53 protein-coding genes (2 of these 53 only partly in view) are annotated in these 57,671 nt (G+C 44.2%); 13 read left to right on the top strand and 40 right to left on the bottom strand.

The annotated features are described in order from the left end of the window. Nucleotides 1–703, bottom strand: partial view of an APC family permease gene (locus V7D18_RS06550; protein WP_426152617.1) — the 5' portion only. It extends 647 nt beyond the left edge of the window; 703 of the gene's 1,350 nt are visible here — the first part of the coding sequence; its start codon is at nt 701–703; its stop codon lies off the left edge, out of view. A 27-nt stretch (nt 704–730) separates the two neighbouring features. Next, complete coding sequence (locus V7D18_RS06545; protein WP_426152615.1) at nt 731–1,927, bottom strand: mandelate racemase/muconate lactonizing enzyme family protein; 1,197 nt, start codon at nt 1,925–1,927, stop codon at nt 731–733. 243 nt (nt 1,928–2,170) lie between these two features. Here V7D18_RS06545 and V7D18_RS06540 point away from each other — a divergent pair, with 243 nt between their 5' ends. Both V7D18_RS06540 and V7D18_RS06535 read left to right on the top strand, forming a co-directional pair. Beyond that, nucleotides 2,171–2,917 carry a FadR/GntR family transcriptional regulator gene (locus V7D18_RS06540; protein WP_426152613.1) on the top strand — a complete coding sequence of 249 codons (747 nt, stop codon included), beginning with the start codon at nt 2,171–2,173 and terminating at the stop codon, nt 2,915–2,917. Between the two features lie 104 nt (nt 2,918–3,021). Further along, entirely contained in the window at nt 3,022–4,449 is a 1,428-nt protein-coding gene (locus tag V7D18_RS06535) for an amino acid permease (RefSeq protein WP_426152611.1), read from the top strand. A 76-nt stretch (nt 4,450–4,525) separates the two neighbouring features. Here the strand turns inward: V7D18_RS06535 and V7D18_RS06530 are convergent, their stop codons facing one another. Beyond that, a complete protein-coding gene (locus V7D18_RS06530; RefSeq protein WP_426152609.1) occupies nt 4,526–5,377 on the bottom strand; it encodes a bifunctional 5,10-methylenetetrahydrofolate dehydrogenase/5,10-methenyltetrahydrofolate cyclohydrolase in 852 nt (283 codons plus the stop codon). A 22-nt stretch (nt 5,378–5,399) separates the two neighbouring features. Beyond that, nucleotides 5,400–6,026 (bottom strand): cyclodeaminase/cyclohydrolase family protein, encoded by a 627-nt coding sequence (locus V7D18_RS06525; RefSeq protein ID WP_426152607.1) that lies wholly within the window; start codon nt 6,024–6,026, stop codon nt 5,400–5,402. A 183-nt stretch (nt 6,027–6,209) separates the two neighbouring features. On the opposite strand from V7D18_RS06525, the gene V7D18_RS06520 reads away from it, so the two are divergent. Continuing rightward, on the top strand, nt 6,210–7,844 hold the full coding sequence (locus V7D18_RS06520) for a PucR family transcriptional regulator (RefSeq protein WP_426152605.1): 1,635 nt from the start codon (nt 6,210–6,212) through the stop codon (nt 7,842–7,844). 3 nt (nt 7,845–7,847) lie between these two features. Here the strand turns inward: V7D18_RS06520 and V7D18_RS06515 are convergent, their stop codons facing one another. From V7D18_RS06515 to argC, 16 genes are all read right to left on the bottom strand, one after another. Continuing rightward, nucleotides 7,848–8,807: a DUF1177 domain-containing protein gene (locus V7D18_RS06515; RefSeq protein ID WP_426152604.1), complete on the bottom strand. Its 960-nt coding sequence runs from the start codon at nt 8,805–8,807 to the stop codon at nt 7,848–7,850. Nucleotides 8,808–8,826: 19 nt separating this feature from the next. After that, nucleotides 8,827–10,080 carry a M20 family metallopeptidase gene (locus V7D18_RS06510; RefSeq protein ID WP_426152602.1) on the bottom strand — a complete coding sequence of 418 codons (1,254 nt, stop codon included), beginning with the start codon at nt 10,078–10,080 and terminating at the stop codon, nt 8,827–8,829. Nucleotide 10,081: 1 nt separating this feature from the next. Next, a complete protein-coding gene (locus tag V7D18_RS06505) occupies nt 10,082–11,086 on the bottom strand; it encodes an ABC transporter ATP-binding protein (protein ID WP_426152600.1) in 1,005 nt (334 codons plus the stop codon). Beyond that, nucleotides 11,083–12,093 (bottom strand): ABC transporter ATP-binding protein, encoded by a 1,011-nt coding sequence (locus tag V7D18_RS06500; protein WP_426152598.1) that lies wholly within the window; start codon nt 12,091–12,093, stop codon nt 11,083–11,085. The genes V7D18_RS06505 and V7D18_RS06500 overlap by 4 nt, the downstream gene beginning before the upstream one ends. After that, the gene (locus V7D18_RS06495; RefSeq protein ID WP_426152596.1) at nt 12,086–13,267 is read right to left on the bottom strand and encodes a M20 family metallopeptidase; all 1,182 of its coding nucleotides are present in this window, start codon (nt 13,265–13,267) and stop codon (nt 12,086–12,088) included. The genes V7D18_RS06500 and V7D18_RS06495 overlap by 8 nt, the downstream gene beginning before the upstream one ends. A gap of 14 nt (nt 13,268–13,281) precedes the next feature. Then, complete coding sequence (locus V7D18_RS06490; RefSeq protein ID WP_426152594.1) at nt 13,282–14,178, bottom strand: ABC transporter permease; 897 nt, start codon at nt 14,176–14,178, stop codon at nt 13,282–13,284. Then, entirely contained in the window at nt 14,179–15,132 is a 954-nt protein-coding gene (locus tag V7D18_RS06485; protein WP_426152592.1) for an ABC transporter permease, read from the bottom strand. A 64-nt stretch (nt 15,133–15,196) separates the two neighbouring features. Further along, the gene (locus tag V7D18_RS06480) at nt 15,197–16,828 is read right to left on the bottom strand and encodes an ABC transporter substrate-binding protein (RefSeq protein ID WP_426152590.1); all 1,632 of its coding nucleotides are present in this window, start codon (nt 16,826–16,828) and stop codon (nt 15,197–15,199) included. 102 nt (nt 16,829–16,930) lie between these two features. Beyond that, nucleotides 16,931–18,100: a M20 metallopeptidase family protein gene (locus tag V7D18_RS06475; RefSeq protein ID WP_426152588.1), complete on the bottom strand. Its 1,170-nt coding sequence runs from the start codon at nt 18,098–18,100 to the stop codon at nt 16,931–16,933. A gap of 139 nt (nt 18,101–18,239) precedes the next feature. Beyond that, a complete protein-coding gene (locus V7D18_RS06470; protein ID WP_426152586.1) occupies nt 18,240–18,911 on the bottom strand; it encodes an AroM family protein in 672 nt (223 codons plus the stop codon). 81 nt (nt 18,912–18,992) lie between these two features. Further along, complete coding sequence (locus V7D18_RS06465) at nt 18,993–19,925, bottom strand: HD domain-containing protein (RefSeq protein ID WP_426152584.1); 933 nt, start codon at nt 19,923–19,925, stop codon at nt 18,993–18,995. A 140-nt stretch (nt 19,926–20,065) separates the two neighbouring features. Then, complete coding sequence (locus V7D18_RS06460; protein ID WP_426152649.1) at nt 20,066–21,262, bottom strand: aspartate aminotransferase family protein; 1,197 nt, start codon at nt 21,260–21,262, stop codon at nt 20,066–20,068. Continuing rightward, nucleotides 21,255–22,151, bottom strand: coding sequence for an acetylglutamate kinase (gene argB / locus V7D18_RS06455; RefSeq protein ID WP_426152582.1), 897 nt, complete (start codon nt 22,149–22,151; stop codon nt 21,255–21,257). The genes V7D18_RS06460 and argB overlap by 8 nt, the downstream gene beginning before the upstream one ends. A 39-nt stretch (nt 22,152–22,190) precedes the next feature. Next, entirely contained in the window at nt 22,191–23,417 is a 1,227-nt protein-coding gene (gene argJ, locus V7D18_RS06450; protein WP_426152580.1) for a bifunctional glutamate N-acetyltransferase/amino-acid acetyltransferase ArgJ, read from the bottom strand. Nucleotides 23,418–23,458: 41 nt separating this feature from the next. Beyond that, on the bottom strand, nt 23,459–23,905 hold the full coding sequence (locus tag V7D18_RS06445) for a GNAT family N-acetyltransferase (protein WP_426152579.1): 447 nt from the start codon (nt 23,903–23,905) through the stop codon (nt 23,459–23,461). Nucleotides 23,906–23,942: 37 nt separating this feature from the next. Beyond that, complete coding sequence (argC, locus tag V7D18_RS06440) at nt 23,943–24,983, bottom strand: N-acetyl-gamma-glutamyl-phosphate reductase (RefSeq protein ID WP_426152577.1); 1,041 nt, start codon at nt 24,981–24,983, stop codon at nt 23,943–23,945. A gap of 224 nt (nt 24,984–25,207) precedes the next feature. Between argC and V7D18_RS06435 the strand changes: the two genes are divergently transcribed. From V7D18_RS06435 to V7D18_RS06425, 3 genes are all read left to right on the top strand, one after another. Then, on the top strand, nt 25,208–26,425 hold the full coding sequence (locus V7D18_RS06435) for an argininosuccinate synthase (RefSeq protein WP_426152575.1): 1,218 nt from the start codon (nt 25,208–25,210) through the stop codon (nt 26,423–26,425). A gap of 187 nt (nt 26,426–26,612) precedes the next feature. Continuing rightward, a complete protein-coding gene (locus V7D18_RS06430) occupies nt 26,613–27,668 on the top strand; it encodes a PDC sensor domain-containing protein (RefSeq protein ID WP_426152573.1) in 1,056 nt (351 codons plus the stop codon). 342 nt (nt 27,669–28,010) lie between these two features. Continuing rightward, nucleotides 28,011–30,107, top strand: a complete 2,097-nt coding sequence (locus V7D18_RS06425; protein ID WP_426152571.1) for a methyl-accepting chemotaxis protein — start codon at nt 28,011–28,013, stop codon at nt 30,105–30,107. Between the two features lie 108 nt (nt 30,108–30,215). Here V7D18_RS06425 and V7D18_RS06420 read toward each other — a convergent pair whose 3' ends face one another. The 8 genes from V7D18_RS06420 to nifS form a co-directional block, all read right to left on the bottom strand. After that, nucleotides 30,216–30,341: a hypothetical protein gene (locus V7D18_RS06420; protein ID WP_426152569.1), complete on the bottom strand. Its 126-nt coding sequence runs from the start codon at nt 30,339–30,341 to the stop codon at nt 30,216–30,218. After that, a complete protein-coding gene (locus V7D18_RS06415; protein ID WP_426152567.1) occupies nt 30,331–30,945 on the bottom strand; it encodes a hypothetical protein in 615 nt (204 codons plus the stop codon). The genes V7D18_RS06420 and V7D18_RS06415 overlap by 11 nt, the downstream gene beginning before the upstream one ends. Nucleotides 30,946–31,105: 160 nt before the next feature. Next, on the bottom strand, nt 31,106–31,591 hold the full coding sequence (locus V7D18_RS06410; RefSeq protein WP_426152565.1) for a GNAT family N-acetyltransferase: 486 nt from the start codon (nt 31,589–31,591) through the stop codon (nt 31,106–31,108). A 50-nt stretch (nt 31,592–31,641) separates the two neighbouring features. Then, nucleotides 31,642–32,532 (bottom strand): patatin-like phospholipase family protein, encoded by an 891-nt coding sequence (locus tag V7D18_RS06405; RefSeq protein WP_426152564.1) that lies wholly within the window; start codon nt 32,530–32,532, stop codon nt 31,642–31,644. Between the two features lie 174 nt (nt 32,533–32,706). Beyond that, nucleotides 32,707–33,825 (bottom strand): N-acetylmuramoyl-L-alanine amidase, encoded by a 1,119-nt coding sequence (locus tag V7D18_RS06400; protein WP_426152562.1) that lies wholly within the window; start codon nt 33,823–33,825, stop codon nt 32,707–32,709. After that, entirely contained in the window at nt 33,822–34,901 is a 1,080-nt protein-coding gene (mnmA, locus tag V7D18_RS06395; protein WP_426152560.1) for a tRNA 2-thiouridine(34) synthase MnmA, read from the bottom strand. The genes V7D18_RS06400 and mnmA overlap by 4 nt, the downstream gene beginning before the upstream one ends. 15 nt (nt 34,902–34,916) lie before the next feature. Beyond that, complete coding sequence (gene nifU / locus V7D18_RS06390; protein ID WP_426152558.1) at nt 34,917–35,354, bottom strand: Fe-S cluster assembly scaffold protein NifU; 438 nt, start codon at nt 35,352–35,354, stop codon at nt 34,917–34,919. A 41-nt stretch (nt 35,355–35,395) separates the two neighbouring features. Further along, entirely contained in the window at nt 35,396–36,580 is a 1,185-nt protein-coding gene (gene nifS / locus V7D18_RS06385; protein WP_426152556.1) for a cysteine desulfurase NifS, read from the bottom strand. Between the two features lie 169 nt (nt 36,581–36,749). Between nifS and V7D18_RS06380 the strand changes: the two genes are divergently transcribed. After that, the gene (locus V7D18_RS06380) at nt 36,750–38,291 is read left to right on the top strand and encodes an oligosaccharide flippase family protein (protein ID WP_426152554.1); all 1,542 of its coding nucleotides are present in this window, start codon (nt 36,750–36,752) and stop codon (nt 38,289–38,291) included. 345 nt (nt 38,292–38,636) lie between these two features. Then, complete coding sequence (locus tag V7D18_RS06375; protein WP_426152552.1) at nt 38,637–39,329, top strand: Crp/Fnr family transcriptional regulator; 693 nt, start codon at nt 38,637–38,639, stop codon at nt 39,327–39,329. Here the strand turns inward: V7D18_RS06375 and V7D18_RS06370 are convergent. The 12 genes from V7D18_RS06370 to V7D18_RS06315 form a co-directional block, all read right to left on the bottom strand. Further along, a complete protein-coding gene (locus V7D18_RS06370; protein WP_426152550.1) occupies nt 39,319–41,046 on the bottom strand; it encodes a phospho-sugar mutase in 1,728 nt (575 codons plus the stop codon). The genes V7D18_RS06375 and V7D18_RS06370 overlap by 11 nt on opposite strands. Nucleotides 41,047–41,161: 115 nt before the next feature. Then, nucleotides 41,162–42,865, bottom strand: a complete 1,704-nt coding sequence (locus V7D18_RS06365) for an SGNH/GDSL hydrolase family protein (protein ID WP_426152548.1) — start codon at nt 42,863–42,865, stop codon at nt 41,162–41,164. Between the two features lie 114 nt (nt 42,866–42,979). Continuing rightward, complete coding sequence (locus tag V7D18_RS06360; protein WP_426152546.1) at nt 42,980–43,267, bottom strand: hypothetical protein; 288 nt, start codon at nt 43,265–43,267, stop codon at nt 42,980–42,982. Beyond that, on the bottom strand, nt 43,255–44,301 hold the full coding sequence (locus tag V7D18_RS06355; protein WP_426152544.1) for an electron transporter RnfD: 1,047 nt from the start codon (nt 44,299–44,301) through the stop codon (nt 43,255–43,257). Before V7D18_RS06355 ends, V7D18_RS06360 begins: the two co-directional genes overlap by 13 nt. Beyond that, nucleotides 44,291–45,490, bottom strand: a complete 1,200-nt coding sequence (locus V7D18_RS06350; RefSeq protein WP_426152542.1) for a glycoside hydrolase family 130 protein — start codon at nt 45,488–45,490, stop codon at nt 44,291–44,293. Before V7D18_RS06350 ends, V7D18_RS06355 begins: the two co-directional genes overlap by 11 nt. Further along, nucleotides 45,480–46,652, bottom strand: coding sequence for an AGE family epimerase/isomerase (locus V7D18_RS06345; RefSeq protein ID WP_426152540.1), 1,173 nt, complete (start codon nt 46,650–46,652; stop codon nt 45,480–45,482). The genes V7D18_RS06350 and V7D18_RS06345 overlap by 11 nt, the downstream gene beginning before the upstream one ends. 13 nt (nt 46,653–46,665) lie before the next feature. Next, nucleotides 46,666–47,694 carry a glycoside hydrolase family 130 protein gene (locus tag V7D18_RS06340; RefSeq protein WP_426152538.1) on the bottom strand — a complete coding sequence of 343 codons (1,029 nt, stop codon included), beginning with the start codon at nt 47,692–47,694 and terminating at the stop codon, nt 46,666–46,668. Between the two features lie 44 nt (nt 47,695–47,738). Then, nucleotides 47,739–48,575, bottom strand: coding sequence for a carbohydrate ABC transporter permease (locus V7D18_RS06335; protein ID WP_426152536.1), 837 nt, complete (start codon nt 48,573–48,575; stop codon nt 47,739–47,741). Beyond that, entirely contained in the window at nt 48,572–49,555 is a 984-nt protein-coding gene (locus V7D18_RS06330) for a carbohydrate ABC transporter permease (protein ID WP_426152534.1), read from the bottom strand. Before V7D18_RS06330 ends, V7D18_RS06335 begins: the two co-directional genes overlap by 4 nt. A 23-nt stretch (nt 49,556–49,578) precedes the next feature. Beyond that, nucleotides 49,579–50,946: an ABC transporter substrate-binding protein gene (locus tag V7D18_RS06325; protein ID WP_426152533.1), complete on the bottom strand. Its 1,368-nt coding sequence runs from the start codon at nt 50,944–50,946 to the stop codon at nt 49,579–49,581. A gap of 268 nt (nt 50,947–51,214) precedes the next feature. Next, nucleotides 51,215–52,222 carry a LacI family DNA-binding transcriptional regulator gene (locus tag V7D18_RS06320; protein WP_426152531.1) on the bottom strand — a complete coding sequence of 336 codons (1,008 nt, stop codon included), beginning with the start codon at nt 52,220–52,222 and terminating at the stop codon, nt 51,215–51,217. 4 nt (nt 52,223–52,226) lie between these two features. Then, on the bottom strand, nt 52,227–53,237 hold the full coding sequence (locus tag V7D18_RS06315) for a LacI family DNA-binding transcriptional regulator (RefSeq protein WP_426152529.1): 1,011 nt from the start codon (nt 53,235–53,237) through the stop codon (nt 52,227–52,229). A gap of 457 nt (nt 53,238–53,694) precedes the next feature. Between V7D18_RS06315 and V7D18_RS06310 the strand changes: the two genes are divergently transcribed. From V7D18_RS06310 to V7D18_RS06290, 5 genes are all read left to right on the top strand, one after another. After that, entirely contained in the window at nt 53,695–54,462 is a 768-nt protein-coding gene (locus V7D18_RS06310; RefSeq protein ID WP_426152527.1) for a formate/nitrite transporter family protein, read from the top strand. A 1-nt stretch (nt 54,463) separates the two neighbouring features. Further along, entirely contained in the window at nt 54,464–55,483 is a 1,020-nt protein-coding gene (gene asrA / locus V7D18_RS06305) for an anaerobic sulfite reductase subunit AsrA (protein WP_426152525.1), read from the top strand. Then, a complete protein-coding gene (asrB, locus tag V7D18_RS06300) occupies nt 55,473–56,267 on the top strand; it encodes an anaerobic sulfite reductase subunit AsrB (RefSeq protein ID WP_426152523.1) in 795 nt (264 codons plus the stop codon). Before asrA ends, asrB begins: the two co-directional genes overlap by 11 nt. Nucleotides 56,268–56,282: 15 nt before the next feature. Beyond that, nucleotides 56,283–57,245, top strand: coding sequence for a sulfite reductase subunit C (gene asrC / locus V7D18_RS06295; RefSeq protein WP_426152521.1), 963 nt, complete (start codon nt 56,283–56,285; stop codon nt 57,243–57,245). Between the two features lie 83 nt (nt 57,246–57,328). Then, nucleotides 57,329–57,671, top strand: the 5' portion of a protein-coding gene (locus tag V7D18_RS06290) for a hypothetical protein (RefSeq protein WP_426152519.1). The gene runs 14 nt beyond the window's last position; the window shows 343 of its 357 coding nt (coding positions 1–343); it begins with the start codon at nt 57,329–57,331; its stop codon lies off the right edge, out of view.

Here is a 57,671-nt window from a genome sequence, read left to right as displayed (position 1 = left end):
GCACAGGCACAACAGCCAGCATGGATAAAGGCATATTCCGTGTTGCATTCTTTGTCTGAGCACCGTAATTCACATTATATTTATATCCCTGACAGGAGTAAACCAACAGCATAACGGCTGCCCAGAAGCCTTTGCTGCCTCCTTTAAAAAACTCACTGCCTGCAAAATCAAAGGCTGGTGTGAAATCTCCCTTTCGTGCACCTGCAAAGATAAACAGGAGAAGAGATCCGACTAAAATTGCACTCATAATTTTCTGGGCTCTCGCCATGTTTGCAACACCCATCATATTAATGAAATAGAAAAACACAAGGAAGAAGATCCCCACAATCATTCCGTTTGCATCAGGAAACATGGAATTTACATACCAGCCAAGAGCTGTGGCAAACAGTGACATTCCCAGAGTCTGTAATGAAAATCCTACAATATACATCCCGCCAGCCTTCTGCCCCCCAAGCATAGTGATGATGGAATAATCTCCTCCGGAATACTTTGTAACAGATGAAAAAATAATAATCGGCAGATTCGTAATTGCCCCGAGGCAAACCGCCACAAAATAAGCCAGCCATGCCGAATAACCGGTAAGGCCTATGGCTGGTCCGATGAGGGTAATAACCCCGGCACCGATTACCTGGCCAATTCCAATCGCCCACAATTCCGTAAACCCAAGAACACCCTCTTCTTTCTTAACTTCGTCTTTGCCCATAATAAAATACCTCCTCCAAAAAAAACACTACATGGACCAGAATAACTTATCTCCCTCTATTGATACCTTTTCCCCATTGATAACAAAATCAGAAAGCTCATTGCCAAGACCTGGAAGGTCCGGAACCTTAAATTTACCGTTTACTGGCTGATAATCGTATTTACACAGCTTTTTATTAAAATCGCAGAGATTTACAATATGATGTTCATGAATAACGAAATTTGGAATTACGCATTCTATCTGAAGTGCCGCTGCTGTGCTTATGGGACTGCCGCAGGCGTGAATCTGAACCGCTATATCGTAGGTATAAGCCATATCTGCAATTTTCTTTACTTCTGTGATTCCTCCGCATGTTCCAAGATCCGGCTGAATCACCTGTAAGGAAGCATTCTCAAAATATTTTGCATACTGCCATCTGGTATAGATTCTTTCCCCGCTGGCAATAGGGAAATTCAAACTGCCTGATATATACTTAGCTGTAACAGGATCCGGAGTATTAGGCTCTTCATAATAGAATATATTGTACTTTTCAATTGCTCTGCCAAGCTGGACTGATGACTGCGCATCCAAAAATGAATGATTTTCAATAATTAAATCCACCTTTGGACCGATTGCATTACGGACTGCTTCCACCCTTCCTGCTATGATGTTAAGCCTCTCCGGAGGCAAAAGTGTGGTACGTTCCGTATCGCTGTAGCTTGAGCCATCCTCCTTGTAGGTAAAAAAATCGATCTTAATACAGTCATATCCCTCAGAAACCGCTTTTTTTGCATACTTTACGTAATCCTCTGTTGTATAAGCAGCTTCCATGGAAGGCTGCCAGCCAAACTGCAGCTGGCTGGCATAGGTTCTGAGATCATCCTGCCTTTTTCCTCCCAGCAGCTTATAAACCGGCACACCAAAGAATTTGCCGCGTATATCCCATAAGGCTAAATCAATGGCACTCATTCCTGCAGTGAAGACGCACCCGCCATTCTGTCCCCAGAACGTCTGCTTATAAAGCTTATTCCAGATCACTTCATTATCAAGTGGATCCATGCCGATGATCAGTCTGGATAAATCCTGTACCATACCAAAAGCGCCTGTAGATCCGATCCCGTAGGCCATGGCAGCCTCTCCATCCCCGTAAATTCCTTCATCCGTATAAATCCGGCATAGTACCGGCTTCCACATTGGGTTCTCCGGATTGTTAATCTGAAATACATCAACCTTTGTAATTTTCATCTTATAACCTCCTTGTTTATCTGTTCACTTGTTCGCTAAGTTAATCGTACATCAACTTTTAATCACTGTCAATAATTTGTTTATTTTTTATGTTATATACAAATTTATATATTTTTTATTGTGCATTTTTAATAATCATCCATCTTTTTCATCCTTCTCTAAATTAGTAAATATGAAAAAGGAATTGCAATATAGATTTTTTTATGTCAAAATAGGTACAACTAATAAAAGTGAGTGAAAAAAATGAATGATAAAAAATCAATGAAAATTACACACATTTCCGCTGTTGAGCAGGTATGTGAAAGCCTGAAGCAATCCATTCTCGCTGAAGAATGGCAAATCGGTGAGAAACTTCCGTCAGAAAGCAGCTTGGCAGAGCTTTATGGCGTGAACCGCCTTACTGTGCGTATGGCACTTCAGAAACTTAATACTTTAGGTGTTGTGGAAACTAAGGTGGGAGAAGGGACCTATGTAAAAAAATTCTCCCTTGGAGATATTTTTTATGATATTTCAGATTTCTTTTCTTCTAAAAAACCAATTGACGAAATTTATTCACTGCGTATGCTGATTGAAGTGGAATGCTGCAGACTGGCTATGATCCATGCTACCGATCATGAGCTGGAGAATTTAAAAAAACAGCTGGACCGGTATCTGACGGCCAGGAAAGAATGCCAGGAAAAAGGAACTGATGAATCCATACAGGCATTGGTAGAGGAAGACCTTATTTTCCACTACCATATTTTCCGGATCAGCCACAACACTGTTTATGCTGATTTGTTTTTACTGATTAAAAACATAATCCGCCAGTATTTGCTTGAAATTATACCCAGGAAAAATAATCTCTGGCTTGAAAAGAAATACAACGAAGACCCGGACAAACATGTTATTATCTACAATGCTCTGCTGGAAAAAGATCTGGCTGCATGTAAACAGGCTTATAACGAGGCTCTCTCCCTCAATTTGATGAAGGAGGATGAGATAGATTCCTGAAAAAATGAATGAAATGCCCCTGATTTTTCTTTATGTTCTTGTATTTCGAATAAGTTTCACAATAACAGAAATAATAAGACAAAAAGCAAAAAGCGAGGCGTCCTATGAAACAGAAAACAAATGGCCTGACTGCAGGCCACTTAACAATGATGGCGTTGGGAACCGTGATCGGCGGTTCCTTTTTCCTCGGGTCATCCGTTGCCATACAGGCCGCTGGTCCCGGGATTATACTTTCCTATCTTATATGCGGAGTCATGGTCTATTTCATCCTGTTTGCCCTCTCTGAAATGACGGTTTCAAATCCTGCTTCCAGCTCCTTCCGGTCATTTGCCGCAGAATATCTAAATCGTGGTACCGGGTTTGTTGTGGGCTGGGTTTATTGGACCGGCATGGTAATCGCCATGTCAAGTGAGGCAACAGCCGTCTCTATGCTGTTTCGTACCTGGTTTCCTACTGTTTCCATACCGGTTCTTGGAACAATTTTAATTCTGGGAGTGACTCTTATCAATCTTCTGGGAGCCAGTAAGCTCAGCAGTCTGGAAAGTATCCTTGCTGCAGTGAAGATCGTTGCGATCCTGGGATTTATTCTGTTCGGTGCTCTGGTCATATTCGGCGTGGTTCCTGGTTATCAGCCCATGGGACTTCGGGTTATAAGATCTGAACCATTCCTCCCCGGCGGCATTAAAAGCCTGGCAGGCAGCATGCTGATTGTCCTTTTCACCTATGCAGGCTTTGAGATAATCGGACTTGCAGCCAGTGAAACACAAAACAAGGAAAAAAATATCCCACGGGCCATTCATATGACCGTAGGATGGCTGGTGACACTTTATATTCTCTGCATTTCAGTTCTTCTGCTTCTGGTACCCACCTCATCCTTAAGCAAAGATGTGAGCCCCATGGTCACGGCATTAAACCGTTATAAGATGACCTGGGCCGGCACAGCCATGACAGTCATATTAATCAGTGCCATATTATCAACTATGGTAGCTGCCATGTTTGGAATCGGCAGAATGCTCCGTTCATTGGTTGAGGACGGCCTTGGACCCGGTTTTCTAAGGGACAGAACCGACGTTCCTTACCGCGGTATCCTTTTCTCCGGCTGCTCCATGCTGCTGTTTCTTTATTTTGGACTAATTTTTCCTGAAGTTTATTTATTCCTGATCAGTTCCGGAGGATTTGCTCTTCTTTTCACTTATATTATACTCATGGCAACTCATATCCGTTTCCGGAAAAAGAACGGGAAACCGGAAGGAAACTGCAGGCTGTGCGGTTTCCCATACAGTTCCTTATTCACCCTGGCAGGTCTCCTCATTGCCGTGTTCAGTATGCCGTTTATTGAAGGACAGACGATTGGATTTTTTACAGGTATGGCTCTGGTAGCCTTTTTCTCAGCCTGTTATCCGCTGGTTCGTGCCTCAGCAAAACGAAAGACTGACAATCCTAAACGAATTCAGGAAGAAACTGCACAGCGCCGCCGCTTATTAACGGAATTTTCGGAAGAAATTCATCATTCGGATATTCCAAAAAAATAAAACGATTAAATATTAAAAAGCGTCAGGAACCGGCTTAATTCGCCCTGTTTCTGACGCTTTTACTATTCTGTCTGATTTACTTTCTGCTGCCTCTGTGCTTTCTGGCTGCCGTTACCAGGTGCTTTGCGAGAACTGCTGTTGTTACGGCTCCCACACCTCCCGGTACCGGAGTTGCCATGGAAGCAACACCGTTCAATGATTCAAAATCCACATCTCCGCAGAGATTTCCATCCTGATCCACATTAATTCCCACGTCAATCACAACTGCATCCGCCCCAACATAAGAGGAATTTATCATCTTTGCCTGTCCTGCAGCAGCAATCAAAATTTCTGCATCCCGGCATGTTTTCTGAATTTCCCTGGTGCGTGTGTGACAGATAGTAACCGTTGCGTTCTCTTTTAGTAAGAGCATGGAAAGAGGACGGCCCACTACCATGCTTCTTCCAATAACAGCCACCCTCTTTCCGGACAGGGAGATGTCATTGGCCTTTAACACCTCAATAACCGCTTCTGCCGTACAGGGCGCAAACCCCTCATTCTCTCCCGCAAAAACCCGGGCTATATTCTCAGGTGAAATTCCATCTAAATCCTTACCAGGGCTGATCATATGCTCGATATCACGTTCATTGATCTGACTGGGCAGCGGACGCAGGAGGAGAATTCCGTCTATGTCCGGATTTTCATTGATCTTTTTAAATTCCGCCTGAAAGGCATCATTTGAAATATCTGCAGGAAAGGAAAAGCTTTCTGCCTGAAGTCCGAAGTTTTCCATTTTCTTTAATGCACCACGCTCATATGCCATGTCATCAGGCCGTTCTCCCACCCTTACAATTGCTAACTTCGGTGCTGCTCCCGGAAACTCATGTAAAAGCTCCGTTACCTCTTCTCTGATTTTGGCAGACACAGCTGCTCCTTTTAATGTTATCACGATATCTTAAACTCCTTTATCTTTACTTTAACGCAGCCTCCACGTCAGCATAGATCTCATCAGAAAGCCTGATTCCAGTCTCCGCAAGCGCTTTTGCCTCCTGGTCCAGCTGTCTGGCGGTTTCTCTCTGCTTCATGAATTTTGTATTAATGGAAACATTCATCTTTGCTCCTAAAAGTGCTGACTTAAGAAATGAAACACCCACACCCACGTCACTGACAGCCAGCCTGCTGCCCTTATGTGCCAGAATATCCATGACTGCGATTGCTTCCAGCGCCTGTTCCATAACAGCTTTGGGAACAAGGCTGGCAGCAAGGAGATGAGTTTCTAAAACTTCTTCCTTATGTTTTTTTTCCTCTTCCGTTGTGGAAGGTAGACCATAGGCCGCTGCCAGAGGCGCAAATACTCTCGCATCCTCATCAGCCAGTCTTAAAAATTCTTTTTTTATTTCCTCCAGCTTTATAAGAAGACGCTGCATCTCTTCTTCCACATCCGCATACTTCTTTTTTCCCAGAGTCAGATTTATTACCATCTCACCTAATGCCACGCCCTGGGCACCTCCAAGAGCTGCCGCACCACCGCCTCCCGGTGTGGGCTTTTTGGAGGACAGCTCTTCCAGAAACGCGGAAACTGTAAGATCCTTTATCATTTATATGTTCCTCTCTTTCCGGCATTATTTTTTACCATTATATCGGCCTTACACAAAAAACACAAGGCTCTTTTTCGACATTTCTTTACAATATAACCTTGTAATAAGGGAGAATCGATGTTATCATTGTCGTTAATAAAAAACGGAATGAAACCTTTTGATACTCTATGAAAGGAGAATTAAATGACGTATCCGCCCTTGACTCTCGGATGGTTTCTATATGAAACTCCAATTGATAACCTTGAATTTATCGGCAGGGAAGAAGATCTTCAAAAGCCGATTACCGGAATCAGTGTTCTTGATAATCCCGATGGTGTAAGATGGATTAAGAAACATGAGATTATTCTGACAACCGGATATATATTCTATAATGATGCCGAACTGCAAAAGCAGGTCATTGCCGATCTCCATGCCATTGAATGCACTGCGTTCTGTATAAAAGTAAAACGCTTCTTTGACAAAATTCCGGACTCCCTGATCAAAGAGGCTGAAAAATATGGGGTTCCGCTGGTCTCCGTACCTTTTTATCATGTCTACTCCAATATCATCAGCGTAATTAATCAGAACCTGATTGACCAGAAGATTTCCCTGCAGCAGTTTATCCTCAGGGAAACGGAAAAATTTCACCAGCTCTATTTTAATAAAGAAGGAATTATGAGAATGCTGGAAGAAATATCCCGTTATACCAATTCCATTGTTATGATCACCACTATTTCCGATTTTCCGCTATATTATTATATTCCCCCCAGACAGCAGGAGGAATTCAACAAAATTAATAAGCTTCATGCCCAGCCTCTCCAGACAGCGGCGCAGCAGGACACAGAAAAAGATCCTCCCGGAAACAGAACGTTTTATTTCAATAATACGCTCCTCGGCTTTCAGACCTTTCTGCTTCCTGATAACAGGCATTATTTGTGCATTGATCATACAAAAACAAAGATTGATGAGACAACCGCCGTTATTTTAAAGCAGATCTTTTCGGTAATCGCTCTGGAGCTGTCTTCCATGCAGGTTCAAAACAGAACTTTTTCACAGAAAAATTATTTTGATTCTTTTTTCTATATGCTTACAGATAAGAAAAAAAAATCCGCGGAAGAGATTCAGCTGATCTGCGATTCCTACTCGTTTCCTTATCAGTTAAAAAGAATCTGCGTTACATTTGAATGTCTGGATAAAGAAAGCAGAATGTTTCGGAGTCTGTACAATGGGATCAATCATGAAATGATCCGCCTTGATTATAAATACTTTTTGTGTAACCATGATAACCGTATTGTTATATTTTTCCTGTATTCAAAACAGGTTCCTGATGGTAAGGCACTTTTTCTTGTTAATCAGGCGGTTTCCCAGCTAATGGAAGCACTGAGCGACTATCACTCCTTTTTCAGACTTGGAATCAGCCGGTGCCATGTATCCTGTTCATCCATTGCAAAAGCATACGAAGAAAGCCTGCAGACCTTACATCTGCAGACTCAGTTTGCGGAAGCCTCTCTGGTTAACTCATACTCTGCGCAGTACGCCTACCATGTTCTGACGCAGTTAAGTACTTATGAAATAAATAAAATTTACACGGACACGGTAAAAGAGCTTGTGTCCTATGACCAGGAAAACAAAAGCGAGCTTCTTTTGACGCTGAAAACATATCTGGAAAGCTCCATGAATTTAACTGATACAGCCCAGAAATTATTTATACACAGAAATACTCTGACCTCACGGCTTACGCTGGTTAAAAAGCTGCTTTACTGCGAGATATCGGCAGTCGAGGATATCCTGCGCCTCTACCTTGGGATCTGTGCCTGGGAACTGATTCAGAATATGTAGCATTTATGCATCATCGTCGCACTCATTTCCTGTTCCCAGAGTCTGGAAGTGCTCCATATTGCCGTAGAGATACTGAATTCGCTCATATTCTGCTTCATCGTAGAAGCTGCACTCTCCACGGCCGTAGGCTTTGGCTACCTCCAGCATAAATCTGGCGGTTTCTTCACAGTCTGTGATATGTGTGGCTCCGGTTGCACAGCCTGCCACAGGAGCTTCCGTAGTGACAGCAACTCCGATTACCGGTGCTTTCGTGGCAGTTGCAGGCTGAAGAATGCTGTTTAAATGATAAAGGCCGTTTCCATAGGGAGTGATGTCCTGCTGGGAAAGGGCATATACAAAAGGCTGCTTTCCGGTGGTCATCTGCATCAGGTCCAGAATGCTCTCTGAAACCTTCAGAATATACCCTTCCTTTACCGTTGGTGAAATGGCGAAGCCTCTGGTGTTGATGATCCGGTTCCCTTTTGTGGTATCCACGGATAATATGGCATCCAGTTCATCTGTCACCTCTTCCCGGTTTACCTGCGCCATATTGACAGGGGAATCCATAAAGGGCACCGGCTGGTGCTCTCTGGTGGGTGCATCGGGACAGACATGAGTGGAGATAAATACATCTCCCTCCAGATAATCTCCTTTGTTTTGCATGTCCAGAATTTTTGCTGCAAGAGAGATTGCAACCAAAGCTCCGTCTCCATCTGATACAAAACCGATCCTCTCAGGCCTGGCTCCCAGACCGCCAAGCCTTCCAAGCAATCCGATGGTTGGAGCGTTCATGCCTTTGCTTTTCCCTTTTGTTCCCGGAATTCTCACTTTTACCATGTCGGTTTTTCCTTTTGGTCCCTCCAGGGTATAAACTTCAACATCAGCGTCGCTGCGGATGCCTTTTAAATATTGTTCCACCTGTTTTCCGCTGGCATAGCTGCTGTCAAGCAGATCATATACCTCGATCAATTGTTTCATCAGCATGATAAATCCTCCATGTTCTTTACTTAATCTCCATTAAATCACAAATAGCTGCCACATAGATTTTAGCTGCTGTGACCACATCCTCGATCTGCACTGTTTCGTTATAAGAATGAATCCCCACTGTATTAGAGGGACCAAACTGAATGGTGGGGATACCAAGTTTACGGTAATCCCTGGCATCACTGGAAGCCCACTGGTATGCAGGAATCACTTCTTTTTCAAGAAGCAGCTCTGCATTTTCTTTAAATGCCAGCACAATGGGAGCCTCATGGTCTGTGAAATTGGCATCACTCTTATATTGGAGCTCGTACTCCACACCCTCCACTCCGCTGATTTCAAGAATCTGTTTTAAGGTTTCATCAATTTCTTCTTTACACACGCCGATGGGAAGCCTGACATCGACCGTCGCTTCGCAATAGTCGGGAACCATATTATGCCTGGTTCCTCCCTGGATCAGCCCTACATTGGTGCTGACATGGTCAATGACTTTTCCAAGTCCCGGAATATGATTCTCTCTTTCTGCAAGCAGCTTGGAATCCATCAGCGGCTTTTCCTGACGTTCTGTAAAATGCCCTTCTATTTGAGAAAGCAGGCAAACGTTGGAAAGAACTTTCGAAAGTTTTAAAATGGCATTTTCTCCTTTAAAATCCCCAAGACTTCCATGTGCGGATTTTCCATACGATTTTATTTTCAAAAGCAGGCCGCCCTTCTGCCCGATTTCTATGGTATTCATGGAAGTCGGCTCAGCCACCAGGCACGCATCAGCATGCTCTCCATAACCGTTGGCACAAAGCCACTGGGTTCCGAACTGACCGCCGCTTTCTTCATCAGAAACAATATGAAGACGGATATTGCCATTTAAGGGAACCTGCTTCCTGGCAAAAAGGGAAAGAGCAAATAAAACTCCTGCCACTCCTGCCTTCATATCCGAGGTCCCTCTCCCCAGTATCTGGGTGTCTGTTATCTCACCGGAAAAAGGATCAAAATCCCACTGGTTTAAATCCCCGGCAGGTACTACATCCACATGTCCATTTATAATCAGGGAAAAACCCATGTCTTTTCCGTAGCCCGCCACTACACAGGGATAATCCGGATTGCAGCCAGTTTCCTTATATTCAATACCGGCATCTTTTAAGTATGTTTCCACAAAATCAACCACATCTCTCTGTGTGCCGGTTGGATTTTCACTTTTTATCTGAATCAGCTGTGATACCAGCGTAATCAGTTCCTCACGATGATCATCTACATACTGTACCAGCTCTTTTTTTGTCATCTCAATTTCCTCCCTGTGCTTTCCTGTTTTCATACAAAAAGCAGGCTACCTGATGTCCTTCTTCTCCGTACTGCAAAAGCGCCGGAACTTCTTTTTTACAGCGTTCCATACACTGAGGGCACCGTCCGGCAAGAGGACAGCCTTCCCGGTCTCCAATGGGGCTTGATATCTCTCCCTCCAGTGTGATCCTCTCCTTATTCTCATCCGGACTTTCCGGGGGAATGGCGGATAAAAGGGCCTTTGTATAGGGATGAAGCGGATTTTTATAAATATCTCCTCCATTGCACAGTTCTACAATCTGTCCCAGATACATGATTGCAATCCGGTCACTGACATATTTTACCACACTTAAATCATGGGAAATAAAGACATAGGTAAGATGATATTTCTTCTGCAGGCCTTTCAGTAAATTGATTACCTGTGCCTGAATGGAAACGTCAAGCGCCGATACAGGCTCGTCACAGACAACCACCTTAGGCTGAATGGAGATGGCCCTTGCCACATTTAAGCGCTGCCTCTGTCCCCCTGAAAACTCATGGGGATACCGGTTCATGTGCTGAACATCCAGACCTACCTGATGAAACAGTTCTAAAACTCTTTTCTCCAGTTCTTCCCGTCCCTTTACCGTTTTATGGACAATCATAGGCTCTGAGACAGAGTCGGCCGCTGTATGTCTGGGATCCAGGGATGAATATGGGTCCTGGAAAACCATCTGAATGTTTTTACACAACTTAAACCGTTCCCTGGAAGATAATTTTAAAATGCTCTTTCCTTCAAACAGAATATCTCCCCCGGTGGGTTTATGAAGTCCAACAAGACATCTTCCCAGAGTGGACTTCCCGCAGCCGGATTCACCGATAATTCCCAGGACCTCTCCTTCTCTGATATCCAGACTGATGTCTTTTAATGCATGAAGAACCGATTTTTTCCCTCCCAGGCCTTTGCCTTTTACCTCAAAATCCTTAGACAGATTTTTTATCTGCAAAATGATTGAATTTTCATTCATCTCTTATCCACACCTCCCCGTACAAGACCGCCTTCCTCACACTGCCTGTGGCAGGCGACAAAATGTCCCGGTTCCAGTTCTTTTAATTCCGGTACCACACTTTTGCAGATCTCACTTGCATAGGGGCACCGATTGGAGAAATTACAGCAGGTTCCTGTGAGTCTTAAATCAGGAGGTGTTCCCTGAATGGTGGACAATTCTTCTTCTGATTCACTGCCAAGCCTTGGCATGGAATCCAGAAGCCCCCATGTGTAAGGGTGCAGAGGATTATGATACAGGTTGCTGCACGTGGTGTATTCCACTGTTTTTCCAGCATACATCACCATGACGCTGTCACACATTTTCCAGACAACTCCCAGATTGTGGGTAATTAAAAGTATGGCTGTCTGATAAGTCTTACGCATCTCTTTTAACAGTTCCAGCACCTGGGCCTGAATGGTTACGTCAAGGGCAGTGGTCGGTTCATCTGCAATAATCATCTTAGGACTGCTTAAGATGGACATGGCAATGATCACACGCTGGCACATACCGCCTGACAGTTCATAAGGATAGGAATCCATGCGCCGTCTGGCATCCGTTATACCAACCTTCATCAAGGCCTCTTCTGCCATACGAAAGGCCGACTGTCTGCTTACCTTCTGCTGGGTACGGATCAATTCTGTCATCTGATGTCCGACTTTAAATACAGGCGATAAGGAAGTCATGGGATTCTGAAAAATCATGGAAACATCCCTTCCCCGGAAAGACAGAAGCTCTTTTTTATTAAGGGCCAGGACGTCTGTACCGTCAAAATCAATGCTGCCGCTTACAATTTTTCCGGTCCCGGCAGGTAAAAGACGGATAATGGATGAAGAAGTGACACTTTTTCCAGACCCTGATTCGCCCACAATCCCCATGATCTCTCCGCGGTTAATCTGAAAACTCACTCCGTCTACCGCCTTGCTCACACCGCCTGACGTATAAAAATAGGTTTTTAAATCTTTTACAGTTAATAATGCTTCACTCACAGCAGCCCCTCCTTTCTTCAAAGCTTCTCTTCACCTTCTCCATCTCCTCAGGAGATGACAGAAGATCCAGTGCTGTAAGAGCCAGTGCCTTCGCCCCTGTTAATACAGCCCTTTTTCCAGCCTCACTCCGGCATGCCTCTTCAAACTCTCTGGTATGCCCCCTTAACTCCGGCACCACCTTTACGTATGACTGAAGTGCAGGTATTACGTGAGTGATGTTTCCCACATCTGTGCAGCCGATTCCCAGTTCTTTTCTTCTTGGCATTACCACTTCTCCAAGTTCCGTAAAGTTCTTTTCAAGCAGTGCTTCCAATCCGGGATTGTTACGGATATCTTCATATGTATATCCCGCCTGCTCATACTGAAAGGTTGTCCTTGTCATCCGGGCAATGGATTCTCCGGCTTCCAGAAATTCCTTTAAAATTTTTTCTTTGAATCTCTGATCAAAGGACCTGACCGTAAACTTTGCCTGAGTGACTTCCGGTATGGTGACTGGTTCCCTGCCGCCGTCTGTTATTACTCCGAGAATCGTGCCCCTGCCATTCCATGACAGCCTCTGGCCGTTTATATACTGAAACAGCAAAAGCAAAGGTTCCAGTGCGCTGACGCCTTCCTCCGGCCAGGTTGCTCCATGCGCCTTTTTTCCATGATAGGTGACAATCATATCGGTTACCGAATAGGAGATATCATTGACTACGGTTTCATTTGCGGAGTGTATAATCATGGCTGCGTCCAGCTCCTTAAATGCCCCTCGCTCAAGCATGATCACTTTTCCGCCTCCGCCTTCTTCCGCGGGAGTTCCGTAAACCGATATGGTTCCGCCTGACTGGTCAATGACTGACTTTACCCCTGCACCTGCTCCCACAGACATGGCTGCCATAAGATTGTGCCCGCAGGAATGCCCCATGCCGGGGACAGCATCATACTCAGCAAGGAACCCGATATGAGGCCCCGGCTTCCCGCTGTCATAACGCCCGCAAAATGCCGTATCAAGACCGCAGATTCCCCGTTCCACTTCAAAACCAAAGGTTTCAAGCAGTCCGCTCACCGCTTTGCTTGAGACATATTCATTGAAATTATATTCCGGATTGTCCCACAAAAAGAGAGCCAGTTCCCATAGCTGATCCGATTTTTCCTCAATCGCCTGTTTGGCAATTGCTTTTAACTTGTTCATATCCATACGTTTCCCTACTTTTTCATCTTAGGATCCAGCACATCCCGGATCCCGTCGCCAAGAAGATTAAAACCAATTACCGTTATCAGGATAAATGCCCCTGATACGGCCGCAATATGAGGCGCCGTATTCAGTGAATTTCTCCCTGCTCTTAGAATACTTCCCCAGGAAGCCGTAGGCAGATCGATTCCAAGTCCCAGAAAACTTAACGCAGATTCAGAAATAATGGCACTGGCTATATTTAAAGTCGCATAGACGATCACTTCCGAAACGGTATTGGGAAGGATATGGTGGAACAGCATACGGAAATGGGATATTCCGATTACTCTTCCTGCATTGCAGTACTCTTCCCGCTTCACCACCAGCACCTGTCCTCTTACCACTCTGGCAAATCTTGGAATCTCTGCTATGCCAATGGCAAGAATAACATTGATCATTCCGGACCCCAGTACAGTCATAAGCACAATGGAAAGCAGGATAAAGGGAAATGCCAGAACTCCATCCATAATCCGCATCACAACTGCATCCACAATTCCACCCATATATCCGGCCAGAAGTCCCAAAAGGACACCGGCAATGCCTCCCACTATGGTAGCTCCCGCAGCAACTAAGAGAGAAACTCTGGCTCCGTAGCAGACTCTTGTAAATAAATCTCTTCCAAACTCATCGGTCCCGAATATATGGCCCTTTTCGAAAAAAGTAAGGTAGGCATCAATCGGGTGAATTTCATTTGGCTTTCCGTCAGTTATAAATGGGGCAAACACTGCAATGGCAATCATAAAGCAAACAGCCGCAAGTCCCAGTACTGCTGTCTTATTCCGTTTCAGTTTATTCCATGCATTATTTGCTTTTCTCTCTCTTCTTAGAACCTCTTCCTGAGACTGCTGGTCCAGCAAAATCACCTTTGCCATTTAAAAACCTCCTTCATAGCTGACATTGGGATTGATTATCATATATACCACATCCACAAGCATGTTAATTAATACAAATGCCAGTGCAATCACCAGGACAGCTCCCTGTATCAGGACATAGTCTCTGTTGTCAATTGCCCCTACAATCAGGGTTCCCATGCCTGGCCAGGCAAAAATGGTTTCTGTGAGAATAGCACCTGCAAAACAGCCTGCCAGCTGCAGGCCCAAAACTGTAATTACGGGCGGTAGCGCACTTTTTAATGCATATTTCCAGATCACAACCGATTCCCTGATTCCCCTCGCTCTGAGAGCGCGAATGGAATCGCCATGAATGGATTCCAGAATGCTTGAACGGGTAATACGGGAAAATGTCGCAGTCGGGATGGTTGCCAGACAAAAACAGGGCAGTACCATATGGCGGATCACATCTCCGATTCCTGCAGAAATGCTTCCCATCCCAAGTACAGGCAGCCAGCCTAAATGAACGCTGAAAACCAGCACCAGCATCAGACCCAGCCAGAAAATCGGCATGGAAACCCCCACCAGTGCCAGTACCATGAACAGATAATCAAATAAAGTTCCCTGCCGGACTGCCGAAGTCACACCAATTAACAGACCTGCAATCAGAGCAATGAATACTGACGGCAATGCCAGAAGCAGAGTATTGGGAATTCTTTTTGCAATCAGCCCGAGAACCGGCTGATTGTAAGAATAGGAGACCCCGAAGTCTCCCTTTGCAATCTGGATCATATAGTCTTTATACTGGCTGACAAGAGGCTGATTAAGACCCATGGTCTCACGCATTTTCTGTACATCCTCCACGGAAGCCTGAGGTCCTAAAACCGCTCTTGCCGGGTCACCGGGAATCATTCTGGTAAGGATAAAAGTCAGTGTGACGACCACAAAGAGAGATGGAATGATCTGCAGACATCTGATTAATATTGTTTTTAACATAGATCTCCTCTCGTGTTTTTGAAACAGGGGATATTGCTTATGCAATATCCCTCATTCCTGTTTCTTACTTTGATAACCATACATTGATATCAGGTGTACAGATTTTAACCTTTCCGTCTGCTCTCTGAGTGAGACCCTGAACATTGGAGCTTACGCCCCAGTTTACATTTTCATTGGCATAAAAGATTCCCGGATACTGTTTTACAATAACAGCAAGGGCTTTTTTGTACAGTTCTGCACGTTTAGCCTGATCTGTTGTAAGAAGGGCATCATCCAAATACTGATCTACTTCTTTATTTTCAAATCCCTGGCCATTTCCAAGAGAACCGATGGAACTGGAGTGGAACAGCTTGTTTAAGAAGAAGTAAGGATCCGGATACCAGGTCCAGGACATTGCAAAGACATCAGCTTTGCCGGATGCTGCGATTTCACTGAAGGTTCCCCATTCACTTGTGTTTATGTTCACGTTAATGTTTAAATTCTGCTTTAAATAAGCCTGGAACAGTGTTGCCATTTTTATTCTTGCTTCTGTGTTGGAGATGTAGATATTTAAATCAAAACCATCTGGATATCCTGCCTCTGCCAAAAGCTTCTTTGCTCCTTCCGGATCATAGGCCGGCTTTTCTGACTCAAGACTGGAATCATATCCCCAGGAACCAGGAGGCAGCGGAAGGCTAGCTGGTTTTGCCTCATTATACTGATATACTCCGGCAGTCAGCTCATCCACATTGACCGCTTTGATAATTGCTTCTCTGACTTTGATATCAGCAGTAGGACCGCTCTTCTGGTTGAAATAAATGTATGCAACATGAAGTCCCGGTGTCTCCATCAGTTCCACTGACTGGTCTTCTCTTGCAATCTTGACTGCTTCTCCGCTTAAGCTGGTAGCCAGGTTGATTTCTCCGGTCCTCAGCGCGTTAACTGCCTGATTTCCGTCACTCACCGGCTTAAATGTAACCCCATCCAGATAAGGTTTTGCAGCCCAGTATTTGTCGTTTCGTTTTAATACAGCCTGCTGGTCCAGTTCAAAGGACTCCAGGGCAAAGGGGCCGGTTCCTACAAGGTGAGTGCCGAAATCATCTCCCCAGCCTTCCACTTCTTCTTTTGGAACAATTACATTTCCTGCATCAGTCAGTGCTGTTAAGAATACAGCATTGGGTTCTGCCAGATAACATACCAGTTCTGTTTCACTGACTGCCTCACAATGATCAAGCATGTCCAGACGGTTCATGGCAGAAAGCTGACGGGAACGTTCCAGAGAATACTTCACATCCTCTGCTGTCATCTTTCTTCCTTCCTGAAATTTGCCAGGCTGGAAATAAACATCATCCCGAAGTGTAAAGGTATAAGCCAGTCCATCGTCACTGACCTTCCACGATTTTGCCAGACCAGGCTGGATTTCGGTCAGTTCTGTGTTGTACTCCACCAGGGTATCACAGACAGTTCCGATGATCTGGGATTCGTAAGTTCCCGTATACTTAACGGGATCCAGATTCTTAGGGGAGGATGAAAGGGAGATGGTTAAAACGCCTCCGGATACCGGTTCCCCAGGTGTCTTCTCCTCTTTTGCCGTCTCCTGTGCTGTGCTGGCCTGCTCAGTCGCTGCTGCTGTCGAGGCTGGTTTATCAGAGCCGCATGCACTTAAGACAGCAGTAGCTGCCAAGGCGGCGATTGCTGCTAAGATTCTCTTTTTCATAATTCTTCCTCTTTTCTTTATATTTTAATAAAACGACAGCCAAAGAAGACATAGTCGCCTTTAACTATCGTTTATTATGCCAGTATAAAATGAATTCTTGTCTTACGAATGTTCTCTCAGCCACTCCATGGCAGTTCCCGCATAGATGGCTGCCATCTTATGTAAACTTTCTTCATCAAATGTAACTCTCGGATCATGGACACCGTAGGGATACCCTTCCTCTTCTGATCCGGTTCCTACCCAATAGAGCACCGAGGGAACCAGCTGGGATATGACAGAAAAATCCTCTGAGCCAGTCATCCGGGGAAGCTCGTAACAGGTGCCATCTCCCAATATTCGGTCAATATATTCCCTGGTATCCTGTAAAAGAATGGTATCATTTCTCATGGGTGGAACACCCTCGTGGAGAAACTCAACCGCCGCTTCAGCCCGGAATACGGCTGCAGTCTGCTTCGCAATCTGAACCAGGCGCTCCTTTGCAAAACTTCTTACTTCCGGATTCATGGTCCGGATCGTTCCCTTCATCACGACTGTCTCAGGAAATATATTGGAAGCAGTTCCCCCATGTATCTCACAGATGCTGAGCACCAGCATCTCGTCGGGGTGAACCTCTCTGCTGTTTACCGCCTGCAGCGCCATATGTATATGTACTGCTGTGTTGATTGGATCCACGCAGTTGTGAGGTGCGGCTCCGTGACCGCCCTTTCCTTTCACCGTTATGGCAAATACATCACTGGAAGCACACGCATTAGTCCAGGAATACCCCACAGTTCCAGCTTTTCCATGTACTACATGAAGAGCCATGGCTGCATCTGCGCGGGGATTTTCAAGTACCCCTGCCCTTACCATGTCAAGAGCACCTGCCACGCCTTCTTCACAGGGCTGAAACATCAGTTTTACAGTTCCCTGTAATTCTTCTTCTCTTTCTTTTAAGATCCTGGCTGCCACAAGCAGGGCACTGGTATGGATATCATGCCCGCAGGCGTGCATACAATCGTTCTCAGACGCAAACTCCAGACCGGTCTCTTCTTTCATCGGAAGGGCATCCATATCTGCCCGGAGTAAAAAAGTCCTGCCAGGTTTTCCTGCGGTTACGGTGATCCCGGCTTTTCCGCAGCGAACCGGCTCATACCCCATTGAAATCAGCTCTTTTTCAACAAGCGCTATTGTTTTTGGAAGTTCAAAACCAAGCTCAGGATTCTTATGAATCTGTCGTCTTATGGCAATGCCATATGACTCCAGTTCCTTTGCTCTGAATAAGATATCACTCATGATAAGAATCCCCCTGACTTATATTTATAAAATTATTATGAATATACTATCAGGAGGATTCCTGTTTGTAAATAGCTTTGTGCACAGTCATTTCGGGACAAATTAAGCAGTATGCACAGGAATCAGGAGATTATATGACTTACCGGTCTGTTAATTCCGAAATCATGCGTGCAAGCAGTGTTCTGGGCAGAATCACCGGTTTCTTCGTTTCTCCCGCAAATATCTTTTTCATTTCCTGGCTGTATCCAATGCAGTCCAGTACGATAACATCTCCTTTTAATCCTTTCACCTTCCCTGCCGCTTCTAAAATCTCCTCCCAGTCCCCGTATGGGGAGGCAGAAATAACTATCACATCCGTTACAATCTGTGACCATTTGTCCAGACTTTGTTTTAACTGCTGAGGGGATGGTGTTACTACAATGATGGATGAATTGGGTGAAAAAAGAGGAACCATTCTGTCCAGAAGATCACAGGGATAGATCAGGGGGACGGAAGATTTCAGTGTATCGGGAAATTTACCTGTACAAAACATCATGATAAGTTCCGCTCCCTCTGCCTCCAGTTCATAAATCGCTGTCTGAATCCGTGGAAGAATAAAGCGCTCTGCAAACGTTACGGAAGAACCATCATTTAATCTGGATACCAGCACGTAATCGCCTTCCTCCGGTTTAAATCTGCCGATTTCTTCCTTTGTCAGCCCGTCTAATCCTCCTTTTTCGCAGAGTTCTGCATTCCCGTCAAAAATACCCATAATATCAGCTGTAACATCTGTTCTCGGACTCTGGCCCACTGTAATCGCACCAATTTTCATCTTGTTTCTCCTCTCGTCAAAAAGCATGTTCTATACATTTTAGTTGAATTAATATACACTCTTTTTAATTTAAAGATTTTATCAGCCCTCATCCATTCTGTCAACTGAAAGAAACTTTATGGAACGTTCCTCAAGTTCCGAGCGAAGTCTGAAATCGGCACATTTTGATGCAATGGGGGAAAACAGCCGCAACGTATCTTCTGCCCTCCTTTTCCATGTTGCCGGATCCACATACTCAATTGTTCTCATGTTATGAAGACGGTCTGAAAGTGCTACCATAACGCCCCGGTCATCAAGACTTTCATGGGTGCGCTCAAATTCTTCGTAAGATAAAAGAATCTCACCTATTGCAGGACCGGCCTCCTGCAAGATTTTTTTCTTATATTCTTCCCGCCACACATCATGGAGAAGACCGGCACAAACGGTAGTTTCATCGTTCCCCATGTCAGCCAGGATAATAGCCACATTTAACGGGTGGGTGATATATTCTTCCCCTGATTTTCTTTTCTCTCCCTCATGTAATGTCTTTGCCAGTTCGTAAATCATTCTTACTTTCTCATCATCATACTCAGTTTTATTTTCTTTTAATGTAAGGCACAGAATCTGCCATAGTTTCTCCAGTTTTTCATATAACCGCGTTGTTTTTATATATGCTTCCATCAATTGTCTGTCTCCTTTCACAGAGGCATCACGAACATAGAAAGCCCGAAGCAAAACAGGAGAATATCCAAACACAGAGGTGAAGGATTTGGTAAATCCGCTGTGAGTTTCCCATCCGTAGTCCAGAGCTGCATCAAGAATCCGCCTTCCTTTTGCAATCTCCTTTGCAGCTGTTAAAAGCTTTCTCTGCTTTACATATTCCATAGGAGAAATCCCGAATTTCCGCTTAAAACACCTGGTAAAATACCCGGGAGAATACCCCGCCCAGGCAGACAGCTGCAGGATGGTCAGTTCCTCTTTTATGTGCTCATCGATTAAAACGGCAGTCATGGAAATTCTGTCATCGGCTTCCATTTTCGTCTGCCTCCTTTCTTTTTTTCCACGTGGTAGCTCCATTATAGCGGAAAAGATAGAAAACTGCTGTTCCAAAAATGATTTCTTTATTTCCAATAAAAAAAGAGCATCCGATTTATACAACCGGACACTCCGCATTATTATTTTTGCTGATCCAGCACCGCAGACAGTTTTTCCACCATCTCGTCCACATGCTCTTTTTCAATTACCAAAGGGGGAACAAACCGAATCACATTGGTGCCTGCACTGATTATAACCAGCTTCTGCTCAGTCAAAGCCTGGCTGATAACAGGCGAAACCGGAACTGAAAATTCCAGTCCCTGAATAAGACCCAGCCCCCTTCTTGCCGTAATAATCTCATACTTATCTTTCAACTTTTCCAGCTTCTTCGTCAGGTAATCCCCAATTTCCTTTACATGATTTACAATTTCCCGCTTCTCAAACAGTTCTAAAACCTTGTATGCTGCAGCAGTAACAAACGGATTTCCTCCATAAGTAGTGCCATGGTCACCAGGTACCATAGCCGTAGCCGCTTTCCCGGCTGCAAGGAATGCCCCGATGGGAACTCCGTTTCCCAGCGCTTTTGCAACCGTCATCACATCGGGTTTCACGCCATACTGCTGCCAGGCAAACATGGAGCCTGTTCGCCCCATTCCGCACTGGATTTCATCAAGGATTAACAGAATGTCATTTTTATCACAAAGCTCTCTTACTCCGGATAAAAACTCCTTGGTTGCAGGGTAAATCCCCCCTTCTCCCTGAACGGTTTCCATAATAATGGCACAGGTTTTTTCATTTATAAGAGCCTTGACACTATCCAAATCATTAAAATCAGCAAACTTAATTCCGGGAATTAAGGGTTTAAACGGCTCCTGATAATGGTCATTCCCGGTTACGGAAAGTGCGCCCAGGCTTCTTCCGTGGAACGAGTGGTTCATGGCGATGATTTCATGGTCATGACCGCCGTCTTTATTATATGCATATCTTCTTGCAATTTTTAAAGCTCCCTCAATGGCTTCCGTTCCGCTGTTGGTGAAAAACACTTTATCCATCTGGGATGCCTTCAAAAGCAGTTCTGCCGCCTCTACAGACGGGACATTATAATAGAGATTTGAAATGTGAAGCAGCTTATCTGCCTGGGCCTTTACTGCCTCATTAAATTCCGCATCATTATAGCCAAGGCCATTTACTGCGATTCCGGCAAAAAAATCCAGGTATTCATTTCCGTCCGTATCATAAAGCCGTACTCCGTCTCCATGGTCAAAGACAACCGGAAAACGGTTATAGGTCTTATAAATCTCTGATTCCGCCTTATCGATATATTCCTGTTTATTCAGCATGATAAAAACGCTCCTCTCCCGGGCTCACGATTGCAGTTCCGATTCCTTTATTGGTGAAAATTTCAAGCAGAAGACAATGGGGAATCCTTCCGTCCATAATATGTACCCTGGACACCCCGTGGTTCATGGCATCGATGCAGTTTTGAAGTTTGGGAAGCATTCCGCCTCCAAGAGTTCCTCCGCTTACGAACTTCTGGGCCTCTTCAATGGACATTTCAGAGATTAAAGAATCCTTATCCTGAAAGTCCCGGTAAACGCCCTCCACATCCGTCAAAAAAGCCAGTTTTTCTGCCTCCATGGCTGTAGCAATGGCACATGCGGCATCATCCGCATTAATATTGTAGGTCTTAAAGTCCTCATCAAAGCCTACCGGACAGATAATCGGAAGAAAATCCTTTTCCAGAAGATCGTTGATGATCTGGGTATCAACCTCTGTGATATCGCCTACAAAACCGATGTCTTCTCCGTCTGAATAACGTTTCCGGCATTTTAACATCATGCCGTCTTTTCCGCTGATTCCCACAGCCTTAACCCCCAGCTCATTCACGAGCTGAACCAGACTTTTGTTCACCCGGTTTAATACCATCTCTGCAATCTCCATGGTTGGCTCATCCGTAACCCTTAAACCATTGACAAAATGAGGCTCCATACCGGTTTTCTCCACCCACCTGCTGATCTCTTTTCCGCCGCCGTGGACGATAATGGGCTTGAACCCTACCAGTTTTAAAAGTACCACATCCTGGATTACCTGTTTTTTCAGTTCTTCATCTACCATTGCGCTGCCGCCGTATTTTACCACGATAGTTTTACGGTTAAACCTCTGTATATAAGGAAGTGCCTCAATTAACACTTCGGCTTTCTGCATAATGCTCTGATCCAGCTCCATTTACTTTTTCCTCTCCTTCTTACGGTCTGCTTTCAATGCTTAAGAACGGTAATCTGCGTTGATTTTTACATAGTCAAAAGTCAGATCACAGCCCCATGCAGTTGCAGAGGCATTTCCCATCTTGATGTCAGCAATGGCTGTCACTTCCGGCTCCGATAATATCTTAGTCGCCTCTTCCTCACTGTAGGGGAGTGCCACACCATTTTCAATGATCTGAAGCTTTCCTGCTGCACTTTCAAAATACAGATCCACTTTTTCCGGATCAAAGGAAGCTCCGGAATACCCCATGGCGCAGAGAATACGTCCCCAGTTGGCATCGTGACCAAATATGGCCGCTTTTGTCAGGCTGGAGGTGATGACTGATTTTGATAATGTCACAGCCTGTGCCTTTGTTTCTGCGCCGATTATTTTTACCTCAAATAATGCAGTACAGCCTTCTCCATCCCCTGCCATCTTCTTTGCCAGAGTTTCATTGATAAAATTAAGTGCTTTTATAAATAACTGATAATCCTCATTTTTTTCCGTAATTTCTTTGTTTCCAGCCATACCGTTTGCCAGAAGAAGAACGGTGTCGTTGGTAGAGGTATCTCCGTCAACGGATATCATGTTGTACGTATCTTTGATATCTTCCCTTAACGCTTCCTGCAAAAGCTCCTTTGAGATTGCAGCATCTGTGGTAACAAAGCTTAACATGGTGCACATGTCAGGGTGGATCATTCCGGAGCCCTTGCACATGCCTCCGATGGTGATGGTTGCTCCCCCTGCCTCAAACTGAACTGCCACTTCCTTTTTTACAGTATCGGTAGTCATAATGGCCTGTGCTGCTGCAGTTCCGCTCTCTTCACTCCCCTCCAGTATAGCAGACATTGCTTTCACTCCCGCCGTGATGCGGTCAATTGGAAGCTGCATTCCGATTACTCCGGTGGAAGCCACAAGTACTGAATCTTCCGGTATGGAAAGGCACTCAGAAGCGGCCTTTGCCGTCTGACTGCAGTAGGAGAATCCTTCTTCACCGGTACATGCATTGGCAATTCCTGCATTTACCACAACTGCCTGGGCAAAGGGAGAACTGGTCACAATCTCCTTATCCCATTTGACAGGGGCTGCTTTTACAATGTTTGTAGTAAAGGTACCTGCTGCCTTGCATGGAACCTCACTGTAAATCATCGCCATATCGTTCCGGTTGTTCTTATATTTAATGCCTGCTGCCGTTGATGCAGCTTTAAATCCCTTCGCTGCTGTTACTCCTCCGCTTATCTGCTTCATAATTATTTCCTCCCTGTCTCCGGTAATGGTATCCTCTTCTGTCAGCTTACAAAATCAGTGCGGTTTTCCTCACTGATGGTCAAATCATAGTAATTTAAATCATCACGGAATGTGAACTTTTCTTTCCTCCAGAAATTATTTCCCAAAAGGTTGGCACGAAAGGCAATCAGATTGACTTTATTGATTCCCTCTTTTCTCAGTCGGCTGGCAGCTTCCAGAACCATCTCATGACCGACTCCATGCTTTCTGTATTCCTCTGCCACGCACACATGGTATAACGTTCCCCTGCGCCCGTCATGACCGCATAAGATCGTACCAATAACCGTACCGTTATCTTCTGCAACCACGCTCAAGTCCGGATTTCTAAGAAGAAACCGGTTGATTCCTTCTTCCGAATCATCAACAGCCCGGATACCAAATCCTTTAATTCCGGACCAAAGTGCATATACCTGGCTATAATCTTCTATTGTCATTGATCGTATTATCATTATTTTTTCCTTTTTCATTACGCTTTCATTCAATCAGCTACGGAAACATGGGAATCAGCTTGAGTCCTTTGTTTTCCTCCAGTCCGAAAAGAATATTCATGTTCTGCACTGCCTGCCCGGCGGCCCCTTTTACCAGATTATCCATGGCTCCCATCATCACGATCCGTCTGGTTCTTGGATCAATTTTAAAATTCACATCAACAAAGTTGCTGCCTTCCACCCATTTTGTCTGAGGTGTCACATCTTTCTCCAGCACCCGGACAAAAAATTCTTTGCCATAGTACTTATCATAAACGGATTTTACTTCTTCATAGGAAACCTGCCGGGTTAACGATGCATAGGCAGTTATGAGAATGCCTCTGTTCATGGGAACCAGATGTGGTGTGAAACTGATGGTTACCGGTTTTCCTGCCCCGTAGGAAAGCTGTTCTTCAATCTCAGGAGTGTGTCTGTGAACACCCACCCCGTAAGCTTTGATGTTCTCATTCACTTCACAGTAAAGATTGTCAGTCTTCGCTCCTCTTCCGGCTCCTGAAGTTCCCGATTTTGCATCGATGATAATTGTATCAGGATCAATCAGACCTTCTTTTACCAGCGGATAAACAGAGAGTTCCGAACAGGTGGGATAACAGCCCGGATTTGCTATCAGCCTTGCATTTTTAATCTTTTCCCTGTTGATTTCCGGAAGTCCGTACACCGCTTCCTTTATATATTGAGGAGATTTATGCTGGATCTGATACCACTCTTCATAGATTTTCACATCCTGAATCCGGAAGTCCGCACTTAAATCAATGACTTTGGTCTGTGATAAAATGTGATCATTTAAAGCAGATGCCAGAAAGCCCTGGGGTGTTGCTGTAAAAATCACATCCACCTTCTCTGCTAAAGCTTCTATATTATCATCCATGCAGGAATCGCTGACGATTTCAAACATATTCTGATAAATAGAAGCGTATTTCTGGTCAACATAGCTTTTCGATCCGTACCATTTAATCTCCACGTCATCTCTCTGGAGTAAAAGTCTTGCCAGCTCACCGCCTGCATATCCGGTTGATCCTATAATTCCTGCTTTAATCATAGTCATCGCTCCTTACCATTCTCTATTTTGTATCGGCCATCCGCTCTTCATTCATGAGCGTTTTACCTTTTCCTTAAGGATTTTCATAATTATACATCTCTTTTGTATATTATGCAAGATGTTTTTATATTTTTCATTTTACCCTTGCATTTCCCCTGGTTTTGTTGTATATTTATGTAAGTTCAAAAAGAAAATATACAAAAACCATTGAGGAGGAATCATATATGAAAGAGAAAGTAATTTTAGCCTATTCCGGCGGACTTGACACCACTGCCATTATTCCATGGTTAAAGGAAAATTTTGATTATGAGGTAGTCTGCTGCTGCATCGACTGCGGACAGGGCAACGAGCTTGATGGTCTGGAGGAGAGAGCCAAATTATCCGGCGCTTCCAAATTATATATAGAAGATCTTGTAGATGACTTCTGCGACAACTACATCATCCCCTGTGTACAGGCCAATGCAGTTTATGAGAATAAGTATCTTCTGGGTACTTCCATGGCTCGTCCGGCAATTGCAAAAAGACTGGTTGAGATTGCAAGGAAGGAAGGCGCCACTGCCATCTGCCACGGAGCAACCGGAAAGGGCAATGACCAGATCCGTTTCGAGCTTGGCATCAAGGCTCTGGCTCCTGATTTAAAGATCATCGCACCATGGCGTATGACCGATGTATGGACCATGCAGTCCCGCGAAGATGAGATTGAATACTGCAAGCAGCACGGAATCGACCTTCCGTTCTCAGCAGACAACAGCTACAGCCGTGACCGTAACTTATGGCATATCAGCCATGAGGGCTTAGAGCTGGAAGATCCGGCTAATGAACCGAATTACGATCACCTTCTGGTACTTGGTGTTTCTCCTGAAAAGGCCCCGAATGAAGGAGAATACGTGACCATGACCTTTGAAAAAGGCATTCCTGTCAGCGTAAACGGAGAAACCATGAAGGTTTCCGATATTATAACAAAGTTAAATGAGCTTGGCGGAAAGCACGGCATCGGCATTGTAGATATCGTGGAGAACCGGGTAGTCGGCATGAAATCCAGAGGCGTTTATGAAACACCAGGCGGAACCATTCTCTTAGAAGCACATCAGCAGCTGGAAGAGCTGGTTTTAGACCGCGCTACCATGGAAGTAAAAAAAGATATGGGTAATAAATTTGCGCAGATCGTATATGAAGGAAAATGGTTCACACCACTTCGGGAGGCAGTTCAGGCATTTGTTACTTCCACACAGGAATATGTAACAGGAGAAGTGAAGTTCAAACTTTATAAAGGCAACATTATCAAAGCAGGAACCTCATCTCCGTACTCCTTATACAGCGAATCTCTTGCTTCCTTTACCACCGGTGATCTCTATGATCATCACGATGCAGACGGTTTCATCACTCTGTTCGGTCTTCCGTTAAAGGTTCGTGCAATGAAGATGCAGGAACTTAAAAAATAATAAGCCTTTCTATGACAGGCAGTGCTGCTGGTTTCTCTTATCCGGCAGCACTGCCTGCTCTTTTCTTTTAATAATCTTACTGGAGTACCATGGACAGCCTTTAGCTCTTGTATTATAATCAAATTACATATTACAATAATTAACCAAAAGATGAAAAATAATAAATCCAAATCAGGAGAATATTTTAATGACAACAAAAGCACAAATGAACCTCATCGATCCGAAGAGTAAAAACACCATTAAGCGCAAGCTTCAAATCAGTATTGCAGCATTTTCAACAGTCATTACATTGCTTTTTGGCACAGTCAATTCCATTATTATTTATCAGGATGCCAGGAATAATATGCAGCTCAGAATTCAGGAAAACACCAACGCGTACAACCATTCCGTAGAAAATGCCATTCTCATCTATAAGACTAAAATTGAATCAGTCTCAATGGATAACAGAGTCACAGGCCCCTCTGGCTCATCGGAACAGCTGAAAGAAAATTTAGCCCAACTGGCGGAAAAATATGGATTTGATTCCATAATAATATGTGACCCACAGGGAATTACCTCTGATGGATCTGATGTCAGTGACAGGGAATATTTTAAAAGGTCCATAAACGGAGAAACCTATATATCTTCCCCTATCATTAGTAAAACAACCGGAAAGATGATAATGGTTCTCACAGCTCCAATTAATGGCGACGGAAGCAAGGGCATTGTATCTGCAATACTGTCCTATGATTCCTTCAGCAAAATGATTAACGATATTTCCCTTGGAAAAACAGGCTATGGATTCATTGTAGATAAAGCAGGAACAGTTATTGCACATAAGGATCAGGAAAATGTGAACCAGCAGTTGAATTACATAGAAGCGGCAAAAACGGACTCTTCTTTTTCAGAGATTGCAAAGTTGGTGCAGAACATGACAGCTGGTATGTCCGGTTTCGAATCCATTCATCTTAAAGGAAGTCAGCTTACCGTGGGGTATGCACCGATTCCCAATACAGACGGCTGGTCCATCGGTGTGGCGGCAAATACCACTGAGCTTATGGAAGGTTTCTATATTTCAATCATCATTATGATTCTTTTTATAGTTGTATTTTTGATCATCGCCCTGATTTGCGCAATCTTGATTACTTCTCCTATTGTTAACTCCATCATCAAAATGGTGGACAGACCGGATCTTCTTTCTCAGGGTGATCGGCATTCCAAGGTTCCGGAATATGTGAGCGATGATGAGATCGGCATTCTTTAATTTTCGGAAACTTCAGGAACTCCATTAATCAGATCTCACCGCCAGTCTTCTAACAGGCCGGCTGATATGCTCCCTCCTAAGTGACAAGCATTATAATAAAACTTGTCACTTAGGAGGGAGCATATTGTTTCCCCGATTCCTGTTTTTTCTCCGAAATAAGTATCATTATTCACAACAACCGGATTCAAACAGATGGATTAATCCCACATTATGTTTAATCTTTTTTTTCTTGTCCAGGACAATTGACAGCCAGATGCTCTTGTTTTATAATTGCTCTGATTACATAAGATAAAATATTGGCAAAATAAGGAAAAGAATAAAACCAGATCAGGAGAAAAACACATGTCGCAGGAAAAACAGATGCCCATACCAGGCAGAAAGAAGCAGATGGGTAAAAATTCTATCAAACGCAAGCTTCAAATCAGTATCGCAGCATTGTCAACCGTTATTACATTACTTTTCGGCACCGTCAATTCCATTATCGTCTATCGGGATGCAAGGAACAACATGCAGCTTAGAATCCAGGAAAACACTAACGCATACAACCATTCGGTAGAAAACGCCATCCTCATCTACAAGACTAAAATCGAATCAATCTCAAAGGACAGCAGAATCAGAAATTCCTCCGGTGCATCGGGACAGCTTCAGAAAGACTTAGCCCAGCTGGCGCAGGAATATGAATTTGATTCCATTGTCGTCTGCAACCCCCAGGGAATTACCTCCGACGGAACAGATATCAAAGAAAGGGAATACTTTCAGAAATCCACGAACGGGGAAACCTACATATCCTCTCCCCTTTTAAGCAAAGCAACCGGCCAGATGATTATGATTCTTTCAGCACCGGTTAATGGCGACGGAAGCAAAGGTATTGTATTTGCAAGACTCTCCTGTGATTCCTTCAGCAAAATGATTAATGACATATCCCTTGGAAAATCAGGCTATGGATTCATTGTAGATAAAGAAGGAACAGTTGTTGCACATAAGGAACAGGATAATGTGAACCAGCAGTTAAATTACATAGAAACTGCCAAAACAGATTCATCCTTTTCTGACGCTGCAAAGATGGTGCAGAACATGATGACCGGTAAGTCCGGCATCGAATCCATTCATCATAAGGGAAGTCAGCTTACCGTAGGTTATGCCCCCATTCCCAATACAGACGGCTGGTCCATCGGTGTGGCGGCAAAAACCTCTGAGCTTATGGAAGGTTTCTACATTTCAATCATTATTATGATTTTTTTTATAGCTGTTTTTTTGATCATCGCTTTGATTTGCGCAATCAGGATTGCCTCTCCTATTGTTAACCCCATCATTAAAATGGTGGACAGACTGGAGCTTCTTTCTCAGGGTGATCTTCATTCCCAGGTCCCTGAATATGTGAGCGATGATGAGATCGGCACTCTATCCGCTTCTTTAAAATACACCGTTTCTTCTCTCCGCTCCATCATTAATGATGCCACAACTGTTTTAGACGGCGTAGAGAAAGGAAACTGTACCTTAACCATTGAATCAGAATACAAAGCGGATTTTATCCTTCTTAAGACATCAATCAATGGAATCATTGCCAATTTAAATACCATTTTCGGAAACTTCAGGAACTCCATTAACCAGATTTCAAGCGGCGCCGATCAGATCTCCTCCGGAGCCCAGCTTTTGGCTTCCGGTACAACGGAGCAGGCGGCTACTGTGGAGGAGTTAAATGCCTCCATATCCAATGTGGCTCATCATGCGGAAGAAAATGTAGTTACGGTTTCAACAGTAAATGAATATGTAAAGCAGACCGGAATAGAGCTTACAAAAGGTAATTCCTATATACAGAATCTAAACCAGGCCATGACTGAAATCGGAGAAGCCTCAAAGAAAATCACAAATATCACCAAGGTGATTGAAGATATCGCATTCCAGACTAACATTCTGGCACTGAATGCCGCTATTGAAGCAGCAAGGGCCGGAGAGGCCGGAAAAGGCTTCGCAGTTGTTGCAGATGAAGTCCGTAATCTGGCTGTTAAGGTATCGGAGGCAGCCGGAGAAACCTCTTCCCTGCTGGCACACTCCTCTTCTCTGGTAGAAAACGGAGAAACTTTATCAAAGGAAACAGTGGAAATACTGAAAGGTCTGGCAGACAAGGCAGAATTCCTTGGGGAATCCATGGAAAAGATCCGCAGTTCGTCTGCAGAACAGGTAGATGCCATTCAGCAGATCAACACCGGCTTAACCCAGGTATCGTCTGTAGTTCAGACCAATGCGGCAACCGCAGAGGAAAGCTCTGCATCCAGTGAAGAGTTAGCAGCCCAGGCACAGACCATGAAAGATGAAATCAGCTGGATTCAGCTGATGGGTGACAAGGTTTCTGAAAAAAAGCAGATCAGTGAACCGGTATATGAAGCAGCAGAAGAAACAGAATTACCGGAAGCTCCGGTCATAACAGATAAATATTAATTATAAAAATACCGCCAGTTCCGGCGGTATTTCTTTTATAAGTACACAAATGAAGGATTTTTAAGACGGCAGATTGTAACAGCCGTATCCTCCCCCATCAGGTGAAAATTATCTTACAAGCTGAACCCGGCTGCTGTATAAAGCCTGTCTGATTGCCAGAATAACTGCATCCGGATAAGCATACCATTTCTCCGTCTCCCTGGCAGTCATTTCTTTTCGCAGGTTAGAAATCATTCTTTAATATATACAGTCCATATGTATCCTGTGTCTCTGTATCATAGATAATGGACAGGTATACGTTATTGTACTTAAAATGGGCATCTCCGTTCTGGTCACTGACCGGATCTTTTAATATTTCTTTAAATCTGTCAATTTTTTCTCCCAACTTTACACCAAGAATATCAAACTGCGGATCCATGACTAAAATCTGCTCCGCTGTCCTGTAATTTGGATGATCAAACCATATGCGTATTCCGGCATTTTTAAATTCCAGACCTCCCTCATCGATTTTCTCCGGCTCTTCACCCAGGGATTTCACCAACTCTTCTTTCGTAAGGCCGAGAAGCCCGATATAACGGTCTAACAAAGCCGGTTCCGTTTCTATTTCTGTTTCCGTTTCTGTTTCTGTTTCTGTTTCTGTTTCTGTTTCTGTTACAGCTGCTGCCGAACTTTCTTTTATAACATCATTTTGGCTTACCGTAACGGCAGTTGAAGCTTCAGTATTTTCACCTGTCCTATTCTTTTGCTGTAAACTGCAACCAGTAACTTCCATCATACTTATAAGCAACAGTACAGTCAGTAACCTCCTGTTGTATTTTTTATCCATGATTCGTTTCATGACTATCCTCCTTGGAATTTTATTCATACAGTAGCAGTATAACCCACTATGCCATAAAATTGTTTACAAAGGCATTACAATTTCATGATTCTTTTCCAAATAAATAAATTAAGGAGCGTCCTATAAACGCTCCCCATGTATTTCCTGTCTTCAATGATCTTTATTTATCACCGGCATCTCCCAGTTCGTTCAGCCTCTCACCGGATATGCGGTATACGGTCCATTCATCCATTGCCTCCGCTCCCATGGAACGGTAAAAGTCGATACTGGGCTGATTCCAGTCTAAGCACCACCACTCCAGTCTTCCGCAGCCCCGTTCTCTGGCAACGGCACCTAATTTCTTTAAGATTGCTTTTCCAATTCCCTTACCTCTGTAATCAGGCTTTACAAACAAGTCTTCCAGATAGATTCCGGCTCTGCCGAGAAATGTGGAGAAATTATGAAAAAACAATGCAAATCCTGCTTCTTTCCCATCTGCCAGTGCAAAGATTACTTCTGCTTTTTTCTGCCCGAACAGCCAGTCTTTTAAAAGCGCTTCCGTAGCCACCACTTCATCAAGCATTTTCTCGTAATCTGCCAGCTCTTTAATAAATTCCAGAATCAGAGCTGTATCCGATTCCTGTGCATATCGAAACGTGAGTTCCATTTGATTCCTCCTCTTGTGTATCTGTTTTGTTTTCATTCAGTATACCGTATTTATTTTCTTTTTTCCAGAACATGCTTAATACGCGGCATCATTTTTTTTGTATACAGATATCCGCATTCCATGCATTCCTCCATATATTCAAAGGTCAGAAGCCCTGATCCTTTTGGAATCGGCGGCTTTAAAAGAAGAATTTCACCGCTGGAACGGCAGTCCTTTAACTCTCTGCTCATGATGGAAAACGAATGGAACGCGATCTCCATAATAGAATGGTCCTTTGGCATCTCATATGCTTCCCCGATATCAACTGCAATCACACTTGATTCGCCCGTGGAAATAAGTAAATCCACCGGAAGGTTATTGGTCACTCCTCCATCCACCAGTAAAAAACCATTGATCTGCCTTGGGCAGAATACAGCGGGAACAGAAGAGCTTGCCATCATAATATCACATAAAAGCCCATTTTTCTGCCACCTCACATTTTCTTCCCGAAGCGCAGATATGGGAACCTTTTCTTTAAAAAGGTTAGTAAAAACAACGGTTTTGCCGCTGTTTATATCAACAGCCGGTATCAGAAGACCCTTCTCGCACCCCTGTATCTCCAGTCCATCAGTTAAATCACAGAGAAAACGGGAAAGCCGGTTGCCTTTTATTAATCCCATTAAAGATGTATTTCTGTGAAGCAGTACCTGGGGCAGAAACAGGATGACTCCGATTATATTGGGATCTATATAATTTTCTCCATGCTTTGCCAGCCAGCCCACTGTTTCTCTCATCTTACCAATCCCCATTCCGGATGCGTAAAGTCCGGCCACAATACTGCCGGCACTGGCTCCCGCGATCCGGTCAGGCAAAAGACCGTTTTCTTCTAACGCCGTAAGAACGCCTACATGAACCGCTCCTCTGGTTCCTCCTCCTGATAATGCAAGCCCATAATCTGCCATGTTTTTCTTCTCCTTGCCTGGAAGAAACGTTTCAGGAAAATGTATGCTTTTTTCAATTCATTTATTACCTGGAGAGGAGTACGGAAAACAGCAAAAGCCGGAAAGCATATGGGATCAAATCCTTCCGCTTTCCGGCTTATCATTTATAATCTGATTCATTTTTAAAGAGGGATATCAGTTGCCGCCTGCATAATAGGCATCTATCCCATCTGCGATCCCTTTTGCAATCTTGTCCCGGTATTCATCTGTCGCCATCTTCTTATCTTCTTCCGCGTTACTCATAAAGCCCATCTCCACAATGGTTACTGGTATCTTACACCAGTTAATTCCGCTCATGGAATCCGTCTCCTGTACACCCCGGTTATTAAATCCGGTCTGACTGCTGATTCCATTCACCACTGTTTTTGACAGCGCTGAACTCTTGCTGTAGAGGCTTTTGTTGTATGGATTTTTTGAAGTCTGGCACATCGTTAAGGCACCGGCTATGGAACTGTCATTTAAGGAATTGGCGTGAACTCTTATGAAAATATCTGCTCCGCTGTCATTGGCCATGCCGGCACGCTCTGCATTGCTGATATTCACATCATCGGTCTCACGGATCATATAAACCCGGTATCCTCTGTTAAGCAGCTCCTGCTTTAATTTAAGAGAGATTGCCAGAGTAAGCTTGTACTCCGGTATTCCGGTTGCAGTTCCCTGGGTTCCTGATGCTACCTTTGGTTTCATCTCGGATGAACCCGGTCCGATGGGTTCTTTTTGAGAATTTCCCTTTGCCTGGTGTCCCGGATCAATGGCAATCAGCCGTCCGTTTCCGCTTCCCGATATGGAAGGAGTCTGAGCTTTATCAGCGGGTTTATCCGTGGATAAATAACGGGAAGACACATAGCATTCTTTATTCTCATAGATGACACGGCTCCAGCTCTGGCTGTATCCGGTTCGTTTCAGTGCAGTTCCCTGATTAAGTGTAACTGCGATCTGGCCGGAGGCAGATGGCTGTGCCCTCACATTCACTCCGTTGCCTGTCACATAGACCGTCTCGTCTGCTTTTTGAAACTCCGGAGCTGTCTCCGTTGTAACAGCGGCTTCGTGGGAGCTTTTTTCGGCCGTCTTTCCATCTTCATCTTCGATGGTTACAGGCGTACTCTCCGTTTCCCCGCTTATCTCCCCTTTTGCCTCTTCAACGGCAGGAGTCTGTACGGCTTCATACTTTTTTCCGCAGCCGGAAAGCAGAAACAGACAGAAAAGCAGGACAGCCGGGAAGATCCATCTGATTGTTTTTTTGCTGATTATCACAATATGGTTCCTCCTCCCACTACATACTCGCCCTGATAAAATACCACGGCCTGTCCGGGAGTGATCGCTCTCTGCGGCTCCTCAAATCTGCATTCTACCACGCCATCCTCCACTTCTTTAATGGTACAGGCGGCGCCCTTATGGCTGTAACGGATCTTTGCCATTACCTCCATCTCTTCTCCATGAAGACCGTCAACCGCCATCCAGTTTAAATGTCCGGCGCTGAGGGTGTCAGAATAGACATCCTCACCTTTTCCAATGACCACTTCGTTTGTCTCAGGGCGTATCTCCACCACAAAAACAGGATATCCAAGAGACAGGTTTAAACCCTTTCTCTGTCCGACGGTGTAGTGAGTGATTCCCTTGTGGCGTCCGATTACCTGGCCATCCAAATCCACAAAATCACCTTCGGGGGCTCTCTCCCCTGCGTTCTCTTCAATAAATCCGGCATAATCATGATCCGGTATAAAACAGATCTCCTGGCTGTCCGGTTTGTGAGCAACGTTAAGATTGATCCGGTCAGCAATCTCCCTGATCTGATCCTTGGAATAAGCTCCTACCGGCATCAGGGTACATGCCAGCTGATCCTGGGTTAAGTTATAAAGAGCATATGTCTGGTCTTTGGCAGCAGTTACAGACTTTTTAAGGGCATATCTGCCGTTTGGAAGCCTGTCAATCTGTGCGTAATGACCTGTGGCAATATAATCGGCTCCGATATCCAGGCTCCGCTTTAAAAGAGATTCCCACTTGACATAGCGGTTGCAGGCGATACAGGGATTGGGAGTCCGTCCTCTCTGATATTCCTCTACAAAATAATCGATGACCTGTGATTTGAACTCTTCTTTAAAATTCATAACATAATAAGGAATTCCAAGATCCCAGGCAACTCTTCTGGCATCGTCCACGGCACTGAGGCCGCAGCAGCCTCCGTTCTCTTCCTGAGTCACGTTATCCTCGTCCTGCCAGATCTGCATGGTTACGCCGATTACGTCATAGCCCTGTTCCTTTAACAGCCAGGCTGCAACGGATGAATCCACTCCGCCTGACATTCCTACTACTACTTTCGCTTTACTCATAGTATTCCATTTCCATTAATATTCTTCTTCTACTTCTTCCTCGCCGATATCAGACTTTGGCTTCTTTAAGCCATCAATCTCAATGCCATGCTTGGTTGCATAATCCCATAAAGCAGCATGGATTGCCTCTTCGGCCAGTAAGGAGCAGTGAACTTTTACAGGGGGCAGACCGTCAAGTGCCTCACATACGGCCTTGTTGGTTACCTCCATGGCTTCCTGAACTGATTTACCTTTTACCATCTCTGTTGCCATGCTGCTGGTAGCTACCGCCGCACCGCATCCAAAGGTCTTAAATTTCACATCCTGAATAATCTGGTTCTCATCAATATCCAGATAAATTCTCATAATATCGCCGCATTTTGCATTACCAACCGTACCCATACCGCTGGCGTTCTCTATCTCTCCCACATTTCTTGGGTGCTCAAAATGATCCATTACTTTTTCTGTATACATATTCTATATTCTCCACTTTCCGGTAATTCATCTACCCTGTATTAATTCCCCTGATGCTTGATATAATCCTCATAAAGAGGAGACATGCTGCGAAGCTTCGCAACGATCTCCTTGATGGCTTCCACCACGTAATCCATCTCTTCCCTGGTATTTTCCTCGTCAAGAGTCAGACGAAGAGAACCGTGGGCGATCTCATGGGGAAGGCCGATTGCCAGCAGCACATGGGACGGATCTAAGGAGCCCGAAGTACATGCAGAACCGCTGGAACCGCAGATTCCTTTCATATCCAGCATAATCAGTAAGGATTCTCCTTCAATAAACTGGAAGGCAAAATTTACATTATTGGAAAGGCGGCTCTTTCTGCTGCCGTTAATTCTGGTGTATGGAACCTCTTTCATAACACGTTCCATTAAATATTCACGAAGCTCAGTCTCTTTGCGGGTTCTTTCTTCCATTCCTGCCACTGCAAGCTCCACCGCTTTACCGAAACCTACGATTCCTGTTACATTCTCTGTTCCTGCACGGCGTTTTCTCTCCTGTCCGCCTCCATGAACAAAGGAACGGGACTTCACACCGGCTCTGATATATAAAAATCCGATTCCCTTTGGTCCGTTAATCTTATGACCGCTGGCGCTTAACATATCAATGTGATAATCATCTACGTTGATTGGTACATGACCGAATGCCTGAACTGCGTCGGTATGAAATAAGATCTTATGCTCTTTTGCAATCTCACCAATCTCCTTAATGGGCTCAATGGTGCCGATCTCGTTATTGGCAAACATGACAGAAATGAGGATGGTGTCAGGACGAATGGCTTTTTTCAGCTCGTCTAACTTTATGGAACCATTCTCATCTACATTCAGATAAGTGATATCAAAACCGCGTTTCTCTAAATACTCACAGGTATGGAGCACGGCATGATGTTCGATTTTACTGGTAATAATGTGTTTTCCTTTTTCTGCATAGGCCTCTGCTGTTGCAATGAGAGCCCAGTTGTCGGATTCAGAACCGCCGGCTGTAAAATAAATCTCGTTTGCCTTGGCTCCAAGAGAATTCGCGATGATCTCTCTGGATTCCTGAACCGCTTTCTTCGAAATACCGGAAAATTCGTATACGGAAGATGGATTGCCATAATATTCCGTAAAGTAAGGCAGCATGGCTTCTACGACCTCTGGTCTGGTTTTGGTCGTCGCTGCGTTGTCTAAATAAATCAGTTTCTTCATATTTGTTAGTTCCGCCTTTCTGTAGTTCTAAAGTTAAAAGCTTCATCTACATTTTCTATTATACACACATTTCCTAGAAATTCAATAGGAATGATTCTCATTATGAATATGTCATGAAGAAAGAACAATTTCCATATATTTATAATAATTCTCTTTTTCAGGAGATTTCATGAATGATTCCCTAAAGATCCCCAGAAAACTTTCAAAAAGAAAATATGCGCTACTGACCGGCACGCTTCTTCTTACGTCGGCCGGGCTCATCACCCGGGTGCTGGGCTTTTTTTACCGGATCTTTCTCTCCCGTACCATCGGAGCTGAGGGTCTGGGTATTTTTAATCTGATTCATCCGGTTTTTGGGATCTGCTTTGCTCTTTGTGCAGGTTCCATTCAAACCGCCATATCCCAGTCCGTAGCCGCTAATGTGAAGAAGGGCCGTTCTGTATTTCGAAGCGGTCTGGTCATTTCAGTGGCTATTTCCATGATACTGGCTTATTTCATTATTCAGTTTAAGGACTTTATTGCAGGTTCCATATTAATGGAGCCGCGCTGTGCCCCTCTCCTTACGTTTCTTGCCGTATCGGTTCCCTGTGCAGCAATCCATGCCTGTATCAACGGTTACTATTATGGTATGCAGCGTCCCTCCGTTCCGGCATTAGCCCAGATTACGGAGCAGATTGTAAGAATCGGAGCGGTTTTTCTCATTGCTGACATTATGATCCGGTCAGGAATTACCATCACTGTCCAGCTGGCAGTCATGGGACATTTAATCGGTGAAATTGCTTCGTCTCTCTTTACCGTTTTTGCCTACCGCTTTTTCCCGCCGAAAATGGCAGAAGACTTTGCCTATGACTCCTCTCATTTCAGTGAAACAGCTCCGGGTCTCCTTCATCTTGCACTTCCTCTCATGGGAAACCGGCTGGTTTTAAATGTCCTTGCCAGTGCAGAGGCCATACTCATCCCAAGCAGACTGCAAATGTCCGGTCTCTCGGATTCAGCCGCATTTTCCGTATACGGAGTATTAACCGGGATGGCACTGCCCTTTATTTTGTTCCCTTCCACCGTATTTAATTCCCTGGCAGTGCTTTTGCTGCCCACGGTAGCGGAGGCCCAGTCAGAGGGGAATGAAAAACGGATCGGAACCGCTATTTCCATGTCCCTGCGCTACTGTATGTATGTGGGAATTCTCTGTATCGGAATTTTCACTTTATTCGGCAATGACCTGGGAGTAAGCGTGTTTAAGGACAGCTCAGCCGGGCAGTATATGACCATACTGGCATGGCTCTGCCCATTTCTTTACATGGCCACCACCATGGGAAGTATCTTAAACGGGCTTGGGAAAACCTCCATCACCTTCACCCAGAATGTAATCGCCATGTCGCTCCGGCTCCTGTTTGTGCTTTTTGGCATCCCGCGGCTGGGAATATTTGCATACCTGGTGGGCGCACTGGCCAGCGAACTGCTGCTGGCTTTCATGCATGTGCTTACTTTGAGGAAAATGGTGGATTTTGTATGGAATGCATGGGATATGATCGCAAAGCCATCGGCACTCATGCTGCTGGCAATTGGAATCTATTATGCCGCCTTTTCCTTTCTCGATCCATTTGGGGGCCTTCCTTTGTTTATTAAAACTGCATTACATATCGGGATTTTAAGTATCTTTTATCTGGTACTGCTTTTTGGGGCTCATATTATGAGACACGGTGAGGAATAAAGGCGCGAACAAGGGGTGATGGCTCACAAAGAGATAATATTACAAAACTCAAATCCTCAGGGCAGAGATGTTCCGGGGATTTTTGCTGTTACAGGGCAGCTTGAGTTTTGAGTATTTTTATTTAGAGGGCTGAAAAAGTATAGTGTTTTCCTACTCCTTGCGTTAGATTTTATGGTATAGTATAATACTTTTATACAAAAAGGTCTCCAAAAGGTTGATGGGCTTAAGCCTGCAAAATATCTGTATGACTTGGCAGAGTCCATTATTGAAGGGAATTTAACCTATCTGAGAAATAAAGTATTTAATATAACGTAAGACAACGATATAAAGGAGAATGTGGTTCCCATGGATATAAAAGAAGCTTGTTCCTGTACCCAGCTTTTTCAAAGCATATCAGAGAAATCAGTGGCATCACTGATGGCCTGTGGCAGCCTGCGGCGTTTCCCAAAAGGATCACACCTGTTTTGGGATAAAGAAATGAACCAGACGATTTATATAGTAGTAACCGGTTTCGTATCCCTTTATAAGATCAATTCCCAGGGAGAGAGAAAAACCATTTTTCTACTGGGAAAAGGAGAATTGGTGAACGAAGAAGTTTTGCAGAATATGCCCGCTTCCATTAACTGCGAAGCCTTTGAACCATCTGTGGTTCTATGCTTTGGAAAGATGGATTTTCTGGAGGTTATGCGTCATGATTTTGAACTGACGAAACTGATTCTTGATTCCCTCGCTTTAAAAAACCGCCGCTTATACCGCCAGTTAAAAAACACCTCCAACTCTGTACATGGGGAAAAGAAGATCGCGGCAAAGCTATGGCGGCTTTCCAAAGATTATGGCATTCCCCATGAAGAAGGGACCTTAATCAATATGGAGTTAAGCGTTACCTATCTGGCTGATATGCTGGGATCGCGGCGGGAAACCGTATCCCGTCAGCTAAAGCATCTGACCGAACAGGGGCTGGTCCGGGTTCAAAGAGGTAAGATCATCATTCCCGACAGAGACGCCCTGTCTGCTTTTTTTAAGGGAATTAATTGCTGATTAAGACTTTTACCGCAGCTGTAAGCCCAGCTAGCTTTTCCGCTGCATCACAGCTCCCGGAGCCTTTTACGCCGATATAATATTTTACCTTCGGCTCGGTTCCTGACGGACGGATACAGCACCATGCTTCATCCTCCAGTTCAAAATACAGAACATTGGAAAACGGAAGAGATGTGGGATATTCTGATCTGCTTTCCAAGTCTTTTATCACACCAGCTACATAGTCCCGGAACCGTTTCACGGAAAAATCTCCGATACATGACGGAGGATTCTTTCTGATTGTTTCCAAAATCCCTTTAATTTTCTCCGCCCCGTCCATTCCTTTTAAAGTGATTGTGCAGAGATTTTCTCTATAATGACCGTACTTCTCATACAGATGCTCCATCTGCTGGCAAAGACTCATTCCCTTCGTCAGATAGTAAGCTGCCGCTTCGCACAATGCCATTGCTGCCACTATGGCATCTTTATCCCTTGCATGAGTTCCTAAAAGGCAGCCGTAGCTCTCTTCATAGCCAAATAAAAAATGATGGCTGCCACTTTGCTCAAAGAATTTCATCTGCTCACCAATATATTTAAAACCAGTCAGAGTCTCCTTAAGCTCCACACCATAAGCGTCTGTTATCGCCTTTGCCATCTTACCGGATACAATGGTCGTCACCACTGCCTCATTCTTAAGAAACTCTCGTTTTTCCTTCTTCTGTGATAAAATATACTCCAGAATAATCATTCCTGACATATTGCCGGTAAATGGCTCATATTTTCCGCTTTCTTCATTCTTTCCATAGATGCCCAGACGGTCTGCATCCGGGTCTGTGGCAAGAACCACGTCTGCACCCACTTTTTTTGCAAGCTTAAGTGCCAGGGAAAAGGCTTTGCTGTCTTCAGGATTTGGATAACTCACAGTGGGGAAATTTCCATCCGGCTTCTCCTGTTCCGGCACCACATAGACTTCTTCAAACCCCAATTCCTTTAAAATCCGGCGCACAAAAAGGTTACCGGTTCCATGAAGGGGGGTATACACGATTTTCAACTGCTTTTGCTGATTTCTAATCATTTCCGGGTGAATCACCAGTTTTTTTAATTCCTCCAGATAGCAGTCATCCAATTCCTTGCCGATTATGCGGTAAAGTCCCATTTTTTCCGCTTCTTTCAGCTCCATAGTCCTGGCCTGGGCGTAATCTCTGACTTTTTTTACTTCTCCGATTATTTCCTGGTCTTTGGGAGCCGTAATCTGCGCGCCATCCTCCCAATACACCTTATAGCCATTGTATTCCGGCGGATTATGGCTGGCTGTGACCACAATGCCTGCTATGCACCCCAGCTTACGCACTGCATAGGAAAGTACGGGCGTGGGCCTCAAGGAGTCAAACAGATAAGCACATATGCCGTTTGCCGCCAGACAAAGAGCGGCTTCCCTGGCAAACTCCGGAGAATAATTTCTGGAATCATAGGCAATTGCCACTCCTTTTTTTTCTCCCTTTTCACGAATGATATAATTAGAAAGCCCCTGAGTCGCCCTTCGGACTGTATAAATATTCATTCGGTTTGTTCCTGCGCCGATTACTCCTCTGAGTCCTCCTGTTCCAAATTCCAGTTCTTTATAAAAACGGTCCTGAATCTCCATCTCATTGTCCTTAATGGCAATAAGCTCCCTTCTGGTCATCTCATTAAAGAGCGGATTTCCACACCATGATTCGTATTCTTTTCTGACATCCATTTTATATTCTCACTTTCTCTCAGACAGTTACCACTGTCTTTTCTGCTCTTTTCCATAAAAAAACAGGCGGTCATAATCAGCCGCCTGCCATCTTAATAACGGCTTACTGAAAAACTTAAATTATCTCTTCCTGCCCGTTTGGGTTCTCTTGTTCCTCTTTGATTAATTCCGGCTCTGTCTCATCTACATAGGACGCCGGACTTGTATCTGAGCTTGAAACAGTAAAGCCCAGGATGGTAAACCGGTTTCCTTTGCTGTTCTCATTTTTCGTGATACGCACCGTATGAGGACCTTTTGTTCCGCTTGTTAAAAGCAGATTATAATCCGCATGACTGCCCCAGCTTCCGTAAAAATAGGTATCAATGGTATTGACATACTGGTCACCCACATACACATCAAAGATCCCATAGTTTTCTTCCATACCACCGTAATAGATCAGCCCCATATTAGTGGCATTTTCAATGGTAAATGTAATATCTGATCCACTGTCAGTCTGCCAGCCATACGGAAACTGGGCGTTCTTTACGGTGACCTTGGATACATCACTTCCTGATACGCGGATGCCGTCCCCGCTTCCTGAACGATGATCCAAAATTGTACCATTTTCATATTTGGATTCCGTCACAGTCTCTCCCGGCAGCTCATAGGTGCTGTAGTCACCGTAGCTGTGATTTTTCATATCCTCCAATACCTGTCCATAGAAATAGGACATGCACCGTGATATGATCTTGTGTCCTGCATTATTGGGATGTGTTAAGTCATCTGATGGTCCTAACTGGTTCCACCGAATGGTCCCGTTCTCAAGCCCTGGCCCTACTACGTCTCCATAGCTCACCACAGGAACCTGATAATAATCTGCTATTTCTTTGTGATACTCTCTGTAATCAATGCATTGACCATCCGCTGAAAACTGGGTCAGGCACAGAGACACGACTGTCGGGTCCGTCTTGTACTCCAATATTCTGCGAATTAAGCTTTCATAGCTCTCCTTATTATGATCACGGTAGTCATTGACGCTGAATTCCACAACCACAAGATCCGGGTTCTTTGAAAGCACATCCTGTGCCACACGGTGAACACCAAGATAAGAATCTGTTGCTCCGATTCCCGCATTGACATAGTTGATTTTTGCATCAGGAAACGTTTTATTCCACCACTGAGTCGTAAGATATGCATAGCAATTGGTATCTTTAGGGGTCGCAACGGAACCATTGGTAATGGAACCACCAAGATAGGCTATGGTCACAGTCTCCCCTCTCTTTGCTTTCTCCATTACTTTCGTCAGACGAGAGAGGTTTCCTGTACTGTAGACACTGCTGTCCGCGATCTCCTGATCTGTTACTACGTCGATGCCAGAGATTACATAGAGGGAAAATTTGTCCGTCTCAATGGTAACGGTACCAGGATTATCATCCAGATCTTCCAGCCATTCCACCGTTCCATCATGAATTCTTGCTACTGCAAAGGTTTTGGAGGTGTCTGTTCCCTCTGGCACTGCCAAAACAAATTTAAGCATTCCGTATGTGCTGGTCACTGCATCACTTTTTCCATCTGCATATTGCTTTAGCAAAGAGATGTCAACAGCCGCCAACGGCAACGGCACCTCTCCCTTCATTTTTTCTGCCTTGTCAATGGTACTGATGATTGCTTCCGTCAGCTCCTGCTTTTCAACGTTTACCATCAAGGTTGTTCCATTCATAATCTCATCTTCTGTAATGCCAACAGCTTCTATTATATCCTTCGGATTACTGGCTGTGACCGCCAAGGTCTGCAGTAAGTTAATTGAAACAGCCGCATCATAGTTAATCTTTCCATTCATCTTTACACTTACTCCCAAAATCTTGGCATAGGAAGCGCCTAACCGCCTCCTATTCTCCCTCTTTCCTCTGACCGGCTCCTGCCTGGGGCGGCTCCGTTCTTGAATCACCAAAGCTTAATTCGGCATATGAGCGGATAAGGTGATAATGCCCCCCTCTAAAGCAGCCTGAACCGACAGTGCCGCAGCCTCATCCACCGAATCCTTTTTGCCATCCGGAGCCTTTAATTCTGCACCAGTAAAAGAAATAGTATCAATTCCTACTACCCCGGAGATTGATCCGGTTAAATCCTTTGTATCTGATACCGTGGAGCCTTCATAGGTCCCTCCGCCTTTGTGGTGGGTGTCATTTTGATGACCATAAAGCACATAGCTGCTTTCTCCCACCCCTTTTATACTCCCCAAATATTCTCCGATATCCCTTCTATAAAAGCACACAACTCATCTGCCATCTGCTCCGCTTCCATAATACGTATATGACCCGGAGTCCCCACTCCGTTTTTTGAGTATAAAAAATGGACGATCCTGTTATCCTTAAGCTCATGGCACACCCGTTCGATGGATGCATCCCAGTTCTCATGATGTTCCAAAATGGTAGTTGATAAAATAATGAAAGCCGTTGGGTACTTCTTTCGTATGCTTCGTATCCATCTTTCATAAGAGTCACGCCAGCACTGTGCTTTTTCCCCTTCCATATCCGTCTTCATATAATCCTCTGGATTATTGTCGTTTTGTCCGATGGCTACTATCACCACCTGGGGGATATATTGATGAAAGTCCCACTCCGTGACAGCTCCAAGCTCAGGATTATAATGTACCTTATCCCAGACACTCTCCATTCCTATCAGCGAAGGTGCCAGGAACCACCCGGTTCCATTTTGCAGGGCAATTCCCCCCTGGGCTATATCATGGATTTCAGCCTTTAATTTTCTGGCGGCTATCCAGCCGTAAGAAAACCAACTGTTGGAATATTCTCCGTTGTGCTCCGGGTCTGCCTTTCCGGCATATTCCGTTGCCTCTGATACCTCTCCCGCAGAAACAGAATCCCCATAGACCTCAATTCTTCGCGCAGGTCTTTCTAAATTCTCTGTCAGAATTCCTGCTCCTGTCAGAAAAAGCTCTTCCAGCGTCATTACATGGCAGGAATCCTGACGTTTAAACAGGATAATGCTGTGTTCCTTCTCTTCCAGGTTTTCAGCCAGAAGAATGGTTGTGTATCCTGTATCCGCAAGCCGTTCTTTCCTTTGCACCCCATCCACTATGATTCCTATATAATTGCCCCAATAAGCTCTTTGATTTTTTATGACAACCGTTGCCCCTGTTCCGAAAAAGGAAAAGGTCAGTGAGCTGGCCGGAAAGATAAATACGGGATGTTTGGGATCAGTACAGTCAATTCGTCCGCTGTATTGGAGCCTTTTATCATCCAAATCAATTTTCATGAACCACTCCTTCTTTCCGCTTTCCCTCTAACAATTCCAGATTCTCATGTATCAGACTGCAGCGCTGCGCCACACAGTCCGAAGAACGGAGCGGATCTTTCGGGGTATGGAATACATAGTCCTCCAGTTTTTCCAGCGTGGTAGTCGCCACATGCATACGGGTATCGCAGGAGGCATAATAAAGGTAAACATCTCCATTCTTCCTGGCTATGGCTCCATTGGTAAACACCACATTGGATACATCTCCCACCCGTTCTTTTCCCAGAGGTGCCAGGAACAATCCCGACGGCTGGGCAATTACTTTGGATGGATCATTTAAATCTGTTGCAAATACATAAAGTACATAACGAAGGCCTGCTGCCGTATTCCGCACTCCATGAGCAATATGAATCCAGCCTTTCTTTCCCTTAATCGGTACTGCGCCAGCGCCGTTCTTTGCTTCTGTCAGTGTGTGGTAAACCCGGTGGCTGATAATCTTTTCGTCTGCTATCACAGCATGTGCGATATCATCACAAAGCCCGAACCCGATTCCGCCCCCGCTGCCAGTCTCAATAAAGCCATCCATTGGCCTGGTATAAAATGCGTACTTTCCCTCTACAAATTCCGGATGCAGCGCTACGTTTCTTTGCTGAGGTGAGTGGAGTGTGGTCAGGTTATCAAGGCGCTCCCAGGTTTTTAAATCTTTCGTCCTCACAATCCCTGCGCTGGCTACTGCCGCAGAAAGGTCACTGTTTTCCTGATCCTTCCCTTCTGAGCAAAACACGCCGTAAATAAAGCCGTCCTCGTGCTTTGTCAGCCTCATATCGTACACATTGGTCTCTTCCGGACAAGTATCCGGAAGTGAAACCGGGTAATCCCAGAACCGGAACCCGTCAGTGCCGTTACTGCTTTCAGCCACAGCAAAAAAGGATTTTCTGTCATTTCCTTCCACGCGGACCACCAGGTAATAGCTCCCCTCGATTTCAATCGCACCTGAATTCATGACCGCATTAATACCCAGACGTTCCATAAAAAATGGATTTCTTTCTGCATCAAGATCATATCTCCAGATGAGGGGCGCATGATTTCTCGTCAGCACAGGGTTTTCATAGCGGTCAAAGATTCCATTGTAAAATTCACTTTTCCTGTTTTCTTTCTTTATCAGCTGTTCATATTTATTAAGCTCCGTATAATACCTGCTATGAATCATGCCTCATCCTCCTTATTACCTCAAAACACATTCTTCCATTATGGTACGGGCACTTCCATGACTCTACAATCGGCTTTCTTATGGGTGCACGATTCTGGTCAACCGCCCAGTACCATTCAGAACCGGAACGCGGGTCAATCAGACAGGTTTTGATATAACCCCAAACTGCATCTGCAGCTTCCAGATACCGGTGCTCCCCGGGACATTTTTCATTTCCATTTAAAAAGCCTACTACAGCCTCAGCCTGAACCCACCAGACTCTTGTTGTGTCATTGATCCTGTCTAAAGACTCATTTAAAAGTGAGGAATCCACATAGGCCCTGTCATAAATATTGGCAGTAATCTCTTTTGTGATGAATCCCATCCGATTGATGCAGTTCTCATCACCCAGAATCTCACAGCCCCGGTCAATCAGCCACGCCGTCTCAATATCATGGCCGTAGGAATAAAGGTCAATCAAAGAATTCCACTTCCGGTCAAAGAATACCTCCTGACGTCCTTGCTCCCGATTATAGACATGCTCTGCAAATATATCGAGAATAAACTGCATCCGGTCCCTCACCCCACTCTCCCGGCTCACCCGAAAAAGCTCTGTATAAGCTTCAAATACATGAAGCAGAGTGTTCATTGTTTTTTCTGCAACAATTCCGTTTTCCGAAAGTTTTTCGTTATCAATCGTGTGAAATGTTTCATCAAATGCTTCCTTATATCCCCATTCATCTGTACATTTTGTCTCGATCAGCTTAAAAAGCTCCTTCGAAAGTTCCAGGGCTTCTTTATCCTTTGAAGCATCATAATACGAGGATAAGGCATAGATTGCAAACGCCTGATTATAGGTATGCTTTATTGTTTCCTCCGGCTGTCCGTCAAATGTCACAGACCAGTATACTCCGCCGTTTTCCTTATCCAGGCAATGCTTTTTTAGAAATTCATAGGCATGACCGGCATAAAAAAGAAGGCTGTCTTTTTGCAAAAGAAGGTACGCATTTGAAAAAAACCATAAAATACGACTGTTTAAAATGCAACCCTTTACCGCCTTCTCATCCACCTTAAGATCATATCCCATATATCCGTAAAAACCACCATACTCCTCATCTGCAAGCTTTTCCCAGAAGGGAATCAGATCACTTGTCAGATGCTGCATCATTTCATCCGCCAACATTTGCTTATCCCTTCTAGCGTAACCCTATTTCTGTGTCACTTTCCGTCACCAGGCTGTGCTCCTTAATATAATCCGTTACTTCTCCTACGGTTGTAAATGCCAGCCCCACATAGCTGTCAGCCGCTCCATAATAGATTGCGATCCTTCCGCTTTCAGAATCGTGAATCGTTGCACAGGGAAATGTCACATTTGGTACAAATCCCCGTTCTTCATACCACTCCTCTGGCGTAAGAAGAAAGTCTTTGCAGCGGTATTTCACGATGGAAGGATTATCAATATCAAGAATTGCTCCGCCTATGCTGTATACAAATCCGTTGCAGGTTCCCGTAACTCCATGATAAAACAGCAGCCAGCCCTCTGAGGTCTCAATGGGAGCCGCTCCCCCTCCGATTTTTACATTCTGCCACCAGAAGTCTCCTGTCTTTCCCATTACATGTCTGTGCCTTCCCCAATAAATCATATCCGGACTTTCCGAGACGTAGATATCTCCAAAGGGAGTATGACCGCTGTCACTGGGTCTGGATAGCATCAGGAACTTTCCTCCCACCTTTCTTGGAAAAAGTACTGCATTGCGGTTAAAAGGCAGAAATGGATTTTCAATTCTTGTAAAGGTCTTAAACTCCTTCGTCCATGCCATTCCGATAGCGGCACCGTAGCAATCCTGGCACCACATGATATAATAGGTGTTTTCTACCTTTACAAGCCGGGGGTCATATGCGTATACAGGCATAAACAGCTCTCCATGTTCAGACACAAACTGTATTTTCTCACGGTCAAACTCCCAATGAATTCCATCCCTGCTGTGCCCTAAGTAGATAAATGGAACTCCATTTGTCTGCTCACCTCTGAAAACGCCGATGAATGCCCCCTCATAAGGAATTACGGCACTGTTGAATATTCGTGCGACTCCCTCTAAAGGATTCCGGTCTATGATGGGATTTGCATCGTATCTCCAAACAGGCATCCATGTTTTTGCCTTCTCCGGCCTATTCTGCCACGGCATATTAGGGACCTGTGATCCAATTATTTTAACTTCGCTCATAGTTGCTTTCCTCCACTCATGTATTTGTATTCTTAAGCGTCTGCTTACCCCTTGACGGCCCCTTGCGTTAAACCGCTGTAAATCTGTTTCTGGCATAGAACAAAGATCATCAGAGCAGGGATCATGGTGATTATGACTCCTGCACAGATATAGTTGTACTGGTTTCCAAGCGGCCCCGTGAATTTAAACAAGGACGTAGCAACTGTAACAAGCCTGTTTTTGTCCTGCAGATAAAGGTTTGCCGCATAGTATTCATTATAAGTCCCCACTCCTTTTAAAATCATAACGGTAATGATTGCTGGCTTTAAAAGAGGCAGGAGCACCCGGAAAAATACGCCAAAATAAGTGCAGCCATCCATAATTGCCGATTCATCCAGAGAGGTGGGTATGTTTTCAAAGTACTGAATGAAAATATAAATGGACATAACATCAGTTCCACACATCAAAACGATGTATCCTGGCAGACTGTTTATCCAGCCCAGGCTATACATGATCTGATACACGGACACCTGCATGGCAATTCCAGGAAGCAGGGATGCAAACAGGAAAAGACTGCGTATCAAGTTATTGCCCGGAAATTTAAACCGGTTCAGAACATAGGCCAGCATAGAACCGGTCAGCACAGAGCCAAACAGCACGCACACCAGAATAATTGCAGAATTACGGAATGCCACTCCCATGTTCGCTTTCTGCCATGCGTCTATAAAATTATTTACATAGAACCAACTGGCTGGCAAGGTCATGACATTGGTTGTCGCATACTCTTCTGGTGTCTTGAATGCTGTGATCACACAGACAATAACAGGGAGCACGGAAATGACGGAGCCCAGAATCAGTGTTATATATTTTATAAGTGTCCAAAGAAATTTCTTTAATTTCATCTGTTATCTGCCTCCCTCTGCCTGTTTCGCTTCTTCTGCCGTCTCACCGTTCGTATTGCCTCCTGATCACCGATTCCAAGAAAGTACCATTCTCCTGCTTTCTGAAGCAATGTAGCAAATAAAATCAGCACAAAAAGTACAATCGCCATAGCTGAAGCCAGACCTACCTTCTGGCTTACGTGGGCCAGCTTATTCATGATAACAAAATAGGTACCTGTTCCAAACTCGCCGTTTGTGATTACATAGGGCGGTTCAAAAACACTGAGTGAACCGGTAATTGCCAGAATCATATTGAGTACAATAATGGTCTTTATGCTGGGAAATATAATATACCGGAACTTATTGAAGCCGGAAGCTCCGTCAATTGCCGCCGCTTCATAAAGCGTACTGTCCACTGACATGATCGCACCGATAAACAGTACCATATTCTGTCCCATATACCGCCACACAGAGGTGGCGGCAATTGAGATGTTATTGATACTCTTATCCTTCAGCCAATAGGGAAGAGAATCCAGATTGAACCCAATCCACTGAAGAACCGTATCCAGTACAAAACCTCTTGTATAGAAAAACTTAAAAATAAAACCCACTGCAATTCCGCATACCAGATATGGGAAGAACATAAAACCTTTATACAAACCTCCACCTTTTACCTTAAAGCTTAAAACGGAGGCAAACCACAGCGCAATTGACAACTGTATAAAAGCTGCCACTATATAGTATCCGCTCAGCTTTAATGCCTGAAAGCAATCCTTCCTGGAAAATACTTCTGAATAATTCTTAAGGCCTACAAATTTTCGCGTTCCAATGTACTTCATGTCATAAAAGCTGAACTGAAACATCTTCAGAAAAGGAATATATGTAAAAACAAGAAGTAATAAGAGCGGAGCGAGCATAAATGTGACCATACACAGCCGTCGGTTCACCTTTCCCGACTGAATCCACTTAATAAAGTTAAATGGTGCTCTTTTTGTATTCATATCATCTCCCCTTTTTCTGACTGTCAATGAGTGATTCCACTTTTCTCCTGGGCCGCTGTCCACTTTTCATTCCACTGGTCTGCTAATTCTTTCATAGAAGGCTGCCCCTCAATTGCTGCCTCCACTACCGACTTCGCCATTGCGCCGGATACATTAATTCCCAGCTCAGATTCATTATTAACATCATTTCCCAAGGTCTCCTCACCTTTTGGCACCGGCACATCATATAGAAGCCCAACTTTGTCAAATGCTTTTAAAAATTCCGGCATCTCGGCATTCACTTTAACCGGTACCCCGCCCTGGCTCATTTCGAATCCAGATTTATCGATCAGCCATTTGATATAGAGCATTGCAGCCAGTTGATTGTCTTCTGAACTATTGCAGTTGATTCCATAATTGTAATCCGCAGATACTGAGGTATACTGTTTTCCATTCACTGTAATCGGAAATGGCATATAAGCTACATCATTACCATTCTCCGCCGCATCCTTCATCTGGACAATGGACCATGAGCCTAACGCCATGCAGGCAATCTCTCCCTTATTTAACCGTGCCTTGCTTCCTTCCCAGTCCGTGGTGGTGGGATCTTCCTCTGTAAGGCCTTTTGAAACCGCCTCATATAGTAAGTTGTAGACTGCATAAGGCCCGGTCTGGTCTCCCCTGTCGGCAAATGGATTCTTTCCCTTAACACGGCCTTCATGTGCAAAATCTGCCTGCCCGGTCGCACAGGCATCTATGTAAGCATCCCATGCTGTCATGGTCCAGCCGGCTGCAAAATTTGTATAAAGCGGAATTGCATCTGTATTATCTTTGATTTTTTGGAGAGCACTTAAAAACTCCTCCGGAGTTTTTGGTATTTCCTTTACTCCTGCCTTTTCAAACACTGCCTTGTTATAAACAATTCCCTGTGTATTTCCCATAGATGGAATTCCATAGACATTGTCCTTATAGCTGTAATTTGACAGCATGGTATATTCCTTTGAAAGCTCATCCATAGTTCCTAAGTTAACAAAATAGTTTTTTAGTTCATTCTTATCGACGGTTGTGGGAATCATACAAATATCTCCCCAGTCACCAGTGGTCAGCCTTGTTGTGATATCATCTGCATAATTTGTAATTCCCTCATATTCAATGTTGATGTTTGGATACATCTTCTGAAACTCTGAAACATAATCCTTAAACAACGTATCAACCACATCTGTTTTATGGGTCAGGAATTTTAAATTGGCTTTTAAATCAGTATGCTCTCCCAGCTTAATCTGATTAAATGTAACAGCAATGTCTGTTTTTTCTGCCTTAACTTCTTCCTTTTTGTTACAGGCTGCCAGTGTAGCTGCTAATGTACCAGCAAGAACAACTGCCAGAAGTCGCTTTCCATATCCTTGTCTCATGATAAAACCTCCCATTTATTTAATCTTTTTTAACTTAAATTAATCTTAGCACATTTGTCTTTTAACCACAAGTTTATTTTGCACTTTTTTATCATATTTGTATATTTTTCACACATTACATCTCAATTTATATGCATAATGCTTGATTTATATTATTTTTCTTTTGTTTTTTAATATATATCAGCCTAATAAATAATATTTTTAATTAAATTTAAGTAATTATATTTTTGCACAAAAAAAGAGCAGCACGCTGCTACCCATTTTTAAGTTATTCCTGTATGCTTTTTACACTGCTGCGTTCCACAATATAACTGTCCAGATATTTTATATGATTATAATCCGGTCCTCCAGCCATCTTTTTTAAAAGCATTTTTACTGCGGCGTGAGCCATCTCTTTCATATCTACGTTATAAGTTGTAAGCTTCTTGGCCAGAGAATGTCCATATAAGTAATTATCATACCCTACAAGTGATATGTCTTCCGGTACACGATACCCCATCTGGGAAAGCTTATCATACAAAAAACCGGCAATAAAATCACTACCGCATACAAACGCAGTAGGAAGTGCTTTCGGCAGTGATATGGCGGCCTTTCCACTGACAACCTTTGCATTACCAATCACCCACTCCGGTTTTACCGAAATCCCCCATTCTTCCATCACTTTACGATATCCAAAATACCGGTCACAAAGATTTTCGTTTGTTTCCAACTCGCCTACATATCCAATATCTCTGTGTCCCAGCTTAAGGAGATAGCGTGTCATTTTGTACATTCCCATATAATTGTTGGACATAATGGAAGAGCATCCGATTTCCTCACATCTAAAATCCAGCAAAACCACTGGAATCTGCAGAACTTTAATAATATTTTCCAGATATTTCTTTTCCATCTTGCCAATCACTATGAGACCGTCAATCCCTCCCTCTTCAGAAAGGCGCGGCAGTTCAAGCTCTTTTTCTTTGTCAATGCTGATAATCTCCAGTGTTGTAAGCGCTTTGTGCGTTGAGGCCGCCCAAACCGTCTGCTGATACATGGTCCAATAAAAGGAGGTCCCAATTCCGATATACTGCTCTGATACGATTACGCCTATAGTGACCTTTTCTTTGGTACTTTTATCCTGCTTCGTATTGTCATAGCCAAGCTCTTTCGCCTTTTCAATCACCTGTGCTCTTACGGCTTCACTGACTCCCTTCTTCCCTGAAAGGGCATTTGATACGGTCACAATACTTGTCCCTAATTCGTTGGCGATGTCTTTTAATTTTACTGATCCTGCCAAAGGTTTACTCCTCCCTTCTTTTTATTGTATTTCCTTCTTTTAGAATTCCATCCACCACTGTGATCCCGGCTGGCTTGCCTTTTCCTGAAATTCTCTTTAAAAGCGTGGTGACACTAATCCGGGCCAGCGCATTCTCATCAATTTCATAAGTTGTCACTTCCATCTCTTCCGGATATTCGTCAAGGAAGTGGTCAAATGCCACAATGGAAACATCTTTGGGAATTCTTAAACCTCTTTCCCTGAGCTTTTCAATCAAAACGCCAGTGGTTCTCTCACAATTGCATACAAATGCTGTAGGCAGCTTTAAGGGCAGATCAAATTCAATTACAGAGCCCTTCTCCCCCATACTGCGATCACAAATCAGGCTCGTATTATCAATGTGGTTTAACAAAAGTGCTTTGCAGTAACCCATATACCGGTCCATAATACTGTTTGTGGCTTTCGGCGTTCCCACAAATGTAATATCCCTGTGGCCGAATTGAATCAATCGTTCCACAGCTTTCTGCATTCCCCTGAAGCTGTCTGTGATAATAAAATCCATATCCATATCTACATCGTAAAAATCCACTCCAACAATAGGCACTTGTGCGCTTTTTCTCACCATATCAACGAATAACGTTGACATCTCACCAATGATTAACAGTCCGTCTATCTCTGCATCTGCAAACTTATAAGCCTGGTTTTCCAAACGTTCCCGTTCTTCATCAATTACCTCCAAAATCGTAAGTGAGTTACGCTTCGCGGCTTCTTTTGCAATTTCTTTGTATATATGCATATAAAATGAAGGATATTCTTTTACATAGCGCTCTGCAATCAGAACTCCGAAACGGTATGTCCTCTCTTTTTCCCTGTCTTTCAGTGCACTTTTTTGGTATCCTGTCTCTTCTGCCAGAGAAAAAATCAGGTTGCGCACCTGATCGCTTGCTCCCTTTTTTCCTGACAGCACATTGGACACTGTTACCACACTAACACCTGCACGCTGGGCAATCATCTGCAATGTAACCTTTTTTCCCATTTAAATTACCTGCTTCTTTACTTAATTTTAATTAAAACCAAGTTAATTTTATCATTAAATTTGTATATGGTCAACGAGAAACGAATCGCAACGGCTATCTCCATGTTTCTTTTGGGATAAAAAATACCGCTTCCATTAATTGCGAAGCCTTTGAACCATCTGTAGTTCTATGCTTTGAAAAAATGGATTTTCTGGAGGTCATGCGTCATGATTTTGAACTGACGAAACTGATTCTTAATTCCCTCGCTTAAAAAAACCGCCGCTTATACCGCTCAGTTAAAGCATTTAACCGAACAGGGGTGGTTCGGGTCCAGCGGGGAAAATTTATTATCCCTGACCGGGAAGACCTGTCTGTTTTTTTTAAGTCATCGTGATTTAAATCACGGTGATTTTTTTAGTTATTGATTATACTGGTTTTGTGGGTAGTTTGATAAAAAATAAACAAAGGAGGTTGTTTATGTTTCAGGAAGAATATTCAATGTTAGCAAAAGCAGCGGAAAACAAATCAAAGTTTCTTAAAAAGAATCCTGTTGGATATTGGGTTGCGGCCATGCTGGCAGGTATTTATGTGGGTTTTGGAATTCTTTTAATCTTCTCCGCTGGAGGGATGATTTTCAGTCAGCCTTACGTCAGGATTATCATGGGTGTATCCTTCGGCATCGCTCTCAGTCTTGTTGTTATGGCAGGCGCGGAACTGTTTACCGGTAATAATTTAGTTATGGCAGGCGGTGTTTTCAGGGGTACGGTCACATTTGCGGAAGCGGTAAAGCTGTGGGTGATCTGCTTACTTGGAAACTGGGCCGGTTCCATTCTTCTTGCCCTTATTTTCTGGGGTGCCGGACTGGCAAAGGGGCCAGTGGGAGAATTCATGGCAAATGCTGCTGCTGCAAAAATGGCACTCCCCCTTATTCCTCTCTTTTTAAGAGCAGTTCTCTGCAATATCTTAGTATGCCTCGCTATCTGGTGCGGCTTCCGCTGCAAATCAGAAAGCGGGAAATTAATCATGGTATTCTGGTGTCTCTTTGCGTTCATTACCAGCGGTTATGAACACAGCATTGCAAACATGACACTTCTCACTGTGGGAATCTTAAGTCCAGGCGGAGCGGCTGTCTCTCTAACCGGATATTTTTATAATATTCTGGTTGTAACTCTTGGCAATATGGCAGGTGGAATTTTATTCACTGCCGTACCCTATTATTTGATTTCCGGAAAGAAGGAGGTGTAGCATGGGTTATATCCTGAATACAAAAGAGATCAATGAGGTATTTCTCCAGTGGAAAAAGAATTCCGTCATCTACGCTCCCATGCTGATGAAAAATGGCGGCGCATTTTCCGATACGGACTCTGTTCATTACGGCGAAATCCAGTCCATTGAAGAAATCGTCTTTGATAAAAAGTCAGATTTTTCATTTAAAGAGATTCTTCTTCCCATCTCGGAAACCTTATTCTATTTTACGGAAAATTCCGTGAAGGAACCGGACGTCCCTGTGAAACAGGCCATCATTTTTCTGCGCAGCTGCGATCTTCATGCGGTAAAACGCTTAGATACCATGTATCTCCATAACGGAGCGGAGGACCCTTATTACAAACGTCTCCGGGACCGGGTAAAATTCGTACTTATGGGCTGCAAAGAATCCTTTGAAAGCTGTTTCTGCGTTGATATGGGAACCAACCGTTCAGACGACTACCATGCTTTTCTGGAGCTTTCTGAAGAGGGAGTTAGAATTGATAATAAAAATCCTGAGTGGGATGAATTGTTTGCAGCGGTCTGTACAAAACAGGCGGATGTCTCACCTTCTTATGTAACCGAGACAGAGACACAGGTAAACATCCCCCAGTCTCTCTCCTTAGAGGTCATGAAAGCATCCATGTGGAAACAATATGACAGCCGCTGCATAAACTGCGGACGGTGTAACTTTGTATGTCCAACATGCACCTGTTTTACCATGCAGGACATTTTCTATACCGATAACGGCAAAGCTGGAGAACGCCGCAGAGTCTGGGCTTCCTGTATGACAGATGGTTTCACCGATGTGGCCGGAGGCGGCAGCTACCGCCAGAATAACGGTCAGCGCATGCGCTTTAAGGTGATGCATAAAGTATATGATTACAAAAAACGCAACGGTATTCATATGTGCGTGGGCTGTGGCCGGTGCGACGATGTCTGTCCGGAATACATCTCATTTTCCCACTGCATTAATCAGCTGGAAGATGCCATGAAGGAGGTAAATGGAAATGAATCATAATGAATATCTTCCCTTCCGTTCTGAAATTAAAGAGGTAATCCGTCATACGGACATTGAATACACGTTCCGCATGGCTTATCACGGAGACGTAAAACCGGGTCAGTTTTTCGAGGTTTCCATTCCAAAGTTTGGGGAAGCCCCCATCTCAGTCAGCGGCATCCGTGAGGATTCAGTGGATTTAACCATTCGCCGGGTAGGAAAGGTGACAGGGGAAATCTTTGAGCGGTATCAGGGAGACAGCCTGTTTTTAAGAGGACCTTACGGAAATGGATTTGATATAGAAAATTTCCGCGGAAAAGAACTGCTGGTCATCGCCGGCGGAACCGGACTTTCTCCTGTAAAAGGTGTGGTTGACTATTTTTCCTGCCATATGGAAGAAACAAAGGGCATGACCCTTATCGCCGGATTTAAAACACCGAAGGACATTCTTTTTCTGGAAGACTTCGGCAAATGGAAACAGGCGATGGAAGTCATACTGACCGTTGACTGCGCAGATGACGACACTGCCTGCCAGATCGGGCTGGTCACCCAGTATATACCTAAATTAAAGCTGAAAAATAAAGAAGAAACCACTGCAATCGTGGTGGGACCTCCTGCAATGATGCGTTTTACCACTCAGGGACTTTTGGATATCGGACTGAAAGAAGAAAATATCTGGATTTCCCATGAACGGAAAATGTGCTGCGGAATCGGCAAATGCGGACACTGTAAAATTGATGACACCTATGTGTGCCTGGACGGACCTGTCTTTCCATTTACCAAAGGCCGCAAACTCTTGGATTAGAAAGGGGAACGTCTTATGGATATCAACACAAAGGAACTGAAAAAAAATGCTTTCCGGGTAACAAAACACAGAGGTCTTACCGCCTCCCGCATCCGGGTTCCCGGCGGTCACTTAGAAGCCAGATTTTTACCAATGATTCAGAATATTGCCGATACTTACGGAAACGGCACGGTACACATTACCTCCAGACAGGGGTTTGAGATCCCTGGAATTCCATTTGCGGATATTCCGAAGGTCAATGCCCTCCTCCAGCCGATTATTGAAGGTCTGGATATTAATCAGGAAAAATCAGGGCAGGGCTACAGCGCTGCCGGAACCAGGAATATTACCGCATGTATCGGCAACAACGTCTGCCCTTATGCCTGCTACAATACAGCGGAGCTGGCAAAGAAAATAGAGAAAGCGGTTTTTCCAAACAACCTCCACTTTAAAATCGCACTCACCGGCTGTCCCAATGACTGCGCCAAAGTGCGCATGCATGATTTCGGCATTATGGGAATGACACTTCCCCACTACGATGCAGACCGCTGTGTCAACTGCGGCGCCTGCGTTAAGGCATGCAAGCGGAAATCTACAGGGGCTCTTGAAACAGTAAACTGCAAGGTGACACGCAACCATGAGACCTGCATCGGCTGCGGTGAATGTGTACTTGCCTGCCCGACCCGTGCCTGGACCAGAAGTCAGGAGAAGTTTTACCGTCTCACACTACTTGGCCGGACCGGAAAGAAAAACCCCCGCATGGGCGAGGATTTCATCAAATGGGCAGACGAGGACAGCATTTTAAAAATTATTCTCAACACCTATGATTATGTGACAAAATACATTGATACCACCGCTCCCGGCGGGAAGGAGCATATCGGTTATATCGTGGACCGGACCGGATTTGAGGAATTCTACCAGTGGGCGATGAAAGATGTTTCTCTGCCGAATGAAGCAAATGTGTATAAGCCTCTCTACTGGAAAGGTGTTAAATATTAGGTAAAAAAGGATTGACATTTTCAATCTACAAATGTAAACTATTAATTAAGTTTACATTTGTAGATTGAACAAGGAGGATTTAAATGAAACGTTTATTTTCAAAAAAAATGATGATTGCTGCATTGGCATGCGCTTCTGTGTTAGCAGCAATGCCCATATCCGCCAGCGCTATGTCAAATAAAAGCACTGCCGGTATTGAATCACCAGCCAAAACAAATATGGAATGGATCCAGAAAGGCGGCAAATGGTATTGTAAGATAGATGGTGAATATGTCAAAGGCTGGTTACTGCATGAGAAATACTGGTACTACTTTGACAAGGAAGGTGTGTTGGCTGTTGACACCACCATAACCATCGATGGTAAAAAATATTCATTTGACAGTATGGGTGCCTGCACAAACATAAAACACTCAAAAAACAACTTGC

The organism is Lacrimispora sp. 38-1 (genome assembly GCF_049890855.1).
In the GTDB taxonomy this organism is placed as follows: domain Bacteria; phylum Bacillota; class Clostridia; order Lachnospirales; family Lachnospiraceae; genus Lacrimispora.
This window is presented reverse-complemented; position numbering and strand designations above follow the sequence as displayed.

Bases quoted from the DNA above. Each gene is read 5' to 3' on its own strand.
- V7D18_RS06545 (WP_426152615.1), bottom strand. From the start codon at position 1,927: ATGAAAATTACAAAGGTTGATGTATTTCAGATTAACAATCCGGAGAAC.
- V7D18_RS06540 (WP_426152613.1), top strand. From the start codon at position 2,171: ATGAATGATAAAAAATCAATGAAAATTACACACATTTCCGCTGTTGAG.
- V7D18_RS06535 (WP_426152611.1), top strand. From the start codon at position 3,022: ATGAAACAGAAAACAAATGGCCTGACTGCAGGCCACTTAACAATGATG.
- V7D18_RS06525 (WP_426152607.1), bottom strand. From the start codon at position 6,026: ATGATAAAGGATCTTACAGTTTCCGCGTTTCTGGAAGAGCTGTCCTCC.
- V7D18_RS06520 (WP_426152605.1), top strand. From the start codon at position 6,210: ATGACGTATCCGCCCTTGACTCTCGGATGGTTTCTATATGAAACTCCA.
- V7D18_RS06515 (WP_426152604.1), bottom strand. From the start codon at position 8,807: ATGCTGATGAAACAATTGATCGAGGTATATGATCTGCTTGACAGCAGC.
- V7D18_RS06510 (WP_426152602.1), bottom strand. From the start codon at position 10,080: ATGACAAAAAAAGAGCTGGTACAGTATGTAGATGATCATCGTGAGGAA.
- V7D18_RS06505 (WP_426152600.1), bottom strand. From the start codon at position 11,086: ATGAATGAAAATTCAATCATTTTGCAGATAAAAAATCTGTCTAAGGAT.
- V7D18_RS06495 (WP_426152596.1), bottom strand. From the start codon at position 13,267: ATGAACAAGTTAAAAGCAATTGCCAAACAGGCGATTGAGGAAAAATCG.
- V7D18_RS06490 (WP_426152594.1), bottom strand. From the start codon at position 14,178: ATGGCAAAGGTGATTTTGCTGGACCAGCAGTCTCAGGAAGAGGTTCTA.
- V7D18_RS06485 (WP_426152592.1), bottom strand. From the start codon at position 15,132: ATGTTAAAAACAATATTAATCAGATGTCTGCAGATCATTCCATCTCTC.
- V7D18_RS06480 (WP_426152590.1), bottom strand. From the start codon at position 16,828: ATGAAAAAGAGAATCTTAGCAGCAATCGCCGCCTTGGCAGCTACTGCT.
- V7D18_RS06475 (WP_426152588.1), bottom strand. From the start codon at position 18,100: ATGAGTGATATCTTATTCAGAGCAAAGGAACTGGAGTCATATGGCATT.
- V7D18_RS06470 (WP_426152586.1), bottom strand. From the start codon at position 18,911: ATGAAAATTGGTGCGATTACAGTGGGCCAGAGTCCGAGAACAGATGTT.
- V7D18_RS06465 (WP_426152584.1), bottom strand. From the start codon at position 19,925: ATGGAAGCCGATGACAGAATTTCCATGACTGCCGTTTTAATCGATGAG.
- argB (WP_426152582.1), bottom strand. From the start codon at position 22,151: ATGGAGCTGGATCAGAGCATTATGCAGAAAGCCGAAGTGTTAATTGAG.
- argJ (WP_426152580.1), bottom strand. From the start codon at position 23,417: ATGAAGCAGATAAGCGGAGGAGTAACAGCAGCGAAGGGATTTAAAGCT.
- V7D18_RS06445 (WP_426152579.1), bottom strand. From the start codon at position 23,905: ATGATAATACGATCAATGACAATAGAAGATTATAGCCAGGTATATGCA.
- argC (WP_426152577.1), bottom strand. From the start codon at position 24,983: ATGATTAAAGCAGGAATTATAGGATCAACCGGATATGCAGGCGGTGAG.
- V7D18_RS06435 (WP_426152575.1), top strand. From the start codon at position 25,208: ATGAAAGAGAAAGTAATTTTAGCCTATTCCGGCGGACTTGACACCACT.
- V7D18_RS06430 (WP_426152573.1), top strand. From the start codon at position 26,613: ATGACAACAAAAGCACAAATGAACCTCATCGATCCGAAGAGTAAAAAC.
- V7D18_RS06425 (WP_426152571.1), top strand. From the start codon at position 28,011: ATGTCGCAGGAAAAACAGATGCCCATACCAGGCAGAAAGAAGCAGATG.
- V7D18_RS06420 (WP_426152569.1), bottom strand. From the start codon at position 30,341: ATGATTTCTAACCTGCGAAAAGAAATGACTGCCAGGGAGACGGAGAAA.
- V7D18_RS06415 (WP_426152567.1), bottom strand. From the start codon at position 30,945: ATGAAACGAATCATGGATAAAAAATACAACAGGAGGTTACTGACTGTA.
- V7D18_RS06410 (WP_426152565.1), bottom strand. From the start codon at position 31,591: ATGGAACTCACGTTTCGATATGCACAGGAATCGGATACAGCTCTGATT.
- V7D18_RS06405 (WP_426152564.1), bottom strand. From the start codon at position 32,532: ATGGCAGATTATGGGCTTGCATTATCAGGAGGAGGAACCAGAGGAGCG.
- mnmA (WP_426152560.1), bottom strand. From the start codon at position 34,901: ATGAGTAAAGCGAAAGTAGTAGTAGGAATGTCAGGCGGAGTGGATTCA.
- nifU (WP_426152558.1), bottom strand. From the start codon at position 35,354: ATGTATACAGAAAAAGTAATGGATCATTTTGAGCACCCAAGAAATGTG.
- nifS (WP_426152556.1), bottom strand. From the start codon at position 36,580: ATGAAGAAACTGATTTATTTAGACAACGCAGCGACGACCAAAACCAGA.
- V7D18_RS06380 (WP_426152554.1), top strand. From the start codon at position 36,750: ATGAATGATTCCCTAAAGATCCCCAGAAAACTTTCAAAAAGAAAATAT.
- V7D18_RS06375 (WP_426152552.1), top strand. From the start codon at position 38,637: ATGGATATAAAAGAAGCTTGTTCCTGTACCCAGCTTTTTCAAAGCATA.
- V7D18_RS06370 (WP_426152550.1), bottom strand. From the start codon at position 41,046: ATGGATGTCAGAAAAGAATACGAATCATGGTGTGGAAATCCGCTCTTT.
- V7D18_RS06365 (WP_426152548.1), bottom strand. From the start codon at position 42,865: ATGAATGGAAAGATTAACTATGATGCGGCTGTTTCAATTAACTTACTG.
- V7D18_RS06355 (WP_426152544.1), bottom strand. From the start codon at position 44,301: ATGAAAATTGATTTGGATGATAAAAGGCTCCAATACAGCGGACGAATT.
- V7D18_RS06350 (WP_426152542.1), bottom strand. From the start codon at position 45,490: ATGATTCATAGCAGGTATTATACGGAGCTTAATAAATATGAACAGCTG.
- V7D18_RS06345 (WP_426152540.1), bottom strand. From the start codon at position 46,652: ATGTTGGCGGATGAAATGATGCAGCATCTGACAAGTGATCTGATTCCC.
- V7D18_RS06340 (WP_426152538.1), bottom strand. From the start codon at position 47,694: ATGAGCGAAGTTAAAATAATTGGATCACAGGTCCCTAATATGCCGTGG.
- V7D18_RS06335 (WP_426152536.1), bottom strand. From the start codon at position 48,575: ATGAAATTAAAGAAATTTCTTTGGACACTTATAAAATATATAACACTG.
- V7D18_RS06330 (WP_426152534.1), bottom strand. From the start codon at position 49,555: ATGAATACAAAAAGAGCACCATTTAACTTTATTAAGTGGATTCAGTCG.
- V7D18_RS06325 (WP_426152533.1), bottom strand. From the start codon at position 50,946: ATGAGACAAGGATATGGAAAGCGACTTCTGGCAGTTGTTCTTGCTGGT.
- V7D18_RS06315 (WP_426152529.1), bottom strand. From the start codon at position 53,237: ATGGGAAAAAAGGTTACATTGCAGATGATTGCCCAGCGTGCAGGTGTT.
- V7D18_RS06310 (WP_426152527.1), top strand. From the start codon at position 53,695: ATGTTTCAGGAAGAATATTCAATGTTAGCAAAAGCAGCGGAAAACAAA.
- asrA (WP_426152525.1), top strand. From the start codon at position 54,464: ATGGGTTATATCCTGAATACAAAAGAGATCAATGAGGTATTTCTCCAG.
- asrB (WP_426152523.1), top strand. From the start codon at position 55,473: ATGAATCATAATGAATATCTTCCCTTCCGTTCTGAAATTAAAGAGGTA.
- asrC (WP_426152521.1), top strand. From the start codon at position 56,283: ATGGATATCAACACAAAGGAACTGAAAAAAAATGCTTTCCGGGTAACA.